This is a genomic window from Streptomyces sp. NPDC000878, from assembly GCF_053599695.1.
The window spans coordinates 1-57,229 of the sequence record NZ_JBSFMT010000039.1 but is presented as its reverse complement, the minus strand read 5'-3'; the positions used below and the strand labels follow the sequence as shown (position 1 = coordinate 57,229).

Here is a 57,229-nt window from a genome sequence, read left to right as displayed (position 1 = left end):
CTGGTCTTGAGATCCCATGTCGCCCCCTGTCACCGGAAGTAGTTGCGGCGGTTGGGGTCGGCCGCGTCGCTGGCGACGGATGAGTGGGTGGCGGTGCGGATGGCCTGGTCCTTGAGCTTGGCGACGGCGGCGAGGTACGGGGCGTCGGGACTGCCGGCCTCGACCGTGTAGTTGTTCTTGGTGAAGTAGTCGATGTAGGCCGGTACGTCGGTGTAGGCGACGCCTGCGACGAACCAGGGGGTGTCGGGTCCGCCGTCTGTCTGGAAGGGGCCGTCCGCGCTTCGGGCGAGGTTCGCTGAGGTGATCTTCATGCGGGCCGTCCGGGGCGCTGTGTGGACGGGCGGCGGTCAGGTCCTGGTGGTGTTCCGGTCTTGCGGTGCTGCTGCGAGATCGTGGCCTTCGCGGCTTTGACTCGTGCCTTGCCCTTCGCCATCGCGTGTCTCCTCGAATCGGTAGTGGTCGAGGTCGCGTTGGGTGGTTACCCAGGGCCGGCCGGCCCTGGAGGACTTGATGCGGCCGGAGCTGAGTAGTTCCGTGGCCCACCGTCTCGTGCATCCGAGTTGGTCGGCGACCTCGTGCGCTCCCAAGATCTCGGATTCGCCGACGGTGCTTCCTTCGGAGGAAGTAGGGGCTCCTGTGGCACCCGAGGCGGCGCGATGTAGGGCAATCAGTAGGGCGTGCATCTCGGGGGTGAGTGCGGCGCCGTGGTCGCGTTCCTCGGCTTTGCAGTGGCGCCACAGGATGCTGAAGAGGCGGGCTGCGGTGCGGGCGGGTACGCGTACGGAGCCGTCGGCGGCGAGCAGCTGCTCAGGCGCCGTCACGACCGCGCTCCGGGGCGATGCCGACACGGCGCAGGCTGGCGTCCAGGCGGCGCTGGTCGCGCGTCAGCCGTGCCTGCATGCGCGGTGACTGCTCCTCAGCCTTCAGTGCAGCCGCGGTGACCTCGTCCAGCGCGGCGGCGGCCTGGATGGCAAGAGTGCCGGCCACTTCCACGGTGTCGTCATCACGGCCAAGACGGGCCAGCTGCGCGCGGAGACGGACCTGCGCGGCATCGAGGAGCGCGCGGCCGGGATAGCCACGACGACGGGCCAGCGGGGCGGTGGGGAGGGGCTGGTCGGGCATACGGGGCTCCGGGGTACGAGGGGGTAGGAACGCGCCCGGGTATGTCCGCGCGTCGTCAAGGAACCAGGGGGGAACCGGTTCCGGTTCCTGAGCGGGACCGGTTCCCTGGGGTGGTTGTTCGGGGTTGGACTACTGGTCTGCGGGGGCGTCGTAGCTGGCTTCGGGTGCGGGCAGGAGGATGCGGTGGTGGTGCTCGGGGTCGGGGTAGGTGCTGAGGATGTGCACCCCGCCGTTCAGGTAGGCGGGAACGAGCGTGGTCGTGGCGACGTCGCCGTTGGTGCTGCTGATGACGACGGCCCATCCGACGACCGGGAAGCACGTGACGGCCCAGGGGTCGTCGAGGCCGAGGAGTTCGAGGGTGGTGCCGGGCTGAGCGGGTGTGAAGCTGACGATGCTGCCGGGGCTGAGGTTCATACGGGCTCCTACAAGGAGGGGGCTTGTTCGCCGTTTTCACGGGCCTCGTCGCGGGCCTTGGCGCGTTCCATGGCGCGCTCGAAGAGGCCTTCGCGGCCGGTTTGCTGGCGGGCAGCAGCGCGGGCGCGGGCGCGGTCGAAGACGGTGGTGCCGGTCGCTGGGTCGTAGCCCGGGCCAGTGCTTGCGGAAGGGGTTGCGCGGGCCGGGGGTGAGGCGTTCATGGCCTCGTTGACGAAGGTGGGGATGGCGCCGGGGGCGTAGCCCTTGACCATCCAGGCGGCGAGGCCGCGGCGGATGTCGTCGGCGTCGATGTTCTCGTCGAGGAGCGTTTTGATCTGCTTGGCGACTTGGCCGATGACGCGGGATGGCGGTCGCTTGGCGCAGCGCTCCAGCCACTCACCGACGATCGTCTGTGCAGTGACGGGCGCGTCGGCGTCGTCGACGATCTCTCCCTGGACGACCTCGTCTTGGTTCTCGGTTTCTGAGCGAGGGGTAGCCGTGGCTACCCCTTCATCTGCCGACAACACTTCAGGGGACTTCTGGGACTGGGAGGGACTCTTGGGGGGCTCTCCGCCCCTAGCCCTAGGGGCTGTGCGCCCCTTGCCTAGGGTCTCTCCGCCCTCAGGCTGGGGTTCCTCTGCCCCTAGCCCTAGGGTCTCTCCGCCCCTAGCCCCGTCCGGGATGATCAGGACGTAGCGGGTGCGGGCGTGCTCCGTGCGGGCCTTCACCTTGTCGGGACGGTGGCGCTCCAGCCACTCCCTCTCTTCGAGGACGTCGAGATGCGTCCGCACGGTCTTACGCCCCATCCCTGTTGCCGCTTCGAGCGTGCCCAAGGACGGCTGGAACCGGTCAGGGATGATCCCGGTGTTCATGTCCGCCCAGGTGGCGATCGTGAGCGCGAGGTGGCGCGAAGGCGGCGGCAGGTCGCTGCGCCGGATCGCGCGCTCGTACTCGAATCGGCCAGGCATCAGGCGCCCCTCGTTGGTGCGGGTACTCCGGAGGCCCCCAGCACGGGGCTGGGGGCTTCGGTGTCGTACTGGTCGGTCACGGGCGGGGCGCCCACTTTTCGCCGGTGATGGCGTCGCGGTGGGCGTAGAGGCTGACCGCGTTACGCAGCGCCTGCCAGTCGCCGTCGGGGTCGGTCGACACGGCGAAGACGGCGGCGATCGCGTCCAGGGCGACGCTGAAGGCTGCTTCCTGGGGGGTGTCGGCGCCCAGGGCCGTCCACTTGCTCACGGTGGCCGGCTGGTCGACGCGGTCGCTCACGGCGGCGGCCTGGACGGCGAACGGCAAGCGTCCGGTGGGCGCGGTAGCCGTCATACGGGGAAGAGTCGTACGCTGCATTTGAGAGCTCCTTCTGCGTCGGCCGGGTTGCCCCCCGGCCGTTCGCGTTTTCAGCTGGCTTGCTGGTGGGTGGTCTCGATCGACGGCGTCACGGTTGTCTCCGTGGCGCCGTTGTCGTTCCGGCGGGGGCGCGGCTGAGCCAGGCCGAGCAGGGCGACGATTCGCCGGCACTGCGCGTCTGTCAGCGGTCGGTCGCGGTAGACGTCGGCGAGGGTGCGCTGCGGGCGACTCACGTCAGCTCCTGCATGGTCCGGACAGCCTCGGCGTACTGGCCGAGTAGCGGGCCCCGGGGCGTCCGGCGTCCGGACTCCCACAGGGCAACCGCCTGTGCCGTGACGCCGACAGCGGAGGCGACCTGAGCCTGTGTCAGGCCCGCCGCTTCGCGGATTGCCTTCCGCACGGCAGGCGCCGGAAGCTCCGGGCGCACGTTTCGGAGGGAGCGGATTTTCTCCGCAACCGTTGAGGTCATGTCGGTAGCTTGCACGCCTGCCGACTTGCTTGTCAAGCATGTCTGCAAGCTGCGTTGTTGACTTGCTGTATGGGCATTGAGACCATCAGGGCGTGACGAATAGCGAGAAGCCCCCGCAGGGCAAGGTGGTGCAGCTCGGCACCGCGTATGACCCCACTCCACAGCTGGCCACGAAGGTGCAGCCCACCGGTGATCCGGACCTGTACCGCTTCACCTCTGAGCCGGTCAGCGGCGGCGAATGGTCGGCGCAGGGCACCGCTACCCGCTCCCCGAGCGGCCTCGTACTCAGCACTCTGGAGGTACGAGCGGGCTCGTCAGCGCTGAGCGGCGTCACCGGCAACATGCTGCGCAAGGTGCCGGTCGGCGTGATCCTCAACCACGTACGGGCCGATGTCGCGCTCCTCACACCAGTCGAGCCGCAAGCACCACAACCCGAGCGAGCACCGCGCAGGGGCGGCCGTGCAGCTCTTTCTGACGACCTGCTGCGGCAGGTAGCCGTGTCGTATCTGCGAGAGACCGCCCCAGACCGCCCCGCAGGAGCACTGCAACGCCTCGCCACCGAGTTCGAGCGTCCCAAGGGCACCATCCGGACGTGGCTCACCCGGGCCCGCGCAGACGGCTGGCTCGGCCCGAGCGTGAAAGGCCGCGCCGGCGCCGAACCGGGGCCGCGCCTCCAGGCCGAGAAGTAGAACGGCCCCTTCCTGAGTCGAGGAGGGGCCGCAGCGCGTCAGGCCTCGATCGGCACCAGGCGGCCAGGGTCGAACCGGTTACCCATACTTCGGTCGTGCGGCAACACGTCGTATCCCGGCACCAGGGCCAAGACGACTTCCCGCTTGTCGACCGGGGACAACTCCGCCCACCCTGCGGCAACATCATCGACGGCAAGCAGTCGACGCAGCACCATGGGCGCACGCGACGTGAGCAGCGCCCGTGACTCCTTGATCCGGGCCTCAATGATCCCCCGTCCCTCGCGGTACTCCAGAAACGTGATCTCCCGTCGGGCGAACATGCCAGCCATCAGCTTCAGCTGCTGCTCGTCCTCCGCCAGCTCTGCGCGGGCCTCGTCGGTCACCTCGGTGTCGGCGACCGTACGGAGCCGCTGCAACACCTGCGACTGACCAAGGAGTTCGAGGATCTGACGCTCCACCTCGTCCTCGGCGAACGCGGCCTTAACCGTGATCTTTCCGCAGCCGCCGTTCGGCGTCGCGCACCAGTAGCGCTTGCCGTTGATCCCAGACCAGCCGTGCAGCATCAGCCCGCACTTCGAGCAGCGCAGCACCCCGGTAAGCCACCGTTGCAGCGTGAGATCCACCGACCGGTGCCGGCCTACGAGTCGCGCCCGTACTTGCTCCCAGCGCTCTTCGGGCACGATCGGTTTCCATACGGCCTTGCCGACGATCTCCCGCTTGTACTCGCGCAGTCCGGCCACGGACGGCTTGGAGACGACCGAGCGGACGGAGCGGTCCGACCATGGGGCGCCGGTCACGGTGGGCACGCCCCTGCCCCGTAGGTCCGCGGCGATGGAGTTGAGCGACTCCCCCAGCTCGGGATCGATCCGCTCACGCTGCTCGTCCGTCCAGCCGTCCCAGTCTCCGAGGATCCGCGCGGCGATCTCGCGCAGGATCTTCGCCTCGTCCTCGATGGGCTCGTGGCCGGCCGCAGTGAAGCCGTAGCCGCGGTATCCACCGCCGGGCGGCTTGCCCTCGGCGGCCAACTCCTCGTGCTTGCGCGTGACTCGGCGGGCGGTGTCTCGGGAACTCTTGTTGGCCACGGCGCACATGATGCGGGCCACGGTGATATCGGCATCGTTGGCGAGCCGCAGGGAGCCAGTCACGGACTCCACGGGGATGCGGGGCCGGCAGGACTCCACCACATCGATCAGGTCTTCGAGGTCGCGCGGGTCGCGGGCGACGCGGTCCAGGTCGTCGGCGATCAGCCCGTCCCATTCTCCCGAAGCGAGCCCATCGAGAGCGGTACGGAAGCCGGGCCGAACCGTACGGAGCGCGGTCGAACCGTCGGGAAGCTTGATTCGGCGGCGCTTGAAGGCGGAGGTGTCGTCCTCGGGGATGACCTTGACGATCGTCCAGCCGAGCCGGGCCGCGAGGGCGCGGCCGTCCTCTTCCTGCCTGCCGATGCCCTTGGACAGTGCCTGTACGCGCTGCTTGGCGGCCTCGGCATCCTCGCCTTCGGCCTCTTCAACTGCCTTGCGGTAGCTGATGCGGAGCAGGAGCACGGCCCGTTGTGGAGTCATGTCCCATAGGTTACCTTCGACATGTAGGATCGCCGATGCCGTTCACCTCACGCAGTTCGTCCACGGACCGGTATCCGCCGTGCTGGGTGCGGTAGTCGATGATGTGCTGCGCCAGCACAGGGCCGACCCCCGGCAAGGTGTCGAGCTGGTCCACGGTCGCCGTGTTCAACGAAACAGGCGCCGCCGGTCCGGCCCCCGCCCCACCCACTGCCACCGCACCCGAGCCGACCGCACCACCCACGACCACCCCCGGTACGGGCACCGCTCCGCCGACCACCACCTGTTCGCCGTCCACAAGGAACCGCGCCCGGTTGAGCCCCTCGGTCTTCGTACCCGGACGCACCCCACCCGCGGCCCGCAAGGCATCGGCGACCCTGGACCCGGCCGGCAGCCGATGAACCCCCGGCTCGCGCACCTTGCCGCTGACGTCCACCACGATCTGGGCCCCGGCCACTCCACCCACGACACCCCGGGGAGAGGCCGCCGCATCCGCCCGCGCCGCCCCGAACGGAGCCGCCGCCCGAACCACCTCCGGCGCTCGAACGGGCTGGGTACGCCCCGTCCAGAAGTGCTGTCCGGCGAGCACCGCGGCGGCGACCAGCACGACCGTGAGCGCCACCACGCTCCGCCGCTCCAGACCGCACCGCGCCTGCAACCACACCGGCATCCGCTCCCGCACCGCAAGCCCGGCCCGCTCCTGCCAAGCCCCGGCATCACGACCACCCACGGCACCGCCGCCACCGACCTCGACACCGGCACCGGCACCGGCACCGCGGACACCGACATCACCGACCTCGGCACCGGCATCGGCACCGCCGACCTCGACACCGGCACGGCCACCGCCACCCGCACCCGCACCCGCACCCGCACCAACGTCAGCGCCGACACCACCACCCGAAGCGTCAGCCACACCAACGGCACCCCTACCGACGGCCACACCCGCGCCCGCACCGGAACCCCCACGCCCAGTCCCCGGCCCGACGAACAGCTCCCCTCCCCCACCGTCCACCTCCCCGGCATCCCGCCCGTCACCCGGCGGCCCGTTCCCCAACTCCCGTCGTTCCAAAGCCCGTTCGCCGAAGAGCACCTCCGCCCGTCGGCGGATCTCGTCGGCCGACGCCTGACGCTGTCGGGCCCGGCCACGAGGACGGCGATGGCCGTGCCGGACGCGGCCGTCGGACATCGGGCCGCGACCCGGGCCGCTGGTCGGAGTGGTCGCGTGTGAACGTGATCGAAGTGCCATGCGCCGAGGATGGAGCAACCCGCCCCACCCGCGATGATCTTGCCCAATTCCGGTGGATTACCGGCTGGTTGTGGATAACTCCGTCACCCACACGAGTGCCGCACCCAGGCCCGGAGCCGCCCGACCCCCAACTCACCGAAGCCCTACGGGACGGGATCCCTCACCGAGGAGAGACAACCGCCCCCAACAACCCGGGCCCCGTATGCGCCCCGATCACCGCCCCCACCTCGCTCACATGCAGCTCGACCAGCCCCGGCACCCGTACCCGCAACCGGTCCGCGAGGGCCGATGCCCGGTCGGGGGCGGCCAGATGGTGAACGGCGATGTCGACCTGCGCGTCGCCCGCCCGGTCGGCGACGATCTCCTCCAGCCGGGCGATGGCCTTGGAGGCAGTCCGCACCTTCTCCATCAGCTCGATGCGTCCGCCGTCCAGCTGCAGCAGCGGCTTCACCGCGAGGGCCGAGCCGAGGAGGGCCTGCGCGGCCCCTATCCGGCCGCCGCGGCGCAGATAGTCGAGGGTGTCGACGTAGAAGTACGCGGCCGTGCCCGCGGCCCGCTTCTCCGCGGCCGTGACGGCCTCGTCCACCGTGCCGCCCGCTTCCGCCGTCTCCGCCGCGGCCAGGGCGCAGAAGCCGAGGGCCATCGCGACCATGCCGGTGTCCACCACCCGCACGGGCACCGGCGCCTCACGGGCCGCCAGCACGGCGGCGTCGTACGTGCCCGAGAACTCGGCGGAGAGGTGCAGCGAGACGATGCCGGTGGCGCCGGACTCGGCGACCTTGCGGTAGGTCTCCGCGAAGAGCTGGGGGCTGGGGCGCGAGGTGGTGACGGACCGGCGCTTCTGGAGCGCCTGGGCCAGGGAACGGGCCGAGATCTCGGTGCCCTCTTCGAGGGCCCGGTCACCGATGACGACGGTCAGCGGCACCGCGATGATGCCGTGACGCTCCATCGTCCGCGGCGGCAGGTAGGCCGTTGAATCGGTGACGATCGCGACATGGCGGGACATGAGCTGGAGGTTACCTGCCGTAGCCCCTGGACGGCAGCCCGCCCCTTTCACCTGCGACGGGACCGGAGCCCGCCCGCCGGGTCAAGTCGTGCTCTCGGGACGGGGTTTCTTCTGCCAGGGGTAGACGGGCTGCTGGACCGGCGGGGTGATCGCGGGCCGGGTCTGCTCGGCGGCCCGGCGTGCGTCGGGGCTGTCCGGCCAGGTCTGCTGGGCCGCCGCACCGTCGGCTGCCGGGGCCTCGGGCCAGGGCGGCGGCGCGGGCGCAGGAGTCGCCGTAGGAGTCGGCGTGGGTTCCGTGGCCGTCGTCCAGTGCCGCAGGGCGCCCGCCTCGACGTCTATCTGTGTCCTCAGGGAGTCCAGGTCGTCGTTCGCGAACCGGGTCGCCCGGTCCCGGGCCGCCCAGCGCAGCGAGTCGGCGGCCTGCGTGATCTGGTCGGTGCGCTCGCGCAGGCCGGGCAGGCGCGCGGCGAGCGTCGTCCGGTCGGGCTCGGACTCCAGCCGCTTGAGGTCGGCGTCCAGCTCATGGCCGTGCGCGCTGAGCCGCTCGAAGAGGCCGAGAGACTCCTTGAGGGACTCGTCCTCGGCCACGCCCGCGTGCAGCGCGTCCTGCGTGGACCGCATCGACGTCCGCAGCTTGAGCCTGAGCTGGGCCAGCTCACCGGCCGGACCGAGCTGGGCGTAGGACTTGGCGCGCAGGGTGGTGTCCTCGACCGTGCGGCGGGCCTGCGTGATCGTCCGGTCCACGCCTCTCTTGGCCGCGCCGATCACCTTCACCGTGGCGTACACCCCCAGCACGACGAACAGCAGGAAGAGCAGGGCGACAACTGCGACAGCGGCTTCCACGACGCTCCTCCTCCTACAGGTCGCGGCCGTCCGAGCCGCTCTTCAAAGGTAAACGCAAAGGGCAGGCCCGGAGTTCCAAAAGAACCCCGAACCTGCCCGTAGGGGACTACCCGGAGCGGCCCGAAAGGCCACCCACGCCTGCCCCCGCGCCTACAGCAGCGCCTACGCCGTGACGATGTTGACCAGCTTCGGCGCCCGCACGATCACCTTGCGGATGCCCGCGCCGGCCAGCGCCTCCACGACCTTGTCGTCACCCAGCGCGGCCTTCTCCAGCTCGTCGTCGGAGATCGACGGCGAGACCTCCAGACGCGCCTTGACCTTGCCCTTGATCTGTACGACGCAGGTCACGCTCTCGTCCACGACGTACGCGGGGTCGGCGACCGGGAAGTCCTGGTGGACGACCGACTCGGTGTGCCCCAGCCTGCGCCACAGCTCCTCGGCGATGTGCGGGGCCAGCGGCGCGACCAGCAGCACCAGGGCCTCGGCGACCGGGCGCGCGACCGGACCGCCCGCCTTGGTCAGGTGGTTGTTCAGCTCGGTGACCTTGGCGATGGCGGTGTTGAACCGCAGTCCCTCCAGGTCCTGGCGGACGCCGTCGATCGCCTTGTGCAGGGCACGCAGTGCCACCTCGTCGGCCTCGGCGTCGACGACGGTGACCTCGCCGCTGTCCTCGTCGACGACGTTGCGCCACAGCCGCTGCAGCAGCCGGTACTGGCCCACCACCGCGCGCGTGTCCCACGGCCGCGACACGTCCAGGGGACCCATCGCCATCTCGTACAGGCGCAGCGTGTCCGCCCCGTACTCGGCGCAGATCTCGTCCGGAGTGACCGCGTTCTTCAGGGACTTGCCCATCTTGCCCAGCAGCCGGGAGACCTTCTCGCCCTGGTAGTAGTACGCGCCGTCGCGCTCCTCCACCTCGGCGGCCGGTACGGCGATGCCACGGCTGTCCCGGTACACGAAGGCCTGGATCATGCCCTGGTTGAACAGCTTGTGGAAGGGCTCGACCGAGGAGACGTGCCCCAGGTCGAACAGCACCTTGGACCAGAAGCGCGCGTACAGCAGGTGCAGCACGGCGTGCTCGGCGCCGCCGACGTACAGGTCGACACCGCCGTGCGGCTGACCCGCGCGCGGGCCCATCCAGTACTGCTCGATGGCCGGGTCGACCAGCTTCTCGCTGTTGTGCGGGTCCAGGTAGCGCAGTTCGTACCAGCAGGAACCGGCCCAGTTGGGCATGGTGTTGGTCTCGCGGCGGTACTTCCGCGGGCCCCGGCCGTCACCCAGGTCCAGGGTGACGTTGACCCAGTCCGCGTTGCGCGACAGCGGCGTCTCGGGCTCGGTGTTCGCGTCGTCCGGGTCGAAGGTCCGCGGCGAGTAGTCCTCGACCTCGGGCAGTTCCAGGGGCAGCATCGACTCGGGCAGCGAGTGGGCGACGCCGTCCTCGTCGTAGACGATGGGGAAGGGCTCGCCCCAGTAGCGCTGGCGGCTGAACAGCCAGTCGCGCAGCCGGAAGTTGACGGTGCCCCGGCCGATGCCCTTGCGCTCCAGCCACTCGGTGATGCGCGCCTTGGCGTCGGCGACGGACAGGCCGTCCAGCGAGATGTCACCATTGGCCGAGTTGATGATCTTCGCGTCGTACGCCCCGAAGGCGTTCTCCCACGTCGAGGTGTCGGTGCCACGCCCGTCGGTCGGCTCGACGATGCAGTGGACCGGCAGCTCGAAGGCGCGCGCGAACTCGAAGTCGCGCTGGTCGCCGCAGGGTACGGCCATGATCGCGCCGGTGCCGTAGCCCATCAGGACGTAGTCGGCGATGAAGACCGGGATCTGCTCGCCGTTGACCGGGTTGGTCGCGTACGCGCCGATGAAGACGCCGGTCTTGTCCTTCGCCTCGGCCTGCCGCTCGACGTCGGACTTCGAAGCTGCCTGCGCGCGGTAGGCGGCGACGGCCTCGGCGGGCGTGGCGTGACCGCCCGTCCAGACGTCGTGGGTGCCCTCGGGCCAGGCGGCCGGGGTGAACTTCTCGACCAGCGGGTGCTCGGGCGCCAGAACCATGTAGCCGGCGCCGAACAGGGTGTCGGGGCGGGTGGTGAAGACCGTGATGGCCTCGCCGTCCACGGGGAAGTCGACGTGGGCGCCCTCGGAGCGGCCGATCCAGTTGCGCTGCTGCAGCTTGATGGCCTCGGGCCAGTCCAGCGCGTCCAGGTCGTTCAGCAGCCGGTCGGCGTAGGCGGTGATGCGCATGTTCCACTGGCGCAGCTTGGCCTTGAACACGGGGAAGTTGCCGCGCTCGGACCGGCCGTCGGCGGTGACCTCCTCGTTCGCCAGTACGGTGCCCAGTCCCGGACACCAGTTGACGGGCGCCTCGGAGGCGTACGCCAGGCGGTACTCGCCCAGGATGTCGGCGCGCTCGGTGGCGGTCAGCTGGTTCCACGCGCGCGCGTGGTCACCCGGTACGGCGCGCTCGCCGGTCTCGAACTGGGCGACCAGGTCGGCGATCGGGCGGGCCTTGTCCGCCTCCTCGTCGTACCAGGAGTTGAAGATCTGCAGGAAGATCCACTGGGTCCACTTGTAGTAGTCCGGGTCGATGGTGGCGAACGACCGGCGCCTGTCGTGGCCCAGACCCAGCCTGCGCAGCTGGACCTTCATGTTCTCGATGTTGGCCTCGGTGGACACCCGCGGGTGCGTGCCGGTCTGCACGGCGTACTGCTCGGCGGGCAGGCCGAAGGCGTCGAAGCCCAGGGTGTGCAGGACGTTGTGGCCGGTCATGCGCTGGAAGCGGGCGAACACGTCGGTCGCGATGTAGCCCAGGGGATGGCCGACGTGCAGGCCCGCGCCCGAGGGGTACGGGAACATGTCCATGATGAACTTCTTGGGCTTGGCGGCCAGCTCGGGGTCGCCCGCCAGGTCGCCGCTCGGGTTGGGGGCGGCGTACGTGCCCTCGGCGTCCCAGAAGTCCTGCCAGCGTGCCTCGATGTCGGCCGCCATGGCGGCCGTGTAGCGGTGCGGCGCTGCCACCTCGGCGGGGGCAGCGGGGTTCGTCTCGCTCATGGTCCTCAAAGCTCCATCGATCGTCTCTGCCAGCGGCTTGGAAATGAAAAAACCCCTCGCACAGGAGGGGACGCCGCGCTGATGCCGGCCACGATTCGTCAGTGGTCGGGACTGATCAGCGCGGCTCGCTAAGCAGAAGGCGTACGGCACGCATGGCGTCAGGGTACCGCAGCCGTCGAGCGTGCCGCGACGGAGTTCCGGGGTCGCGTGGCACCGGGTGCCACACCCGGGGTGGCCCTCACAGGACCCCCACACATCTTCCTCATGCCCCGACGGGCACGTGAATCGCCACACAGCAAAACCTGAACCAGGTTCAATAATTACTTCGCGTAACAACCCCTATGGGGCATCACAACGGCCTCACAGCCCTTTGGTAACAGCGCAATAACTCAAACCTCGTACTCCTCGGTATGTCTCGACTTAGAGTTCGACGCGGGACCGCCTTCCCGAACCGCTCGGAGTTGCCCCCATGAACCCTCGTAGTAACAGTTCGCTTCCCAGGACGGGCCGTTCGGCCTATGGGATGGCGACGGCTGCCGTGCTGCTGCTCATACCCGTGATCGTGGTGGTCGGAGGTGACGAGGTTCAGGACTTCCTGAACTTCGGTGCCGGCGTGCTGTCACTGGTCGCCCTCACCTCCGCGGTGATCTGGGGCCTGGTCGCCACCGACCGGGTGTTCCTGAACACCCGTCAGCGGTTGATCGCGCAGGCCGTGCACCGGACGACCGCCGTTGCCTCGGTCGCCTTCCTGCTGCTGCACATCTCGGTCAAAGTGGCACTCGACCACGCCCCGCTGGTCGCCGCGCTGATCCCGTTCAGCCTCGGCGTCACCGGCACCGGGAGCCTCATCGGCTTCGGGTCCCTGGCCGGCCTGCTCATGATCTTCACGGCCGTCACCGGCGCGCTGCGCAGCCAGTTCGCCTCCCCGGCCCCGGTCGCGGCCCGCTGGCGCGCGATGCACATGCTGGCGTACCCGGCCTGGTGCTTCGCGCTGGTCCACGGCCTGTACGCGGGACGCGAGGCGAAGCCGATCTTCACGATCCTGTACGGCCTGTCCCTGCTCGCGGTCATGGGCGCCCTGGCCCTGCGCTCGGCACCCCGCCCGTTCAAGCGCAAGGTGGCCGCCCAGATCATGGCGATCCTGGGGTCCCAGGAGCGGCCGGGCCGCGAGGACCTGGACGCGAGCCGGGCCCGCCTCGGCGAGTCCGCTCTGCCGGGCTACGAGAACCAGGGCGGCGGCAGGCCCGCGCGCGGGGACTCGGGGGTGCCCCCGCAGCGCAACCCGTCCACCGGATCGACGCCGCTCTACGACGCTCCGGCCAGCCGCACCATGACACCCGAACCCGCGAACGACGGCTTCGCGGCGGCCTACCGCGCCGTGACGCCCCCGCGCGGGCAGGACGCGTACATGGACCAGACCGCCCGCATGGAGATGCCGGCGGACATGCAGGCCACCGAGGCGATCCCGCGCATGGACGGCAGCACGTCGGGCAGCTGGCCGATCCCGTCCCCGCCGCCCGTCGGCGAGGCCCCCGTGTCGGCGTACGACCCGATGAACGACACCGGATACAACATCCCGGCCTATGGCAATCCGGGCGCCGCCCCGTACGGCACGAGTGATGTGTACAACACCGGTGAGTCGAATGCCGCCTATGACACGTACAACGCGAATGACACGTACAACAGCGGTCCCGCCACTGATACAAACCCCGGTGCTTCCTACGACTTCGACGCACCGGGTTCGGGCGAACCTTGGAACGCGCCTTCCGGAGGCTTTAAGTGAACGAGGCTCTGCCCGACGTACCCGAAGTCCGTGTGGTCGGACTTCCCCAGCTCACGTCGGGTTTCGACCTTGTCGAGAGACTTGACCTGCCCATGCACCTCAAGGTGCATGGGCCACTCGAACCGATGGGCGGCGAGCAGCTCGCGCAGCTCGCCGAGCGCATCTCCCTGAAGGGCCGCGGCGGCGCGGGCTTCCCTTTTCACAAGAAGCTGCGGTCGGTCGCCGAGTCGGCGATCCGCCGCGGTGTGCGGCCGGTCGTCGTCGTCAACGCGAGTGAGGACGAGCCCGCCTGCCGCAAGGACACGGTGCTGGTCAACCGTGCCCCGCACCTGATCCTGGACGGCGCCCTGCTCTGTGCGGAGGCCATGGGCGCCCGCACCCTGGTCATCGGGGTGACACGTGAATCCACCCAGCGCTCCATGGAGGCGGCGCTCGCCGAGCGCGGCCTCAACAACGGCCGCCGATCCGCCCTCCGCGCGCGCGTGCAGCGCAATCCGATCCGCATGGTCACCGGCGCCGCCGCCTCACTGATCCGTTCCATCGACGGCGGCCCGGCGGTCCCGCCCGGCCGCAAGATCAGCGCCTCGCAGAGCGGCGTCGGCGGCGCACCCACCCTGCTGTCCAACGCCGAGACGTACGCCCAGCTCGCGATCGCCGCCCGCATCGGCGCCGAGCGCTACTGCAACACCGGCCTGTACGACGAGCCGGGCACCGTCATGCTCACGGTCTCCGGCGCGGTCGCCCGCCCCATGGTGATCGAGGTGCCGACGGGCGTACCGCTGCGGTACGTCCTCCAGCTCGCCGGCGCCCCGCCGGTCCCGCAGGGTGTGCTGACCGGCGGCTACCACGGCAAGTGGATCGACGCGGCGACGGTCAATGAGGCGATCGTCTCGCGCAACTCCCTGGACGCCGTGGGCGGTGCGCTCGGCGCCGGCGCGATCCTGCCGATCAGCCAGGACACCTGTCCGCTGGGCGAGTCGCTGCGCGTGGCCCAGTGGCTGGCCGAGGAGAGCGCCGGCCAGTGCGGCCCCTGCTACCTCGGTCTGCCCGCCGCGGCGCGCGGCATGGAGGACATCCTCAACGGCGGCGGCCCGGCCGCCCTGGAGGCCGTCAAGCAGGTCGCCAAGTCCGTGAAGCGGCGCGGTGCTTGCTCGCACCCGGACGGCTCGGCGATGTTCCTGGAATCGACCATCAAGGCGTTCACTGACGACCTCGCCGCCCACGTCCTCGGAAACGGCTGCGGAAGGCCCGTAGAAGGCGTTCTGCCGCTCTTCGAGGGCGGCCAGGGGCCCACGGGCATCACCGGCGGCCAGGCCGAGGAGGAGAACGGCCCCAGCCGTCAGAAGATCTTCGTCGACTGGACGCTGTGCCGGGGCCACGGTCTGTGCGCCGACATCCTCCCGGAGGTCTTCGAACTGGGCGCCGACGGCTTCCCCACCGTCGCGCAGGCGAAGGTGCCCCGGTACGCGGAGGCGAAGGCGCTGCGCGCGGTGCGCCGCTGCCCGGCGCTCGCGCTGCGCATCGAGGAGGACACCAGGGCCTCGGCCCCCGACCGCCTGCCGGTCCTGTCCCAGCGTGGCGGCCGGGGCCGCCGCGCCCTCGGCAGCGGTCGCTGAGACACGTAGCGCGTACGACGGCGGGCCACCCTTGGAACGGGTGGCCCGCCGTCGTACGTCCCCCGCGCGCACCATGCCTCGCACACGCCGAAGGCGGGCCATCCTGATCGGATGACCCGCCTTCAACTTCTGTGGAGCTAAGGAGAATTGAACTCCTGACCTCCTGCATGCCATGCAGGCGCTCTACCAACTGAGCTATAGCCCCTCGCACCGCTCCGCCGGGTCTCCCCGGCGGCGACGCCAACATTACCGGTCCCCCCGGTGCAGCACCAAATCGTTTCCGGGGTCAGGCCGTGACGAACGAGTAGAACCGCTTGAGGGTGCAGTGCTCCTCCAGGAGCCGACCGTAGATCGGCTCGCCCTCCAGCTCACGGTAGGTCTCGATCGGGTCGCCTTTTATGATCAGCGCCCGCGCGCATTCCTCGCACCAGTACTGGTAGTCGTGGTTCACCGGCTCCATGTCACGGACGATCGGCGTACCACTGCCGCACCAGTCGCATTTCCTCCTGTGTGCACCCATCGATCAGCTCCAGCTGTGGCCGCAGGCCGTGCACACGTAGGAAATCCCACCGTTGTCACCGAGCACCTGGGCGACGTGGCCGGAACCGCAGGAAGGGCAGCTGAGACGGGTTCTCCTGCCCCGTATGACTGCCGCTTCAGAGAGGTGACCGACCTCCCTGAGGATGCTCGCAGGCATCGCAACTCCCTCCCGTCGGGCCGCGCCCCCTTCCGGCCGTTTGATTCTGCCACGGCCGGACCAATACGGTCAGCGACGCCTTCGTACCAGTCCGGACACGGCACCCGCCGCAGCCGTCGCGGCCAGCACGAACGCGCACTTAAGAAGAGCCTCCGCAGAGGTATACGCCTCCGGGCCCCAAGTGACTCAAGCCGGGGCGAACGAAAAATCCCGCCCCCCGGGAGGGGGCGGGACCTTGATCAACCAGCCATCTACTGTGGAGCTAAGGAGAATTGAACTCCTGACCTCCTGCATGCCATGCAGGCGCTCTACCAACTGAGCTATAGCCCCGCTGCTCTTCCCGGCCTGGCGGGGCGAACAAGAAGAACTTTAGCCTGCGACCAGCCGGAAAGTGAAATCCGGGTCCGGCCCCCGACGGGGTGCGGGAAGGGCGCTCAGTCGTCGTCGCCGAGCACCGGCTCGGGCAGTGTGCCGGCGTTGTGCTCCAGCAGACGCCAGCCGCGGGCGCCCTCGCCGAGGACGGACCAGCAGCAGTTGGAGAGACCGCCGAGGCTCTCCCAATGGTGGGACTCCAGGCCGAGCAGGCGCCCAATGGTGGTCCGGATGGTGCCGCCGTGGCTGACCACCACAAGGGTGCCCTGCTCGGGCAGTTTCTCGGCGTGCCGCAGCACCACGGGGGCGGCGCGGTCGGCGACCTCGGTCTCCAGCTCACCGCCGCCACGGCGGATCGGCTCACCGCGCTTCCACGCGGCGTACTCGTCGCCGTGGCGGGAGATGATCTCGTCGTGCGTCAGGCCCTGCCAGACGCCCGCGTAGGTCTCGCGCAGGCCCTCGTCGTGCGTCACCGTGAGGCCGGTGAGTTCGGCGAGTTCGCCCGCGGTGTTCGCCGCGCGCCGGAGGTCCGAGGCGACGATCGCGTCGGGCTTCAGGGAGGCGAGCAGCCGGGCGGCGCGGCGGGCCTGGCCGATGCCGGTCTCGGTGAGCGGGACGTCCGTGGTGCCCTGGAAGCGCCGCTCCACGTTCCACGACGTCTGACCGTGGCGCCACAGGATGAGGCGGCGGCCAGGGCCGGGCTTGCGGCGGGTCCCGATGGGCGCGGGGGCGGTCACCGCAGCCCTCCGAAGTCGGCGGTGTCCTCCTCGGCCTGCAGCTTGGCGTGCTCGGCGGCCTTGCCCCGGGTGGCCTTCGCGTCGGCGGGCAGCTCCAGTTCGGGGCAGTCCTTCCAGAGGCGCTCCAGGGCGTAGAAGACGCGCTCCTCGCTGTGCTGGACGTGGACGACGATGTCGACGTAGTCCAGGAGCACCCAGCGGGCCTCGCGGTCGCCCTCGCGGCGGACCGGCTTGGTGCCGAGTTCCTTGCTGAGCCGCTCCTCGATCTCGTCGACGATCGACTTGACCTGACGGTCGTTGGGTGCGGAGGCCAGCAGGAAGGCGTCCGTGATCGACAGCACGTCGCTGACGTCGTAGGCGATGATGTCGTGCGCGAGCTTGTCGGCTGCCGCCTGCGCGGCGGCGGTGATGAGCTCGATGGAACGGTCAGTGGCGGTCACTACAAGGCTTTCGGTCGGCGGTCAGGGACCCGTACGGGTCCCCCAAGGGTCTCACGGACCGCCGACACCACCCCACGTCATTACCGGATCGCACCCCGGGCGCCCGCTCGGGGCCCGGGGTACGCGCTCCGCCGCCCCGTCACGTCGAGGGCTCGTAGTCCTGGCCGAGGATCACGGAGACGTCCGCGTTCGAGCCGACCGTGCCCTTCTTCACCGAGCTGGTGGGCAGACCCAGCGTCTTGGCGGCCTCGGTGGCGTTCTCCTTGTCGGCGGCGTCGGAGTAGAGGACCTGGGAGGTGGCGCGGGCGGTGTCGGCCGTACCGGCCTCCAGGAAGGTGAAGCCGCCGTTGAGGAGGACGACTCGGGCCTTCTCGGTGTCGTCCTTGTCGCCGGTGGCGTTCTGGACGGAGACGCGGACCGCGGCGTCCTTGTCGGGGCTCTTGGCGGTACCGCCGAGCACCGTTTTGACGACGGAGGCGCTGGCCTGGGCGCTCAGCGTGCCGTCGCCCTGGACGGGCAGCAGCGAGGTCTTGTAGTCGCCGCCCTTGGCGAGTTCGGCGAGCCGCGCGAGGAAGCTGCCGAGGTCCTTGTCGGTGAGCGAGGGGTCGAGGATCTGGGCCAGCGTCTGCACGGTGACGGTCGCGGCCTGGGCGTCGGAGGACAGCTTGCGCAGCACGCCCTGCATGACCTGCCCGAACCGCTCCAGCTGGGCGTCCTGGGCCTCGCCCGAGGCGAGGTAGGTGGCGTAGGCGACGGCCATCTTGCCGCTGAGGGTCTGGTCCTCGCCCTTCTTCACCAGGGGCGCCGTGCCCTTCTTCGTGGCGTCCGGGTCGGGCACGTTCGCGTTGGTGTCGATGTCGATGTTGCCGACCAGCTCGACGAGGTTCTGCAGGTAGGGGGTGTCGAGCCGCCAGGTGCCCTCGATGTCGGTGCCGAGGACGGTGTCGAGCGCGTCGCGGGTCCCGGAGGAGCCGTCGTCGTCGACGGACTTGGCGAGGGTGGTCGTGGAGCCGTCGTCGCCGGTCAGGGCGAGGGAGTTGGGCAGCAGGACGGTGGTGCCCTGCTTGGTGGTGGCGTTGTCGACGAGCAGCACCGTGGAGGTGCCGCCCTTCTTGGTGTTGTGCAGATGGACCACGACGACGTCCCGCTTCTGGGCCGCCGCGCTGGTCGCACCGCCGGCCTTCGTGTCCGAGGAGGAGGACGCGCCGGGCAGCTTCCCCGCGTACCAGAGGTAGCCGGCCCCGCCCACCGCCACCAGGGCGAGGACGACGACCAGGGCGATGGCACGGCCCCGCGCGCGGCGTTTGGCCTCCTCGCGGCGCTCGGTGCGGTTCTCGGTGAAGTTCAGCCAGTCGATGACGTCCTCGGAGTCACCGTCGGGCTGCTCGACGAAGGCGAACTGCTGGGTGCTGTAGTCGCGTTCGCCTGCGGGCTCCTGCGCCTTCGGAGCACCGCCCTCGGGGGGCGGCCCGCCCTGCTGCGGTACGAAGGCGGTCTGCTCGGCCTGCGCGGTGCGTGCCGTCGGGGCGGCGGGCGCCGTCTGCTCGGCGACCCGGGGCTGCTGCCCACTGCTCGCCGGCTGCCCGTAGGGGTCGTACCCGGTGGCCGGGTTGCCGGTGCCGTAGGGGTCGTACGAGGGGGCGGGCTGCTGCTGCCCGGTCGCGTACGGGTCGTAGCCGTACCCCTCGTACCCCTGGGCCGGAGGTGCCTGGGGGGCCTGCTGCCCGTAAGGGTCGTACGACTGCTGCCCTGGCTGTGACTGTTGCGGGTACCCCTGCTGCGGCACCGGCTGGTACACAGGCCGGCCGTAGTCGTCGTAGCCGACGATCTCGTACTGCTGCTCGCCGTCGTACCCCGAGTCGTATCGGTCGTTCACCGGTGCCCCTCTCGGCTCACTCGCCGCGGTACAGCTCGCGCTTGTCGATGTAGCGCACCACACCGTCCGGCACCAGATACCAGACCGGGTCGCCCTTGGCGACCCTCGCACGGCAGTCTGTGGACGAGATGGCCAGAGCGGGAACCTCGACCAGCGAGACACCGCCCTCCGGGAGCCCGGGGTCGGTCAGGGTGTGACCGGGCCGGGTGACCCCGATGAAGTGCGCGAGGGAGAACAGTTCCTCGGCATCGCGCCAGGTGAGGATCTGGCCGAGCGCGTCGGCGCCCGTGATGAAGAACAGGTCCGTGTCGGGATTGAGCGCGCGCAGGTCGCGCAGGGTGTCCGTGGTGTACGTCGGGCCACCGCGGTCGATGTCGATGCGGCTGACCGAGAACTGGGGGTTCTCGGCGGTCGCGATGACCGTCATCAGATAGCGGTCCTCGGCCGGCGACACACTGCGGTCGGTCTTCTGCCACGGCTGTCCGGTCGGTACGAACATCACCTCGTCGAGGTGGAACTGCGCGGCGACCTCGCTGGCCGCCACGAGGTGCCCGTGGTGGATCGGGTCGAATGTGCCGCCCATGACGCCGATGCGGCGCTTGCCCGGGTTCGACCGGCCGGTAGGCATGTCCTGCTCTCCCATGCCTGCAGACCCTACCGGCCCTGCCTGAGGGGACCGGACTCAGCGGTCACGGTTGAAACGGGTGGTGATCCACAGCAGGAGCATCAGGATGAAGAAGGCGCCGCCACCGGTGAGGTAGGGGCTGAGGCTCTCGTGGTTGCCGCCGTGCTCCTCGCCCTCGGCGGCAAGGGTGACCAACTGGGCTGCGGTGCTGTGGAGGCTCATCTTCGGCAGGACCTATCCGGTGTGGGCGGAATAAAGACGTCGGCTCATGGTAAGCGTGCCCGTGGACGGCGATCACGGCGACTCCGCCGACGAGTACGGGGAGGGGCCGCGGAAGAGCGGTCGCGGGGAACTTCCGGCCCGTCTCAGTCGTCCTTCTGCTTGTACCCCCGCAGCAGGAACCACGCGGTCAGGATGCAGCCGAAGAACATCACGATCAGCACGACCCGGAGCAGATCGCCGGATCCCTGTCTCTCGGCGGCTTTCGCGGCCTCGGTGATCCAGTCGGTTGCGGGGGTGTGGTCCATCGGATCCATCGGATCGCTCCTTACGGTGTGCTGCCCCGCCACGGTATCTCCGCCTAGGCTGGGCCCCGCTCCGGGGGGCGCATAAGGGCAATCAGACGCATGGGGGAACACATGTCCGACGACAGCCACGAGAGCAACGGGCACGGGCCGGAAGACGGGCCGGACGCCCACGAGAACGTGCCGAGCAGGCAGCGCACCCTCTTCCCGGGTATCTCCTCGCGGGCGTACGAGCACCCGGCCGACCGCTCCGCCCTGGTCGCCCTGCGCAAGCTCAGCGGGTTCGACACGGTCTTCAAGGCGCTCAGCGGGCTGCTCCCCGAGCGCAGTCTGCGGCTGCTGTTCCTGTCCGACTCCGTGCGGGTCTCGGACCAGCAGTTCGCCCACCTCAACGCCATGCTGCGGGACGCCTGCCAGATCCTGGACCTGGAGAAGGTCCCGCCGATGTACGTCAACCAGGACCCCCAGCCCAACGCGATGTGCATCGGCCTGGACGAGCCGATCATCGTCGTCACCACCGGCCTCGTCGAGCTGCTCGACGAGGAGGAGATGCGGGCCGTCGTCGGACACGAGGTCGGACACGCCCTCTCCGGCCACTCCGTCTACCGGACCATCCTTCTCTTCCTGACCAACCTGGCCCTCCGCGTCGCGTGGATCCCGCTCGGCAACATCGCGATCATGGCGATCGTCACCGCCCTGCGCGAGTGGTTCCGCAAGTCGGAGCTGTCCGCCGACCGCGCGGGACTGCTCGTCGGCCAGGACCTCAAGGCCTCGATGCGCGGCCTGATGAAGATCGCCGGCGGCAACCACCTGCACGAGATGAACGTGGACGCGTTCCTCGCCCAGGCCGAGGAGTACGAGGCGGGGGGCGACCTGCGCGACTCCGTACTGAAGATCCTGAACGTCCTGCCCCGCACCCACCCCTTCACCACCGTGCGCGCCGCCGAGCTGAAGAAGTGGGCCGAGTCCCGCGACTTCCAGCGGATCATGGACGGCCACTACCCGCGCCGCACCGAGGACAAGGACACCTCGGTCTCCGGTTCCTTCCGCGAGTCGGCGTCGAGCTACGCGACCAACGTCAAGAACTCCAAGGACCCCCTGATGAAGCTGGTCACGGACATCGCGGGCGGAGCGGGCGACCTGGGCGGCCGAGTCCGACGCGGCTTCGGCAACGCGCCGCGAGACACATCCCCGGACGCCTGATCCCACCCAGGGGCGCGGGGCTGTGTCGATTTGCGGCTCCGCCGCGTGGGCGCGACAAGCCCCCACCGGACCCGCACCCGCCAACGCACCCTCCCTCACACCTTCGGCTGCGCCCCCGCCGCCAACGACCCGCACAGCGCTGTCGTGCCACCCGTGGCAAACGGATCCGTACCGGCGGGGCCACCCGCCTTCGCGGTCTGGCCGGCCAGCAGCGGCCTCAGGTAACCGACGGAGTCCTCCGCACAGGACAGGGGGCCGGCCTGGACGTACGAGACGACCAGGCGGGCCTGGTGCATCCGCAGGTCGTCACGGTCGAAGCTGAAGTGCAGCTCGCGCCGGACGGTGAACAGGGACGCCTTCGCCTTGTCGTCGGCGCCCGTCGGCCGCAGCGCGTACACGAAGGTGTGGTCGGCGACGACCTCCAGGGTCGCCGAGTCGGCCTCGGTGGCCGTCAGGGTGCCCCGGACGCGGATCTTGTCGTCGGCGAGCCGGGCGCGGGAGGGGTCGAAGCGGACCAGCCATCCGGTGGGCGCGTGCCTGCCGTCGGCGGCCGGGTGGTCGAAGCTCTGGTCGAACTGGTCGAGCTGGTCGGGATCGAGCATCACCCGCACGGCACGGACCTCGCCGCCGGTGAGCACCTCCGGATAGAGCGCGGACTCGACTATGTAGTCCTTGGCGGTGGTCAGGGCGCTGACGACCTGGCTGTCCGAGAAGTGCGCGGTGCTCCGGGTGGCGGGGAGCGCGATGCCCTCGGCGCCTATCCCGAACTGGGCCGCCGGACTGTGCGCGAACAGTTGTTCGGGGTCGACCGCGCCGGGCACGGCACCCTGCGGCGCGAGCGGGATGACGGTCATCCGCAGCGGCTCGGGAGACAGCTCGGCGACCGGGCTCTGGTACGGGTTGCGTATGCCCATGTAGATGGCGGTGCCGAAGGCGACGGCGATCAGCACGACGAGGATCAGCGCCTGCCGGGACAGCCCCCGGTGCAGCGGCTGGCGACGGCGTACGGCGGGTGAGTGGTCGTCCAGGCGCTCCTGCGCGGAGAACTCCTGGAGCCGGGCAGCACGGACGAACGATTCGTCGAAGACGACGGATCGGTACTCGTCCTCGCCGCCACCAGGGGTGGCCTCGGGTGTCCCCTCAGGTGGGTCTCCTGGTCCGCCCATACTTTCAGAGTAGGTCGCGGGAAGCCCCGGTAAACGCCCTCCCGCACGACAAGTTCTGACAGGTTCTCACCAGGAAGAAACAGGGCGCGGACAGGTTTGGGTCAAGGAGTGCGCGGGATCGCCGAGACAGCCGGCTGGGAGTAGTCGGCGGAGGCCGAAGGAGTCGTTCCGCTTCCCTGCTCAAGGCCGGTGGAGGCGGGCGGCGGCACCTGATCCTGGCGACCGGACGACGCGCCCCGGTAGACCGCCGTGAAGGCCAGCGCGACCATGCCGACCCCCATCACGAGGGCGAGCATCCAGGCGACGGGACGGTGCCAGCGGGAGACCTGCTTGCCGTGCGTGCCCGGAGCGCCGTAGCGGCCCTCCAGGATCTCGGCGTCGTCCAGATCGTCGAGATCCGGATCGTGGCCGAAATAGGCGGGGTCGTCCGGGCCGAAGCCGTCCTCGTAGCGCTCGTCGTCGCCTCGTGGGCCTCTGGTGTGCGCCCGGCGGGCCTCGGCCTCGGAGGCCTCCGCTCTCGCCTGCGCGGCGGCCAGGAGGCGATCGACGGCGGTCGGCTCGTGCACCACGGCCGCCTGTACGAAGGCCTCGTCAAAGACCACGGAGGCGAACTCTTCGTCCGACACCCCGCGGTCGTGGTCGTCGTCGGGCTCCCAGCCGTCAGGGAAGAACGGCGTGCCCCCCACGTCCTCCGGCACGGATCCAGAGTAGACCGGGGGTGTCATTTTGGGCAGACGGTCGGGAAATTCAGCTACTGGATGAGACGCGTTTCATGCGCCGCCCGGCACGCGGAGCCGCGACCACCCAGGTCTGCCTCGGGGCGTGCACGCCGGTCACACCCGCCGACCTGCTTTTCTGCTGGGGGTCCGGGGGTCGCCCCCCGGGAAGATGCAGCATGCGCCGCCGACCGCCCCGGGGTACTGCGATCCGCCGGGGGCGCTGCGCCGGTCGTACGCCGGGCGCCCGGCGTACGACCCGTGATCATGCCCCTCAGCGGCGGATTCAGCGGCGGATATGCCCGTCGCCCGTGACGATGTACTTGGTGCTGGTCAGCTCCGGCAGGCCCATCGGGCCGCGCGCGTGCAGTTTCTGCGTCGAGATGCCGATCTCGGCGCCGAAGCCGAACTGGCCGCCGTCGGTGAACCGTGTGGAGGCGTTGACGGCGACCGTGGTCGAGTCGACGAGCTGGGTGAAGCGGCGGGCGGCCTGCTGCGAGGTCGTCACGATCGCCTCCGTGTGCCCGGAGGTCCACAGCCTGATGTGCTCGACGGCCTTGTCGAGGGAGTCGACCACGGCGGCGGCGATGTCGTAGGACAGGTACTCGGTGTCCCAGTCCTCCAGCGTGGCCTCGACGACGGTCGCCTTGGAGTCCTTCGCGTACGCCAGCACCCGCGGGTCGGCGTGCACGGTCACGCCGGCCTCGGCGAGGGCGTCCAGGGCGCGCGGCAGGAACTCGGGGGCGATGTCCTGGTGGACGAGGAGGGTCTCGGCGGAGTTGCAGACGCTGGGCCGCTGGGCCTTGGAGTTGATCAGGATGTCGACGGCCATGTCGAGGTCGGCCTGGGCGTCGACGTAGACGTGGCAGTTGCCGACGCCGGTCTCGATCACGGGGACCGTGGACTCGGTGACGACGGTCTGGATGAGGGAGGCGCCACCGCGCGGGATGAGGACGTCGACCAGGCCACGCGCGCGCATCAGCTCCCGTACGGACTCGCGGCCCTCGCCGGGCACGAGCTGGACGGCGTCGGCGGGCAGCCCGGCCCCGCCGACGGCGTCGCGCAGCACCCGTACGAGCGCGGTGTTCGACTCGTACGCCGAGGACGAACCGCGCAGCAGGACCGCGTTGCCGGACTTCAGGCAGAGGGCGGCGGCGTCGACCGTCACGTTCGGGCGGGCCTCGTAGATGATGCCGACGACGCCCAGGGGGACGCGGACCTGGCGCAGGTCGATGCCGTTGGGCAGGGTCGAGCCGCGGACGACCTCGCCGACCGGGTCGGGCAGCGCCACCACGTCCCGTACGTCGGAGGCGATCGCGCGCACCCGCTCCGGGGTGAGCGTCAGCCGGTCGATGACCGTCTCGCTGGTGCCGGCCTCGCGCGCGCGGGCGATGTCCTTGGCGTTGGCCTCGACGATTTCGCTCGTACGGACTTCCAGCGCGTCCGCGATGGCGAGCAGCGCGTCGTCCTTCTCGGCCCGCGGGAGGGGGGCGAGGTCGGCGGCGGCTGCCTTGGCGCGGTAGGCGGCCCGGGTGACCGGGGACATCGAGTCGTACGGCGAAAGCGTGGTCATGGGGGAAGCGTAGTGCGCCGGGCGGGACCGTCCACCGGCTATCCCAAACCCCGAGACAAGGCGCTCAGACCCCGCAAAAGGGGTGTCCCTGTAAAGGCCGGAAGGTCAGAAGGGGTGGACGCCCACGGGGGTCGCCGGCAGCGGGCCGTAGCCCTCGGCGATGCGGTGGTGGTAGGTCTCGCGGTCGATGACCTCCAGGCCGACGATCTCCCAGGGCGGCAGCTGCGCGGTCTGGCGGTGCTCGCCCCACAGCCGCAGGGCGACGGCCGCGGCGTCGTGCAGATCGCGGGCCTCCTCCCAGTAGCGGATCTCCGCGTGGTCGTTGGCGTAGCGGCTGGTCAGCAGAAAGGGGTGGTCGTGGGCGAGCTGTTCCAGGCCTCGCCTGACCTCCTTGAGCGGAGCCTCGGCGCCGGAGACGCTGAGCGTGACATGCCACAGCCGGGGCACGTCCTTCGGCTCCTCGTACGCCTCCTCGTAGCGGACGCCGGCCACGACACTGGTCAGGGCGCGCTCCTCGCCCACCTTGCGGGAGGCGGTTCCACCGCGGGACGCCGCCGCCCCAGGGCGCACTCGTCTCACGACGGCCTCCTTTACCCGATGGTCGTGCGGAATCTCCCTGAAACAGAGAGAAGCAGGTACGCACGCTTCATGGGGCGCTTTTGCGGAACGTCCACCTCACGGCGGGCGGATTTGCGGGGCGTTCCCCCTGTTTTCGGCCTTTGCGGGACGGGAGTAAAGAGAGGTTTTACGGAGTCCGGGGAATCCCGTTAAGGGGACCTACGGGTTCAGGACGACCAGGTCGTCCCGGTGGACGACCTCGCGCTCGTACGCGGGGCCCAGTTCGCGGGCCAGTTCGCGGGTCGAGCGGCCGATCAGCTGGGGGATCTCCTTGGCGTCGAAGTTGACGAGTCCGCGTGCGACCGCGTGGCCCGCGCTGTCGCGCAGTTCGACCGGGTCGCCCGCGACGAACTCTCCCTCGACGGCGGCGATACCGGCCGGCAGCAGCGACTTGCGGCCCTGGACGACCGCGCGCACGGCGCCGTCGTCGAGGGTGAGCGAGCCCTGTGGGGTGGAGGCGTGCTGGAGCCAGAGCAGGCGGTCGGCGGAGCGCCTGCCGGTGGGGTGGAAGTAGGTGCCGGTGTCCCGGCCCGCGAGGGCGTCGGCGGCGTGGATCGCGCTGGTGAGGACCACCGGGATACCGGCGGCGGCGGCGATCCGGGCGGCCTCGACCTTGGTGACCATGCCGCCGGTGCCGACACCGGCCTTGCCCGCGCTGCCGATGTCGACGTGGGCGAGGTCGGCCGGGCCGCGCACCTCGGCGATCCGGGACGTACCGGGCCTGCTGGGGTCGCCGTCGTACACGCCGTCGATGTCGGACAGCAGGACCAGGAGGTCGGCGCGTACGAGGTGGGCGACGAGGGCGGCGAGGCGGTCGTTGTCGCCGAAGCGGATCTCGTCCGTGGCGACGGTGTCGTTCTCGTTGACGACCGGGAGGGCGCCCATCGCGAGGAGCTTGTCGAGGGTCCGGGAGGCGTTGCGGTGGTGGGCGCGGCGGCTGGTGTCGTCGGAGGTGAGGAGCACCTGGCCGACGCGGATGCCGTGGCGGGCGCAGGAGGCGGTGTAGCGGGCGACGAGGAGGCCCTGGCCGACGCTGGCGGCGGCCTGCTGGCGGGCCAGGTCCTTGGGGCGGCGGCGCAGGCCGAGGGGGGCCAGGCCTGCGGCGATGGCGCCTGAGGAGACGAGAACGATCTCCTTCTCGCCGCCGCTGCGGCTCTTGGCGAGGACGTCGACGAGCGCGTCGACCCGGTCGGCGTCGAGGCCGCCGGCCGCCGTGGTCAGCGACGAGGAACCCACTTTGACGACAATCCTGTGGGCCTCTGCGACGGCCTGCCTTGCCCCTGCCACCTGCGTGCTGTCCCTTCGGGTCGGCCGGCCCGGACTGGCCGGCTGCGCTGAGCGGCAAACTTACGCGAAGGGGGCAGGCGGCTGCGCGGTGGTCCAGTACGCGGACGCGGGGATCTCGCCCGGGCCGCCCGGCCGGTTCAGTCGCGTCCGCGCTGTTTGGCCAGCCGGGCGGCCCAGCCCGCGATGACGGCGACGCCGGCGAACACCGCGCTCCACAACCAGCTCCTCGGCGGTTCGCTGTGCCGGTTCGCCAGCCACAGGAGCACGGTGCCGGCCGCCCAGGCACAGATCCACAGCAGGCCTTCGAACCACACGGGCAGTGCGTCGGACACCGGGGGCGCGGTACCTGCGGGCGGGAACCCTCCCGCCCGCAGGTACTCGGTCTGACGCCAGCGTTCGACCCGGAGGAGCAGCCACAGGAACACCCCGAAGCCCAGTCCCACCAGCACGGCCTGGAACATACGCTCCGTATCGCTGAAGCCGGACAGGGCCCAGGCGAACAGCAGCCCGTTGACGACACCGACGACGATCCCCGTGCCCACGGGATGCCGGGCCACGAAGACCTGCGCGCGGGGCGGCGGCACGGACCCGCCGAAGCGATGGTCGAGTTTCAGAAACGCCCGTTTCAGCGCGTCCACCGTCCGCCCTCTTCCCTGTCGATTGCCCGGCTGCCGCACATCCTGTACTACCCGCCGTTGGCGAGCCCCCAGAGTTCGTTGTTGCTCATACGGCGCATGCGCAGCGGAGCCGCGTACTTCTCCGCGCCGAAGGTCAACACCGTGAGGGCGGCAGCCGATCCGCCCGCCCACAGGTAGCCGTTGACCGTCTTGTCCTCCTCATCGGACAAGCCGTAACTGACGCCTCCGGAGATCGCCGAGCCTGCGATCAGGCACCCTGCGATAAGAAGCCCGCCGGAGAGGAAGGTGCACCCGATACCGAAGGCCACGCCGAGCACCGGACCGGCCAGATCCTTGGCCCCACCCCAGAACTTGTCCCAGCCGCTCTCCTCCTCCAGCTTGTCCTTGTAGGTCTTTTTCACCTCCTTCATGCAGTCCTTGCCGGAGGCCTTCCGGACGCCGAAGCAGCCGTAGAAGGAACCGGCGGCCTCCTGCAGTTCCTTCAGTTCCTTGTCGTTGCCCATGGCCTCGATCCAGGCTTGCGCCTCCCCCTTGACCATGAAGCGGCTGCCCTGGTAACCGAGGTCGTTCTTCAGCCAGTTGTAGACCTCCGGGCGCAGCTTGGTGCGCTCCACGGGGACTCCGGCGTTGATGGCGACGATCGAACCGTCACCGAACGCCGTGCCCGTCGTGTGGTCGGTCCTGCCGGTCTTCCGGTTGTAGCCGACCGAGTCCTGCGTCGCCTTGTCGCAGTTCTCCAGGGCGTACCGGCAGGAGTTCGGCCGGGAGCCGATCTCCAGGCCGCTCGGGTCGCTGAAGGCGATGGGGTTGTTGGCCGCGTAGCTGTAGGCGTTGGCCTCCTGCGGGGAGTACGGCTTGTTGATCTCGTCCGGGCTCAGGAAGCGGGCCAGACCCGGGTCGTACATGCGCGCACCCAGCATCGACAGCCCGGTGGAGTCGTCCTCGACCTGACCGACGTAGCCGCGGTCCACCGTGGTCGGCAGGTTGGCCGTGGTGCCCCGCTGCTTGCCGAACGGTGTGTAGCGGCGGCGGACCACGGTTCCGCCCACGGCCGCGACCATGAGCTGGGTGGAGGCCTGGCCGTCGCCGAGGAGCCAGGTCAGCTTTCCGTTGGTGGGGCTGTCGGCGGTGCTGTCGGCGGTGCGGACGGCGATGCTGGTGCCGTCGGCCGAGTAGTGGCGGCTGGCCTGGGCGGCGGTGCTGCCCGCCTTGTGGATCTCGTGCCCGTCGACGTAGAGCACCTTCTCCGTGGGCGCGTTGCGCAGCAGCACGTTGCCACCCGCGTCATAGACGTACGACGTGGTGTTGGCGCCGGTCTTCACCGAGGCGACGCGGTGCAGTGGCGACCAGGCGATCGTCGACGCGACTCCGCCGACCGTGCGGGACGTCATCTGGCCCGCGTTGTCGTAGCCGTAGCTGTCGCTGCTCGATCCGGTGACCACGCTGGTGACCGCGTGCGGGCGTGCGGTGTCCGCGGTGTATGTGGACTCGTCCGCGCTGTACCCGGGGTAGCGGTAGTCGCGGGTGGCCGCGGCCGTCGTCGACGAGGTCTTCTCCGTCAGCGACTGGAGGTTGCCCATCTTGTCGTAGGTGTACTGCTGTTGGTACGGGTCGGGCCCGGCGAAGTCCGAAGCCGGCGTCGTACCGCAGATGGTGGCCGCCTGGGTCCAGGCGCCGGTGAGTCTCCCGAGGTCGTCGTAGGTGTAGCACTGCTGCTGCCCGGCGACGTTCTCGCGCAGCGCGGTGATGTCACCGTTGTTGTTGCGGGTGTAGGTGTCGTCCTGGACCTTCGTCGACGTACCGCCCGTAAGGGTGCTGGTGATGACGTTCTTCAGCCAGCCCGTGCCGTTGGTGTCGTCGTAGGTGAGGGTGCGGGTCATGCTGGTGTCGGAGACGCCGAGGGAGTGGGAGAGAAGCCGTCCGTAGTCGTCGTAGCCGGCGCTGTTGAGGTAGGTGCCGAGACCGCTGGAGACCTTGGACAGGAGTCCCTGGCCCGAGTAGGTGTTGGTGACGGTCTCGGCGACCAGTCCGCCGATGGCCGGGTACTCGGTCGAGGTGATGTGGTCGGCCAGGTCGTAGCCGTACTTGAAGGTGTACGTGCCGTTCAGGCCCGCGCCGTCACCGGCGTTCGGGATGACGATGCTCTTCGCCGTTACCCTGCCCCGCGTGTCGTACCCACCGAGCTTGGTCGTGTACGCGTTGCCGGCGGCGTCGTACGAAGTGGCCGCCGTGACCTGGCCCTTGGCCCCGGTGACCGCGGTGCCGTTGTCGTTGTCGTACGCCGTCCTGGAGAGCACCGTGGTGCCCTGCGAGATGGTGGTCGGCCGCTGCAGGTTGTCGTAGGCGTAGGTCACGACAGTGTTGTTGGCGTCCTTGGTGGTGGCCACCAGTCCGTTGGCGTCGTAGGTGCTGGAGGAGGAACCGGAGTCGGAGTCCTCCACGGTCAGGCGGTCGCCCGCGAAGTTGTACGTGTAGTGGCTGGTGTTGCCTGCGGCGTCGTGGATGTACTTGAGGTATCCGCTGCGCGTGTATTCGTACGTCGTGGTGTTCGACTGCGCGCCCACGTGCTCGACGACCTTGGACGTCTGCCCGTAGACGTCGGTGTACCTGTCGACGGGCTGGCCGGTCGCCGGAGTGACCGTGACCAGGTCGGCTCCCCCGTAGCCCGTGACGACCTTGCCCGCCGCCTGCGGCGCGCCGTTGACCATGTACTGGCTCAGCGTGGTGCGGCCGGCCCAGTCCACCTGGAGGTCCGTGTAGGAAGGGATGGCGGTGTACGCCGGGTTGACGACCTTGGAGCCGGCGGCGGCGGAGTTGTAGAACAGCTGCGAGGTGCCCGCCACGTTCCCGGAGGAGTCGTAGCGCGTGACGCCGACCGTCATGCCGGTACCGGAGGGCGCCGGGACCTGGAGTTCCAGGGTCCGGCCCAGCCCGTCGGCCCAGCCGTACGAACTGGCGTACGTGGTACCGCTCTGCAGCACCTTGGTCGTGGCCCGGAGGGGCGCGCCCGTGGCCTGGTAGGGAACGGTGGCCGTCGCGCTCTGCATCGGCAGCAGATAGTCGAAGGTCATGGACGCCGTGCCGCCCGGATAGTTGGCGGACTCCGTCGGCTTGAACACCTTGGATGTCCGGCCCACCGCGTCGAAGGCGACCTGTGTGGTGTTGCCGTTGGCGTCGGTCGACTTCCAGACCTCGCCCCAGAAGCGGGAGAAGTACTCGGTGGAGGTCAGTGCGGTGCCCGGACCGGTTCCGTCCGGATCGGGTGAGGTGGTCACCACGCCGTTGACCGGCCAGGACGTGGCCGGGTCGTAGGCGACCGTGGTCGCGTTGGACTTCCCGTCGAGCGTCCTGGTCACCCGTCCGGCATCGTCGAAGGCCGCCCTCGTGACCCGGGCGTTCGCCGCGTCCGCGTCCGTGTACACGCGCACCTCGGTCGCGTTCCCGTCCACCAGCGCGGTGTTGTTGCCGTCCCACGTGGTCGCGCCGTCGTAGTAGGTGGCGGTACGCCGGTCCAGGTGGGCGTAGGGAGTCGTCCCGGCCTGGTCGGTGGCGACGGTCGTGCAGCCCACGTTGTAGTGCCGTTCGTCGTCCTGGTACACCATCCAACGGATGGTCCCGGTGTCGTCGTTCGGCATGTCCTCCGTGTTGTAGGCGCGGCCGTATTCCGTGCACTGGTTGTCGGAGATACCGCTTTCGCCCCAGTCGTCGACCCGCATCGGCAGCCCGAAGGTGGTGGAGGCGGCCTCGGTGTCGTCGAACTCCGTCTCGACGATGTGCTCACGCCAGGTCGTCAGATCGGTGTCGCTGGAGTCGTACACCTTGTCCAGCGTGCGCACCCTGTTCTCGCGGACGAAGCGGGCGTCGGGCAGGCCCGTGTACTGGGCGGTGTTGTGCGTCCAGTACGAGTGCCACACGCGCTTCTGCGATTCGCCTTCGCTGTCGCGCGCCGACGTCTGAAGGGTCCGGCCGGCCAGCCACATCGAGTCGGTGTACTCCGTGCCCTCGGAGTCCGTCACCTTGACGCTCCGCGTGGCACTCGCGTCCGTCTTCGAGGTGCGGTCGCCGTCCAGGCCCCGGTAGAACCAGTGGTACGTCGAGTGGAGGTTGGCGTTGGCTCCGGTGGTGACCAGCACCTTGCCGTAGCCGCGCCAGTCGGACCAGGTCTCGTCCTCGTCCTTGGCGAGGGGGCTGTTGGTGAACGCCCAGCCCGGGGCGCCGTCGTACTCGTACGTCGTCGTCATCGTCGGAGCGCCGTCGTCGTAGGTGCCCGGGTCGACCTGCACCTTGGTCACGACGAACTTCTTGAACCAGCCCGTACGCGCCTCGGTCTCACCCTCGGGCGTCCATTTCTGCCAGAAGCACTCGTAGTGGTTGTTCGCCTGCGAGGGCAGACTCGCGGCGTCGCACTGGCGGTCGATCGTGCCGCCGTCGTCCGTGGCGTGACCGTACGTCACGTCGATGGTCGAGCCCGTGTCGGTGACGACCTGGTCGACCTGGCGGAAGTTGAGGGCGCCGTCACCGACCAGGTTGTCCTGCCAGTGGCCGTCGAAGTTGATGGCGGGCAGGGTGATGTCGTCACCGGAGTAGCCGCGGCGCTGGATGTAGTCCAGCCAGAGCTGGCCGCCGATCTCGCCCTCCGGATTCACCATCGCGTACCGCATCTGGTACTGCATCACGTTGTCCCACTCGGCCGAGTCGTTGTCCCGGACCTGGGTCGTGATGTCCCAGAGCAGATCGCGCTGGAAGAACGTCGGGTAGTACGTCTTGCCCGCGCACGCGGAGTCGTCGGTGGAGCCGTCGCAGATCAGATCCGTCGGGACGTCCGGGTAGGACTCGGGCGAGGAGTCGATCGTGGGGCAACTCGCCGCCGTATTGTCCAGCGGGTTCGTCTCCACCAGGCGCTCCTTGCACCGGTTGAGGTGCTGGAGGACCACCCGGGCGGGCAGTTGGGCACCGGAGATCTGCGAGGACCAGCCGTACTCGATCCTCGTCAGATACGAACCGGCGTCGTACTTGCGGGCCTTGTCGGCGCCGGCGACCGAGCGGTAGTAGTTGGTCTCCTTGTCGTAGAAGTACGAGGTCTCCACCTCGTTCGGGTCCACGACACGGTCGAGGTTCCACTTCCAGGCCTGGTTGCAGTACGTGGGCTGTCCGCCGTCGTAGCAGGGCTCCCCGGCGTCGTCGCCGATCACGGGCACACTCAGCACCGAGTGCGTGGCGCTCGTGTTGCGCTCGGAGCGGCCCCAGCCGAAGTAGTAGCGGGTGCCGTCCTGCTTGGTGATGACCCAGAACTCGTCGGTGTTGTCAGGGTTGTTGGGGCTGCCCTTGAGATGCTGGATCTTCCAGCCCTTGTCGTCCTTCATGTGGAAGGAGCCGGTGCCCGTGTCGTCCTGGATCAGCTCGGAGCTCTCGCCGCCCAGGGTGATCTGGTAGACGGCGCCGTTGGGATCAGCGGTGGAGTTGGGCGAGTCCCAGCACAGGTCGCCCCACTGCTGGTTCTGGTCCGGGCCGTGGCCGTCCTCGATGCAGTTCTTGTACTTGCGCTCGATGTGGCCGACGTTGAGGTCCCAGCCCATGCCGACCCAGGAGGCCTGGTTGTTCGACGCGGACGTACGGCCGTCGATGGACTGGGAGTTGTAGCCCAGGGCCAGTTCCGGAGCGGTGCCGACGGGCGGCTTGGGCACGTCGATCGGCACGTTGTAGGTGAAGGCCCCGGAGCCGAGGGAGACGTTCCACTTGCCCGACTGATTGGTGGGGGTGGCCCGGTAGTCGCCCTGGTCCGAGGAGGAACCGGCGGCCAGCGCGTAGGTGACCGTCTCCGCGGCGGCCAACGTGCTCGTGGCGGCCGGCGTGGCCTCGACCGTTGCGGTCAGGGTCTGCTGCTCGGTGTCGTTCCGCGAGGCGACGAGCGTGCCCTGGCGGCAGGACGGTACGTCCGGGGTGGTGGCGGCACAGGCGGGCAGTCGTACGAGGTGCAGCCGGCCTGCGAAGTCACCCCCGTAGGCATGTGCGAAACCCGAGTAGTCGATGCCGACCTCGACCGGCCCCGCGGTCGCGGTGGCGTCGGCGCGACGGACGCGCAGACCGAGTCCGACACCGCCGAACTCCTGCACCGCCGCCCGGTCCAGCACCTCGACCGAGACCCGGTCAGGGCGGGCGGACCCGGCGCGGGAACGGTCCGTGCCCGTGCTCTTCGCGGCCCGCACGGTCACGGCGGCGGACCCTGCGCCCGTCGGCCCGGCGGCTCTGGGCTCGGAGTTTGCGGCCGGAACGACCACGGTGGTCCGGCCGGCCGTCGGCCAGACGACCTCTGGTGTCTTCGTCGTGTCCGTCTCGGACCGCTGCGGCACCGATGCGCCCAGCGATCCGGCGGGTACGTCAGGCCGCTTGCCTGACGGCAGCGCCGACGCCATCGGCGCGAAGGACACCACGGCCAGCAGCCCGGCCAACAGCGCCTTGACAACAACCAGGGACAGTCTTCGTCCACCCAGTTCCACAGCTCACCCCCGTGAGACAGGCACACATGTGCCAATGTCAGATCCATGGACAAGTCCATGAACGGCGCACCCTCTCAGATGCAAGGCGGAGCTTAACTACGGGTTAACGGAGTTCACTAGATCAACAAAAGGGACGTAAGGGAAAGCCAAAGGGTCATCGGAGGTCACCTGTCGGATTTTTCTGGTCACACGGCCGTTCCCTCTGGCAACATCCCCCCGTCAAGCGCCAGTTCGATCACCGACCGAACTGGCCGACGCTCTTGCCAGGGGGACCCATGCACTTCACCCGACACCCGTCAACCCGTAGATCCGATCGCCTCGCCGCGATCCTGGCCGCACTCTCGCTCGCGGCCGGTCTCCAACTCGGCCTGGCCGACGACGCGTCCGCCGCCGTCACCGCCGGCCCGGTCTTCAACAACCCGACCGGAACCGTCGCCGAACAGCAGGCCATCCGTACTCAACTCCTCGACTACATCGGCCAGTCGGAGTCGGGCTCGTCGATCAAGGCCTCCGTCTACCACTTCTGGGACGAGGGCCTCGCCCAGGCCCTCGCGGACGCCCGCGCCCGGGGCGTCGACGTGCAGGTGATGCTGGACGAGAGCGACGTCAGCGACAACGCCGACGACCCCTCGTACACCGTCCTGGCCACCGCCCTCGGCACCGACCTCACCCAGGACTCGTTCGTCGGCCTCTGCCCGGTGAACAAGTCGTGCCTGGGCCAGCCCGCCCAGGGCGCCTCCATCAACCACAACAAGTTCTGGCTGTTCTCGCAGCTCGACGGCGCGTACAACGTCGTCGTGCAGACCTCGGCGAACATGACGCCGTCCAGCCACAGCCGCTTCTGGAACGACGCGTACGTCCTGCCGAACAACACGGCCATCTACACCGCGTACAGCAACTACTTCACAAAGCTGGCCGGCAAGGACTGGGCGAACTGGCAGTACACCTCCACCACCAGCAGCCCGTACAAGGCGTACTTCTTCCCGCGCCCCGCCGACGACCCGTCACCGGGCGACACCGTCACCGGCGTTCTCGACAACGTCACCTGCACCTACACCGAGAGCGGCACGACGAAGCACACCAAGGTGCGGGTCGGCATGTTCAAGCTCACCCGGCTGGCCGTGGCCCAGAAGCTGGTCGCGCTGCAGAAGGCGGGCTGCGAGGTCGACATCGTCTACTCCCAGACGGACAGCGGCAGTTCGAGCGGCACCTGGGAGACCCTGCACGCGTCCGGCGGCCCGGCCCTGCGCTGCTACAACTGGGACGACGACGGCAACACGAACACCGCCTCACGCATCATCCACTCCAAGTACCTGCTGATCGAGGGCAAGTACGACGGCACGGCGAGCCAGAAGGTCCTGTGGACCGGCAGCCACAACTACTCAGGGCCGGCCCTCACCAAGAACGACGAGGCCCTGCTGAAGGTCGACAGCAACGCCGACCACGACGCCTACGTCACCGCCTTCGACGCGGCCAAGGCAGCGGCGGTCCCGGGCACGGCCGACAGCACGAACGCCTGCAAGGGCATCAGCGGCACCCCCGAGGACTGACCGGTCCCGTACGAAAGGGCCCGTCCCGAGGAGCGATCCTCAGGACGGGCCCCACCACTCCGGACGCTCAGGTCCGCGCGGTCGCCGCCTGCCGCTTCTGACCCGCGTTCCGGGTCTCGGCCTTCACGGCGAGGTCCGCCGTCGCGGTGTTGAACTGCTCGATGGACGGCGGCTCGTCGGGCCCGAGCAGATACCGCTTCAGCTCCGCGCGCTCACCGGCCAGCGGATCGGCCGCCGGATCGCGTACGGCGTCCAGCAACTGCCCCAGCTCCTCAGCGCTGTTGGTGAGGATCACGGCGGCGCGTACGGCGGTGTTCTGCCGCTTGAACTCCTCCGCGCCCAGCTCCGCCGAGTCCGTCACGGCGTACGGCTTGCCGCTCGCGATGAAGTCGGAGACCACGCTGGAGATGTCGGAGACCATCCCGTCGGACACGTTGAAGCAGTCGTACAACCGAGGCTCGGCGCCCGTGATGACCCGGTGCTCGCCGGCGCCGAACGAACGCCAGTACGCGTCGTTCCACTCGGTGCGCAGCTTCGCGGTCTCCTCGTGGCGCTCCAGGTCGACGACGCCGTCCCGCGTCGCCTCAGCCTCGTCGCCCTTCTCACCGCCGGGCCCGGCCAGTTCGGCGAGCCGCGCCTCGATACGCGCGAGGTCGGCCTTGGCCCCCGCCTGCTCGTCGCCGTCGCCCAGGAAGCGCGGGTCGGACGCCCGTTCGACCGCGGCGGCCTCGACCAGCGCGGTGATCCGCTCGTGGGCGGCCTTGGCCTCGTCGCTGCGGGTGCCGGTGAAGGGGTGCGGCTTGTACAGCACCCGGACGGGCGGCTCGGCCGACACCAGCGCGCGCACGATGTTCTCGCCGGCGAGCAGGAGGGAGGTGTTGCCGGGGTCGTCGTCCCAGCCCTCCCAGGTGGGGGCGTAGAGAATCGTGGGCACCCCTCCGGACGGACCCCGCACGCCGCTCTCGATGGGCGCCAGTTGGGGCCGCCCCACCTCGACGATGTCCTCGTCCCGCACACCCACGTCGGCGATGGCATAGCGGTCGCGCCCGGCCCGCCCCGCGACCCACACCTCGTCGTAGGCCTTGCTGAACGGGTTCACGCTGGCGATCTTGTCGCTGTCGCCGTGCCCGATGAAGACGTGCTTCATGGTCGGTACGCGCAGCAGGTGGATGTTCTTGCCGACGTTCGCCGCGTAGAGCGCGACCCGGACCGTGCGCAGGTCCAGGTTCATCAGATGGATGCCGCCGGGCACACAGATGACGGGGACGGTGGTGGGCGCGAGGCTGTGCAGGATGACGCGTTCCCGGAGGACGATCAGCGGCCGGGTCTCCAGCTGCTCCATCGTCTCCAGCCACATGTTGACCTGGTACGCCGAGTCCTTGGAGCCGGAGAAGTACAGCAGCGTCTGGGGCCGGTACTCGCGCAGCCACGCGTCCGTCGCGGCCAGCACGGTCTCCGCGTCCGGCGGGATCCGGCGGCCCCGGACGAAGGGCGCGAGGGCGACCACGTACAGGAACGCCAGTCCGAGGGTGATGCCGACGCCGGTCATGCCGTACACCGTCGAACCGGTCTCGACGGTGATCAGGATGCCGGTGATCGCGGCCAGGTCGAGGTGGAGCATCTTCTCGGTGGAGCGTTCCAGCAGGAAGCGCGGCGGGGCGTTCGGGATGGGGATGCGCGAGGCCAGATCGACGTTGCGGGTGGCGACCGGCATCCGGCGGCGGTTGCGGATCAGCGTGGTCAGGGCGCCGTGCGGGGCCTGGAAGCCGTAGAAGGCGATGAAGCAGGCGATCGCCGCGTAGAAGATCATGCTCCGGGAGAGGTCCGCGCGCGCCAGCAGCAACAGCACCAGCAGCTCCCGCACCAGGAACCGGATGGAGACACCCGCCCGCACCTTGCCGAGGCGGTTGATCAGATAGCTGCCCCGGTGGTGCAGATAGTGGTCCGCCAGGTAGGTCACTGCGGCGGCGACGGCGAAGGCGGGCACGCTCGGGACGAGCGCGGCCACCATGAGACAGGGGAAGCCCAGCATCATGAGGACCGCCGCGGCCAGCTCGGCCGGGCTGCCCACCCGGGCGACGCGAATAGCAGTGGAAATCAAGGAGAACCTGTATCTGAGGAAGTACCCGGAAATCGGTCTGGAAATTGTCGGGGAGCCTGTCCGACGGTTTTTGCGGATTCCGTGTGGACTTTATGTCGAAATTCACCGTCGGGCTTCATGCCGTGCGGCCACGCCATGGGCCGCACGCCATGGCTTCATGCTAGGTCGTCGTCCTGGCGGTCGAGGACGCTGGCGAGCGCCTGTTCGAAGCCGGAGGCCCGGCCGGCCGGGGCCGTCGGGTCCTGCTGGCGGACGTCGATGACATGCCCGGTCAGCTCGGACAGCAGCACGTCCAGTGACGTACGGGCCACCGCCTCGGAGGACAGCAGCGAACCCGCGGGCTCCTGGCCGAAGGCCTTCGTACGCATCGGGGTGGCCGTGCGCTCCGGGTTGATGCAGTTGACGCGGACGCCGTCACCGGCCCATTCGTCCGACAGGGCCTGGGTGAGGTTCACCATCGCGGCCTTGGTGGAGGAGTAGAGGCTGTACTCGGCCCGGCCGCGGGTGTAGCTGCTGGAGGTGTAGAGCAGCAACTGGCCCTTGGTCTCGGCGAGGTACTTGTAGGCCGACCGGGCGATCTGCACGGGCGCCAGGTAGTTGACCTTCAGCGCTTCCTCGATGGTCGCGTTGTCGGTCTCGGCGAGCTTGCCGATACGCAGGACGCCGGCCGTGTTGACGACGTGGTCGATGCGCCCGGTCTCGGAGTACGCCTTGGACAGCGCGTCGTCGACCTCCTCCGGGTTCTCGACATGCGTGCCGGTGGTCGAGCGCCCGAGCGCGTACACCTTGGCGCCGTACCCCTCGGCCAGCTCGGCGATGTCCTTGCCGATGCCGTACGACCCGCCGAAGACGACGAGCGTCTTGCCTGTGAGCAGTTCCCGATACGCCTCTTCACTCATCTGCTGGGGCGTGGCGGTGGAGGCGAGCTGGAAGAGCTTGTCGGCGATGAAGACGTCGACGGGCTGGGTGACCTTCATGTTGTACTCGTCGCCCGCGACGACATGGATCGGCACGTCCGGGAGGTATTTGAGTACGACCGAACAGTCGTCCGTGGCCTGGAAGTTGGGGTCGCCGGCCGCGACCTCGTAGGCCCGCCGGATGGTCGACAGCTTGAACGCCTGGGGCGTCTGGCCACGCCGCAGCCGCGAGCGGTCCGGGATCTCGGTGATGAACTCACCGTCTTCACCATGCGTACGGGTGACGATGATCGTGTCGGCGGAGGGAATGGCGACGTCGACGGCCTGGTAGCGCTCCAGGGCGACCACACAGTCGTCGATGACCCGCTGGGACAACAGGGGCCGTACGGCGTCGTGGAACAGGACGTTGCGGTCCTCGCCCTCCTCCAGCCCCTCCCCCAGGGCCTCGATGGCCCGTTCGGTGGTGTCGTTGCGGGTGGCGCCGCCCTCGATGATCCGGGTGACCTTCGTGAAACCGGCCTTGGCGACGATCTTCTCGATGTCCGCCACATAGCCGGGCGCCATCAGGACGATGACGTCGTCGATCGAATCCGCCTGCTCGAACGTGTTCAGGGTGTGCTCGATGACCGCCTTCCCGGCGATCTTCAGCAACTGCTTCGGAATCGACAGGCCCACCCGCTGACCGGTGCCGCCCGCGAGGACGACGGCGGTGGTGCGGGGCTTGGCATTGTGCTGGGACACGGGCGACCTACCTCGGGGCAACAGAGAACCCTGAAATCGTCCCACCTGCGGTAACCGCAGTGCAAGGTGAGCGCCTCCCGCCGCATATGCGCGCGCAACCTGTCATTCACCGGAAATTGTTTCAGTGATTCTGCTTACGGTCGGCCGTAAGCTCTTTAGCCGGTCAGACCTTGTCAGGCCTTGTCAGACCTTCCGCACTCCCGGTTTTCCGGACTCCACATGGAGCTTGGCCAGGGTCCGGGAGGCGGAAGTGGGCTTGGTCACGGTGTCCGCGATCCGGACCTGGGCGTCGATACCGGTCCGCCGGATGTCGAATAGGTGGTAGCCGCGATGGTTGTCGATGACCTTCCAGTGCGGATTGTCACTCTTACGCGCGTCCCACTCCTTGTGGAAGGCGACGGAGTCCTGGTCCCCACCGCTGGAGATGGACGTACCGACGAACTCGGCACCGACGACCGCCGAACCGGGGTCGGCGAAGTCCCGCTTGAGGTCGCTGATCATCGTGAGATGCCGGTCACCGGAGAGAACGACAGGATTACGGACACTCGCGAACTCGGCGAGCAGGGCGTTGCGTTCGACCTGGTAGCCGTCCCAGGCGTCGTAGTACCAGAGCTTGCCGTCACCGATCTTGAGGTCGGTCTCGGCCATCATGATCTGCGAGGCGATGAGATTCCACCGAGCCTGTGAGGTACGCAGCCCGCTCAGCAGCCACTGCTTCTGCGCGGCACCGAGCATGGTCATCGCCGGGTCGAGGGCACCGGCCTGACTGGTGGCCTGGTCGCTGCGGAACTGCCGGGTGTCGAGCACGTTGAGCCGCACGAGCCGCCCGAAGTCGAAGCGCCGGTGCATACGGATGTGCGGGCCGTTGGGCACGGAGGTGGCGCGGACGGGCATGTGCTCGTAGTAGGCCTGATAGGCGGCGGTGAGCCGCGCGGCGAACGCCTCGGGGGACTGCTTGTCGGGGTCCTGAGGAACATCCCCGGCGAAGTCGTTGTCGACCTCGTGGTCGTCGAAGGTGACGACGAAGGGCGCGGCGGCGTGCATCGCCTTGAGGTGCGGATCGCTGTGGTACTGGGCATACCGATTGCGGTATTGAACAAGACTGAACGGCTCGCCGGTGCCCTCGTGCTTGCGTACGCCGGTGATCGCGGACGTGGACTCGTAGATGTAGTCGCCGACGAAGACGACGAGGTCGGGGTCCTGGGCACGCATGTCCGCGTACGGGGTGAAGTAGCCGTGCTGCCAGTTCTGGCAGGAGGCGAGCGCGATACGCAGATGGCTGCCGGAGACGAGCGGCCGGGGAGCGGTACGGGTGCGCCCCACCGGTGAGAGCTGCCCGCTGGTCCGGAACCGGTACCAGTAGTGCCGGTCGGGACTCAGCCCGCGTACATCGGCGTGAACGCTGTGCCCGTACTCGGGCCGGGCCCAGGCGTACCCACGCTTGACCTTGCGCCGGAACCGCGAGTCCTCGGATATCTGCCACTCGACGACAACGGCCCGATCGGGCATCCCCCCGCCGTTGAGCGGATCGGGAGCGAGCCGGGTCCACAGCACGACACCGTCCGGCAACGGATCCCCGGAGGCGACCCCAAGACTGAACACCCCGCCGGGCAACGGGGTCTGCGCGGCCCGGGCGGTCCCCGCGAGCAGCAACTGCCCGGACGCGGCGGCCCCTACGGCAGCGGCCCCGGCAGTCAGAAACCGGCGTCTGCCGGGCGACACGACCCCACTCATCGTCGAACTCCCTTGCCTGGGCGGCTTCTCGGACCTACGGAAGCTCCCACGGCAGCCCGACCGACCCGCTGAACAACGGGATGCGAGTACATGACAAACGCAAGTACACGGACGAACAGGAGACCCCTGAGGAATGAATCAGGGGGAGATCATAGAAAACGGCGCGGCCGGTCCCGTAGGCGGGGGGGGCACCGGCCGGGGCTTGATCTTTCAGCCCCGGCCGGCACCCTCCAGCCCGCCCGGCGTTTGAGGACGAGCGCGTCCAGCGCGACCTGCCCACCCACCCGGTCCCCCACTCTCCCCAGCGCCGGCCCACACCCCCCAGCCCGTCCGGCGTTTGAGGACGAGGCCGTTCAGGCCGACAGCGGGGGTCTGAACGGCCTCGTCCTACGGCCTCGTCCTACGGCCTCGTCCTACGGCCTCGTCCTACGGCCTCGTCCTACGGCGCCGGACGGGCTAAGTGCGCGTGTGGCGCGCGTCACATTGCTGGACTAAGCCCAAAGTGAGATCACCTGACCCCTACGGGTCGGGGGAAGCATCGCCTCCTTATGTCATCCCGTAGCAGTACGCGGAGTTGAGACCAAGGTCTGACGATTCCTCTTCGTCGATTTGGTGAGATGGAAAGCACCACTCCTCACCGGTTCGGGTGAGAATGGCGGCTCAGGGTGGACAGGTGTGGGACCGACAGCCGCCGCCGACGACGGAGGTAAGGCACACATGGCACCGTACGAAGAGGCCAAGTCCGGCAACCGGATCGAGGCCGAGATCGAGACCGAGGCCGAGGACGTGCCGTCGCGACGCCGCAAGGCCGCACGGTATGCCGCCCCGGCCGTGGTGATCGGTCTGACGGTCGCGACGATCGGGCTGGTACCGGCGTTCGCCGGTTCCGGTGACCCCGATCTGCCGAAGATCAGCGCGCAGGAACTCATCGAGAAGATCGCCGCGTCGGACGTACAGCAGCTGTCCGGCACGGTGAAGATCAGTACGGATCTGGGGCTGCCCGACCTCGGCGGTCTGGAGAGCGGCCTGCTGTCCGGCGGCCTCGGCGGGGGTTCGAGCGATTCGGGGTCGGCCGCCGATCCGAGCGCCAAGCTCCTCGAACTGGCCTCCGGCACGCACACGGTCCGGGTCGCCGTCGACGGCCCCGACAAGCAGAAGGTGTCGCTGCTGGAGAAGGCCGCCGAGTACAGCGTCATCCACAACGGCGACGAGGTGTGGGCGTACGACAGTTCGTCGAACGAGGCGTACCACGCGACGGCCCCAGCGTCGGAGAGCGGCAAGGGCGACGGCAAGGACCAGGTCCTGCCCGGCGACGACGCGCCCACCACGCCCAAGGAGTTGGCCGAGGAGGCCCTGAAGGCGGTCGACGGCACGACCTCCGTGACCGTCGACGGCACCGCCCAGGTCGCCGGCCGGGACGCGTACAAGCTGGTCATCAAGCCGAAGGCGTCCGGGTCCACGGTCGGGGCGATCAGCATCGCGGTCGACTCGAAGACCGGTACGCCCCTGAAGTTCACGCTCACCCCGGCGAGTGGCGGCGCGGCCGTCGTGGACGCCGGCTTCGTCGACGTCGACTTCGCCAAGCCCGCCGCCTCGACCTTCGACTTCACCCCGCCCAAGGGCACGAAGGTCACCGAGGAGGGCTCGGGCAGTGCCGAGGAGGACTTCGGCAGCAACTCCGGCAGGAAGTTCGACGAGGACCTCAAGGGGCTTGAGGGCCACGAGGGGGCAGTGGACGGGCTCGAAGGCGATGGCGTCAAGGTCATCGGCGAGGGCTGGAACTCCATCGCCGCCTTCGACTCGGGGTCCGGTGCCGAGGGCGGGCTGCCGTCGGCCGGTGACTCGCCGGACGCCGGTGCCTTCGGCGGCTTCCTCGACTCCTTCGGTGACAAGGTCTCCGGCGACTTCGGCTCCGGCACGGTCTTCAAGACCCGCCTGATCAACGCCCTGATGACGGACGACGGCAAGCTCTACGTCGGCGCCGTCACGAAGGACGCGCTCGTGAAGGCGGCGAACGCGGCCCAGTAACTCCCGTGCACGACGTACACGAGGTACACGACGATTGAGGAGCCCATGGAGGAACCGTCCGCCGCGGAGCCGGAGCAGGAAGAGGTGAGCCGGGACGATGACGCGGTCATCGTCACCCGTGCCCTCACCAAGCGCTTCCGTGGCGGGCAGTTGGCCGTCGACGCTCTCGACCTCACCGTCCCGGCGGGCAGCGTCTTCGGTTTCCTCGGGCCGAACGGCTCCGGCAAGACGACCACCATCCGCATGCTGATGGGCCTGATCGAGCCGACGTCGGGGACGGCGCGGGTGCTGGGGCGGCCGATGCCCCGCGCCACCCGCGCCGTGCTGCCGCACGTCGGCGCGCTCATCGAGGGGCCCGCGCTGTACGGCTTCCTCTCGGGCCGCGACAACCTCGTACGCTACGACGCCGCCGACCCGACCGCCGATCCGCGCACCCGGCGTACGCGCGTCGCGCACGCGCTGGACCGGGTGGGCCTCACGGCCGCCGCCGGCAAGAAGGCGAAGGCGTACTCGCTGGGCATGAAGCAGCGGCTCGGGCTCGCGGCGGCGCTGCTCCAGCCACGCTGGCTGCTCGTCCTCGACGAGCCGACCAACGGGCTCGACCCGCAGGGCATGCGCGAAATCCGTTCCCTGGTACGGGAGTTGGCCTCCGAGGGCACCACCGTCTTCCTCTCCTCCCACCTCCTCGACGAGATCGAGCAGGTCTGTACGCACGCGGCGGTGATGGCACAAGGGCGGCTCATCACCCAGGGCTCGGTGACGGAGCTGGCCGCCGGGACCCGCAGACGCCTCGTCGTGACGACACCGGATACGGCGGACGCGGCGCGAGTGCTGAAGGAGCAGGGGGTCGGCGACGTGGTCGTGACCGATGACCGGGTGACCTGCGAGGTGCCGGACGGAGACCGCGAACTGGCCGATCTGAACGCCGCGTTGGTCGGAGCGGGCGTCCGCGTCCGGGGATTCGGTATTGAACGGGCGTCGCTGGAAGACGCGTTCGTGGCGCTGACGGGGGAGGGCTTCGATGTCGCAGGTTGAGACGAGCGCCCCCAAGGGGCGCGGGGAACTGCGCGACAAGCCACAACTAACCGTCAGCCGCCGAACGACCTTCCTCGGCACCCTCTTCCGCAACGAACTACTCACCACCTTCCGCCGCTGGCGCACCCTCGCGCTGCTCGGTGTACTGGCGGCGGTACCGATCCTCGTCGGCATAGCGGTCAAGATCGAGACAGGTGACGGTTCCTCGGCTGGCCCCGCCGGAGGCGGCCCCGCCTTCATCTCGCAGATCACCAACAACGGCCTCTTCCTGGTGTTCACGGCCCTGGCCGCAACCCTCCCCTTCTTCCTCCCGATGGCCATCGGCGTCATCGCGGGCGACGCGATAGCCGGCGAGGCGAGCGCGGGCACCCTCCGCTATCTGCTGGTCGCCCCGGCCGGCCGCACCCGCCTGCTCCTCACCAAGTACGCGACCACACTGACGTTCTGCCTGGTCGCGACGCTGGTGGTGGCGATATCGGCGCTCACAGTGGGCGCACTCCTCTTCCCGCTCGGCGATCTGACGACGATTTCCGGTACGAGCATCAGCTTCACGGAGGGATTGGGGCGGGCGCTGCTGATCGCGCTGGTCGTCGCCGCGTCACTGATCGGGGTGGCGGCGCTCGGTCTGTTCATCTCGACCCTGACGAGCAGCGGCATCGCGGCGATGGCGACGACCGTCGGACTGCTCATCACCGTCCAGATCCTCGACCAGATACCCCAACTGCACGCGCTCCAGCCGTACTTCTTCTCCCACTACTGGCTGTCCTTCGCCGACCTCATGCGCGAACCGGTCTACTGGGACGACCTGGTGAAGAACCTCGGCATCCAGGCCGTGTACGCGGCGGTGTTCGGCGCGGCGGCCTGGGCGCGGTTCACGACGAGGGACATCACTGCCTGAACTTCCCTTCCCCTTCCCCTTCCTCGAACTATTTGAAGAACGTCTTCGCGCGGGTGAGCGCGTCGGTGTCGTTCAGTACGTCACCGGGCTTGCTCCCGTTGCCGAGCAGCACCCCGCCGAACCGCATCCCCATGTACGCGGCCGTGTTGTGGAGCGTGCCGACCAGCGGGTCGGCGAGCTTCGGGTCCGGGTCCGCGAGGACGGTGACGCCCCACAGGGTGCGTCCGGCGAGGGTGGCCTTGAAGTCCAGGCCGGGGGTGCGCAGCCAGCCCGACCAGTAATCGAGGTAGCGCTTGACGGGGGCGGACACCGAGTACCAGTACAGCGGCGAGACGATCACGATGTCCGAGGCCGCGAGCGTGGCGTCGAGCAGGAGGCCGGCGTTGTTTCCGGTCGGCCGGACGTGGTCCGCGTCATGGCGCAGATCCTCGAAGTCGGGCAGCGGATGCTCGGCGAGGCTCAGCCAGCGCTGCTCGACATCGGCGGGCAGTTGTTCGGCGGCCCGGCGGGCGAGCGCCTCGGTGTTGCCGTCGGTACGGCTGCTGCCGAGGAGGAAGAGGAAGCTGCGGTTCATGTCGGCCCCCGATGCGGTTGGCGTACGGCGGGTGTGGCGCGTACGGCGATTACATGCGTACGAAGTATATGCGCACGCATTAACATCTGCCCAGCCCAGCCCAGCCCAGCCCAGCCCAGCCCAGCCCAGCCCAGCCGCTACCGCACCTCGGGTGCCCGCAGCCCCGCCCGTTCCTCCGCCTCCGCCATGACCCGCAGCAGCACCTGCTCCTCGCCGTGCCGGGCCACCACCTGGAGTCCGACCGGGCAGCCGTCCGGGCCGAAGCCCGCCGGGATGCTCGCCGCCGGATGCCCGCTGAGGTTGAACGCCCAGGTGAGCGCGGTCGAGTACCGGTCGCCCGGGCCCTCGTGGCCATGAGGCGGATTCGGGGTCGTGGGGGTCAGGAGCAGGTCGGCCCGGGTGAACAGCTCCGCAAGCCGCCGGTCGTTGAGCGCACGCAGGCGGTACGCCGCCGCGGTACCGCCACCCGCACTCGCGCCCCCACCCGTACCCCCAATCCCACCCGCGTCTCCACCCCCACCCGCACCCGCATCCGCCCCCGGCGTCCGCAACGCCAGCCAGGCCGGCCCCGGATCGTCGAGGTGTACGAAGGCATCGTCCGTCGGCAGCAGCCGTACGACCCCGGCACCGTCGAGCCGCAGCGCGGCCCCGTGCGCGACGCGGGCCTGCCCGGGATCGGCGCGGGCGAAGCCGAGGGAGTCGGACCAGAGGGCGGTGAGCGGACGCCGTACGCACTCCTGGTCATCCCCCTCCTCCGTCACGCACCGCCAGTACGTCCCCAGGTCAACCGCCCGCCGAGCCACCGCCCCCACTGCGCTCAGCCCCGTCCGGTCGGGATGCGGCAGGCGGCCGTTCGTCGACTTGAGGCCGAACACTCCGCACCAGGCGGCCGGGATGCGTACGGACCCGGCGCCGTCCGCGCCGGTCGCGAGAGGGACCAGGCCCGCCGCCACCGCCGCCGCGGCCCCCGCCGACGAACCGCCCGGAACCCGGTCCGCCCGCCATGGGTTGACCGTCCGGCCACCGGCCCCGAGTCCCCATGTCTGCCAAGGAGTTCCGGGCCCGGGCGCGGGTACGGACGTGGCGCCCACCGGCACACACCCGGCGGCGATCAGCCGTACCGCGTCCGCCGCCCGCTCCCCGTACCGCCCCTTCACCGCGAGCGGAACGCCCGCGAGCGGCAGCCGCTCACCCGCGGCGACCCGCCTGTCGACCTCGCGCGCCCGCCGTACCGCCGCCTCGCCCCACACCTCCCGGAACGCGCACAACTCCGGTTCCACGGCGGCGATCCGCGCGAGCGCGACGGTGACGACCTCGACGGCGGTCACGTCCCGCGCCCGTACGGCGGCGGCGATCTCCGCAACCGGGAGGTTCACCTCTCCATGCGCCCCGAGACCCGAATCCCGCCGCCCTCGATCCAGGTGAGGAAGACGCCGGCGCCGACGGGCGTGTACGCGGGTGTCTCCGTGCCGGTCGGCAGGGCCTTCGGGGTGCCCGTCGAGGCCGGGATCTCGACGGCGACGCGCGGGTCCGAGCCCGCGACGGTGCCGTACGCCGTGCCGTCGTCGCGCACGGAGTCGATCAGCATGTCCTTGCGGCCCTCGTTCCCGCCCGCGCCCTTGGCGAGACAGGCCACGGAGCCCTTCTGGAGGTCGAAGAGCATCCAACCGTACGAGAGATAGCGGCCGTTGGGGGAGACGGAGGTCAGGACGCTGTCGCCGAGGACGGTGTCGTCCGTGTCGAATATCTGCGTGAGCGCGCGGTCGCGGCACTCGGCGCGCAGCAGCACCTTGCCGGTCGCGACGTCGTGCACGGTCCGTACAGTCTCCTCGCTGCCGTCCGCGTTGCCGCCCCCGGAGGGCGTCCAGGAGGCGAGGATCTTGCCGTCGGCGACCGTCTGGGCGGTGCCGTTGAGCAGGGCGGCGCCGAAGCCGGCGGACGGTTCGGCGGCCGTGCCCTCGGGGGTCACATCCGTGCTGAACCAGCCGTTGAACACGCCGAATCCGCCGTTGTAGGAGTTCGCGACGGGCCCCCGTGTGCTCATCCCGACGACAGTGCCCGCGGCGTCGTACGTCGTGACCCTGCCGCTCGTGACGTCGATCGCCACGGCGTGGCCGACATGGCCGTCCGCCCAGCCGACGAGGGCCCGGCCCGCGCCGCCGTCACGGACCACGGCCTCGCCCTGGACGGTGCCGTCGTCGGCCTCGACCGGGACGTCGATGCTGCGCAGCGGCGCGACCGCGTTCCCGGAGGCGTCGGCCGCGTACACCTCGGCCTGGACGATCTCCTTGCCGTCGTGCAGTTCGTCCCGGCCGGCCAGCCCGTGCGCCCACGCGACGAAGTACTCGCGCCCGCCCGCGCTCACGGCGATCACCGAAGCGGGTGCGGTGAGGGCGGGGTCGTAGCCCGCGGAGTCGTCGAGGGACCCCGGCGGGGTCCAGGCGGCGCTGGTCCACAGCACCTTGCCCGTCGTGGCCCTGCGTACCTGGACGTACATCTCGGCCTGGTCGGCGACCACGTACGCGACGGTGCCGGAGCCGGGTGCGACGGGCGCGGTCTCGGTGCCCTCCTCGACCCAGCCCAGTTCCTGGTCCCAGCCGCGACCGGCGTCGTAGCCGGCGGGGACGGTCAACCCGGCGAGCGAGCCGCCCGATCGACCGCCACCCGCGGGTTCACTCGCACCGGCTGCCTTCTCGGGCCGCGCCGATCCACCGCACCCGGCGCACCCGGCGAGGACCAGCCCCGCCACCACGGCCGCCAGCACTCTCGTACGCGCACTGCGCATGAATGTTCCTCCCCCGTACCGAACTACCGATCTTGGCATCCGTACGATGCCATCGCCGGTCCGGTACGGGGGAGTTGGACCACGGACTGCGCGCTACTCCGACAACTCCCACACCGCGTAGGCGGCGGCGTCACTGTTGCGGTCCAGGGCGGTGTCGTTGATGTTGGCCGTCGTGTCGCAGGACGAGTGGTAGCAGCGGTCGAACGCCTGGCCCGACGTACCGCCCCACTTGGCCGCCTGCGCCGCCGACTTGGTGTTGCTGGCGCCGGTGAACAGACCGCCGACGGGGACGCCCACGTTCTTGAAGGGCGCGTGGTCGGAACGGCCGTCGCCCTCGGTCTCGATCTCGGTCGGGACGCCGAGGGTGGCGTAGTAGTCCTTGAAGGTCTGTTCGATGGTCGGGTCGTCGTCGTAGACGAAGTAGCCGGGGTTCGGCGAGCCGATCATGTCGAAGTTCAGATAGCCGTCGATGCGCGCGCGGTTCGCGGCGGAGAGGTTGGTGACGTAGTACCGGGACCCGACCAGGCCCAGCTCCTCCGCTCCCCACCAGGCGAATCTCAGATGCTTGGTGGGCTGGTACTGGGCGCGGGAGACGGCGAGCGCGATCTCCAGGACGGCGGCCGAGCCACTGCCGTTGTCGTTGATGCCGGCGCCGGAGGTGACACTGTCGAGGTGTGAGCCCGCCATGATCACCTGCTCGGGGTCGCCGCCGGGCCAGTCGGCGATCAGGTTGTAACCGGTACGGCTGGACGCGGTGAACTGCTGGATGGTCGTGGTGAACCCGGCCGCGTCCAGCTTGGCCTTCACGTAGTCGAGCGAGGCACGGTAACCGGTCCTGCCGTGCGCCCGGTTGCCGCCGTTGGCGGTGGCTATGGACTGCAACTGGGTCAGATGCGCCTTGACGTTGGCCAGGGGCAGGTCGGGCGCGGCGGCGAGTCTGACGGCCGGCGCGGAGTCGGGGGCGGGGGCCGCGCCTGCGACCGTACTCGTGGTGAGGAGCGCGGTGGTGGCGAGCACGGTGACGGCCACAGCGGTGGCTGTGGCGCGTCCGGGAACCGAGAGCTTCATGTGGGGGGCTCCGAATTCCTTGGGAATCACAGGGATTCCACAGCGGATAGGTGCCTGGATGGTGAAGCTCTGGCCAACTGTTCGTCAAGAGCGCTATCTGGACAGGGAGTTCGCATATCGGATGAACATGGACATGACCAATGCATGATCGCGGGCATGTTCATGCGCACGCAACGCCCGGGCGACTGCTGGGCCTCAGTGCACGCAGAACTCGTTGCCCTCCGGGTCCGTCATCACCACCCACGTACCGCCCATCTCCCGCACCTCCCGCAGCACGCTCGCGCCCAGCCCCGTCAGCCGCTCGACCTCGGCCGCGCGCCGGTCCGGGCCCGGGTGCAGATCGAGGTGGAGCCGGTTCTTGCCCGTCTTCGGCTCCGGCACACGCTGGAACAGCAGCCGCCGCCCGAGCCCGGTCCCGCTCTCCTCCTCGTACGGATCACCGGGATGCCGTACGGCGGCCAGGTCCCGCCAGCCACGCCGGCCACCCACCTCGACGGTCAGCTCGGCCGGCACGGCACCGATGCCCAGCAGCCGCTCGACCAGCGCACTGTGGTCCTCGACGGCGTACGCGAGCGCGGCACCCCAGAAACCGGCCTGCGCGTGCGGGTCCGTGCAGTCGACGACCAGTTTCCAGTGGACCGGGGTGGGATCGGGGACGGGGGCGGAGCCGGGCTGTGCGGGCGTCTGCGTCATGGAATCCACTTATAACGTGCCGCACTGACAACGCCCCGCTTCAGCGGCGTACGCCCTGCGTGTTCAGCGGCGTACGTCCTGCGTGACGTCCCGTGCGGCGTCCCGTGCGGCGTCCTGAGCAGCTTCCTGCGTGGCTTCCTGCGTGGCTTCCGTCGTCCGGGGAGAGGGGATCGCCTCGGCCCCCGCCCTGAGCGCACGCGCACCCCGCCGAGCGGCCCGCAGCGCGTCCCACGTCAGCAGCGCGAGCGCCAGCCACACCAGTGCGAAGCCGGCCCAGCGTTCCGGGGGCATGGCCTCGTGGAAGTAGAAGATGCCGAGGAGGAACTGGAAGACGGGGGCCAGGTACTGGAGGAGGCCCAGGGTCGACAGGGGCACCCGGATCGCCGCCGCGCCGAAGCAGACCAGCGGGAGGGCGGTCACGATGCCGGTCGCCGCGAGGAGGGCCGCGTGTCCGGCGCCCTCCGTGCCGAAGACCGCCTCGCCCCGGCTGCCCAGCCACAGCAGATAGGCCAGCGCGGGCAGGAACTGGACCGCGGTCTCGGCGGCCAGGGATTCGACCCCGCCCAGGTTGACCTTCTTCTTCACCAGGCCGTACGTGGCGAAGGAGAAGGCCAGGCAGAGGGAGATCCAGGGCGGCCGGCCGTATCCGATCGTCAGGACGAGTACGGCGGCGAGGCACACGCCGACCGCCGTCCACTGCACCGGCCGCAGCCGTTCCTTCAGCAGGATCACGCCCATGGCGATGGTGACGAGCGGGTTGATGAAGTAGCCGAGCGAGGCCTCGACCACGTGCCCGGTGTTCACGGCCCAGATGTAGACGCCCCAGTTGACCGTGATGAGCGCCGCGGCGACCGTGATCAGTGCCAGCCGGCGCGGTTGCCGCAGCAGTTCGCCCGCCCAGGCCCAGCGGCGCAGCGCCAGCAGTGCGAGGCCGACGACGGCGAGGGACCACACCATCCGGTGGGCCAGGATCTCGACCGCCCCGGCCGGCTTCAGCAGCGGCCAGAAGAGCGGGACGAGGCCCCACATCCCGTATGCCGCGAAGCCGTTCAGCAGGCCTTTGCGCTGCTCGCTCGTGGGCTTCCCGGCCACCGGTGCCTCCCCCTCGTATCAGCACATCAGCATATGGATGCGCGTCCCTGACGGTAACGCCGAGCACCCCCGGCTGTCATGCTCGTATCGCGATACGGTCATGACAGCCGGGGGTGGCATCCTCAGGGGCGCTACGGGGGAGTGCGCGCCCCTGAGGGCTCTGGGGCCGGCCCCTAGGTGTTCCAGGGGTCAGCCTTGCTTTGTTGTGCGGGTCAGCCCTTGAGCGCGGCGGCGATCGACTCGGCGATCGGCGTGGTCGGGCGGCCGGTCAGGCGGGACAGGTCGCCCGGGGTGCCGGCCAGCTGGCCCTGCTCGATGGCCGCGTCCACGCCCGCGAGGATCGCGGCGAAGCCCTCGGGCAGACCGGCGCCGGTCAGGATGCCGATGAAGACCTCGACGGGGACCGCGTTGTAGGGGACGTCCTTGCCGGACTGCTTGGACACCTCGGCGGCGTACTCGGCGAAGGTCCACGCCGTGTCGCCGCTCAGCTCGTACGTCGAGTTCTCGTGGCCCTCGCCGGTCAGCACCGCGACAGCGGCGGCGGCGTAGTCGGCGCGCGCGGCCGAGGCGACCTTGCCCTCGCCGGCGGCCTGGGTGACGCCGTGCTCGAGGGCGACGGCGAGCTGCTCGGTGTAGTTCTCGTTGTACCAGCCGTTGCGCAGCAGCGAGTAGGGGACGCCGGACTCGAGGATCGCGGCCTCGGTGCCCTTGTGGTCGTCGGCGAGCGTGGCGGTCAGGGTGCCCGGGGCGCTGGTGTACGCGAGCAGCGCGGCGCCCGCGGCCTTGGCGGCGTCGAGGACGACCTTGTGCTGGCCGACGCGGCCCTTGTCGAACTCGTTGCCGGAGATGAGCAGCACCTTGTCACCGGCGGCTATGACACCGTCGAAGGTCTCGGGCTCGTTGTAGTTCGCGACGGCGATCTTCACGCCGCGGGCCGCGAAGCCGGACGCCTTCTCCGCGTCGCGCACGACCGCGGTGATCTGGTCGGCCGGAACCTTCTCCAGCAGCTGCTCGACGACGTGACGACCGAGGTGGCCGGTGGCTCCGGTGACGACGATGCTCATGATGCGTATCTCCTTGTGCGATGCGGGCTGGCACTAACCCTAGGAGAAGCGCTAACTCTTGGAAAGTACCCACTTTCAAGTAAGGTACTTACATGACAGTAAGTGCGGCAGTCGGTACGACAGTAAGTACGGCGGTGAGCGAGGGGCGCGGGACGGTGGCCGACGCCGAGGGCAGGTGTCCGTACCGCCTGGTCCTGGAGCACGTCACCAGCCGCTGGGGTGTGCTCGTCCTCATGGAGCTGCTGGAGCGCCCGTACCGCTTCAGCGAGCTGCGCCGGGCCATCGGCGGGGTCAGCGAGAAGATGCTGACGCAGACCCTCCAGACGCTGGAGCGCGACGGCATGGTCCACCGGGACGCGAAGCCGGTCATCCCGCCCCGCGTCGACTACTCGCTCACCGACCTCGGCCGCGAGGCCGCCGCCCAGGTCCGTGCCCTGGCCGTCTGGACGAAGGACCGTATGCCGGACGTGGCCCGCGCCCGCGAGGCGTACGACGAGGCCCGGGCCGAAAAGGCCCGGGCCTCGTAGTCGCTCGCCAAGAGGTCAGCCGACGACGGTCCAGGTGTCCCCGCCCGCGAGCAGCGCGCCGAGGTCGCCCTTGCCGTTCTGGACGATCGCGGTGTCGAGCTGCTCGGCCATCTGTGTGTCGTACACGGGCCGGTCGACCGAGCGGAAGACGCCGATGGGCGTGTGGTGCAGGGTGTCCGGGTCGGCGAGCCGGGAGAGCGCGAAGGCCGTGGTCGGCGACGCGGAGTGCGCGTCGTGCACGAGCACGTCGCCCTCGTTGTCGGCGGTGACGGCGACCACCTTCAGATCGCCGGTCGCCCGGTCCCGTACGACACCCTTGGCGCCGTCGGCGCCGAACCGGATCGGCTGCCCGTGCTCCAGCCGGATCACCGCCTCCTCGGCCTGCTGCTTGTCCTTCAGCACCTCGAAGGCGCCGTCGTTGAAGATGTTGCAGTTCTGGTAGATCTCGACGAGCGCGGTACCGGGGTGGGCGGCGGCCTCGCGCAGCACGCTCGTGAGGTGTTTGCGGTCGGAGTCGACGGTCCGGGCGACGAAGGACGCCTCGGCGCCGATCGCCAGCGACACCGGGTTGAAGGGCGCGTCCAGCGAACCCATCGGCGTCGACTTGGTGATCTTGCCGACCTCGCTCGTCGGCGAGTACTGACCCTTGGTCAGCCCGTAGATCCGGTTGTTGAAGAGCAGGATCTTGAGGTTGACGTTGCGCCGCAGGGCGTGGATCAGATGGTTGCCGCCGATGGAGAGCGCGTCGCCGTCACCGGTGACCACCCAGACGGACAGGTCCCGCCGGCTGGAGGCGAGCCCGCTGGCGATGGCGGGGGCGCGACCGTGGATGGAGTGCATCCCGTACGTGTTCATGTAGTACGGGAACCGGGAGGAGCACCCGATCCCGGAGACGAAGACGATGTTCTCCTTCGCCAGCCCGAGTTCGGGCATGAAGCCCTGTACGGCGGCGAGGACCGCGTAGTCCCCGCAGCCGGGGCACCAGCGCACTTCCTGGTCGGACTTGAAGTCCTTCATGGACTGCCTGGCCTCGGCCTTGGGCACCAGAGTGAGTGCCTCGATCGTGCCGGTACCGGAGCCTTCCGTGGACGTCTCAGCCATCGATGGCCTCCTTGAGAGCCGTGGCGAGCTGTTCGGCCTTGAACGGCATACCGTTGACCTGGTTGTACGAGTGGGCGTCCACCAGGTACTTCGCCCGGATCAGCGTGGCGAGCTGGCCGAGGTTCATCTCGGGGATCACGACCCGGTCGTAACGCCTCAGCACCTCACCGAGATTGCGCGGGAAGGGGTTGAGGTGGCGCAGATGGGCCTGCGCGATCGGCTGCCCGGCCGCCCGCAGCCGCCGTACGGCCGCGGTGATCGGCCCGTAGGTGGAACCCCAGCCCAGCACAAGGGTGTTGGCGGCGCCCGACGGTTCGTCGACTTCGAGATCCGGTACGTCGATGCCGTCGATCTTGGCCTGACGGGTACGGACCATCAGGTCGTGGTTGGCGGGGTCGTAGGAGATGTTGCCCGTGCCGTCCTGCTTCTCGATGCCACCGATGCGGTGTTCGAGGCCGGGGGTGCCGGGAATGGCCCAGGGGCGGGCGAGCGTCTGCGGGTCCCGCTTGTACGGCCAGAAGACCTCGGTGCCGTCGTCGAGGGTGTGGTTGGGACCCTGGGCGAACCGCACGCGCAGATCGGGCAGTTCGTCGACCTCGGGGATGCGCCAGGGCTCGGAGCCGTTGGCGAGATACCCGTCGGAGAGCAGGAAGACGGGGGTGCGGTAGGCGAGGGCGATACGGGCGGCCTCGATGGCGGCGTCGAAGCAGTCGGCGGGTGTGCACGGGGCCACGATCGGCACCGGGGCCTCGCCGTTGCGCCCGAACATGGCCTGGAGGAGATCGGCCTGCTCGGTCTTGGTCGGCAGCCCGGTGGAGGGCCCGCCGCGCTGGATGTCGATGACCAGCAACGGCAGTTCCATCGAAACGGCCAGCCCGATGGTCTCGGACTTCAGCGCCACACCGGGTCCGGAGGTGGTGGTGACGGCCAGCGACCCGCCGAACGCGGCGCCCAACGCGGCCCCGATACCGGCGATTTCGTCTTCGGCCTGGAAGGTCCGGACCCCGAAGTTCTTGTGCCTGCTCAGCTCGTGCAGGATGTCCGAGGCCGGCGTGATCGGGTACGACCCCAAGTACAGTGGCAGATCGGCCTGTTGACCGGCGGCGATGAGCCCGTACGACAGAGCCAGGTTCCCGGAGATGTTGCGATAGGTCCCGGTGGGGAACGCGGCGGACGCGGGCGCGACCTCGTACGAGACGGCGAAGTCCTCCGTCGTCTCCCCGAAGTTCCAACCGGCCCTGAACGCGGCGAGGTTGGCGGCGGCGATCTCGGGCTTCTTGGCGAACTTGGTGGCCAGGAACTTCTCGGTGCCCTCGGTCGGCCGGTGGTACATCCAGCTCAACAGTCCCAGCGCGAACATGTTCTTGCTGCGCTCGGCCTCCTTGCGGGAGAGGGCGAAGTCCTTGAGCGCCTCGACGGTGAGGGTGGTCAGCGGCACCGGATGCATGCTGTACCCGTCGAGCGAGCCGTCCTCCAGTGGATTGGCCGCGTACCCGACCTTCTGCATGGCCCGCTTGGTGAACTCGTCAGTGTTGACGATGATCTCGGCGCCGCGCGGCACATCGGCGATGTTCGCCTTCAGCGCGGCCGGATTCATCGCGACGAGCACATTGGGCGCGTCCCCGGGCGTGAGGATGTCGTGGTCGGCGAAATGCAGCTGGAACGAAGAAACGCCCGGCAGGGTTCCTGCGGGCGCTCGGATCTCGGCGGGGAAGTTCGGCAGAGTGGACAGATCGTTCCCGAAGGACGCGGTCTCGGAGGTGAAGCGGTCCCCCGTGAGCTGCATGCCGTCCCCGGAGTCCCCCGCGAACCGAATAATCACCCGATCGAGGCGGCGTACGTCCTTTACGGCGGCCGGGTTGCGCTGTTCTCCCACGACGGATCCGACGGCTCCGACGTCTGAGCCGGCCTTCTCCGTCGAACCGTTAGCCGAACTTTCCGCTGAACTGTCCGCTGGACTGCTGACCTGGCTGGTCACTGAACTGGACCTCCTTCGAGGCGGCGGCCTGGGGCGGTCCTCCCGCGGACCTTCCCAGGATCAACAGTACGTCGGTAAGGGTCGCCTTCCCTGGACCGATCGCATGATGGACGCCATTTTGAGACGGTTCGACGCCCTGACTTGTCATGATTTCCTGCCCCGCGGCGCTGACTCGGTAGACGCTCCCGGCCGGGTCTGTGGTTCTGCCGCCGACCGAGTGCCTGTTGCGGGATGCTGACGGTCTGTCAGATGGTCAGGAATTGAGGTAGGTCAGAACGGCCAGAACACGCCGATGGTCACCATCGCTCGGAGAGAGCCCCAGCTTCAGGAAAATATTGCTGACGTGCTTCTCGACGGCACCGTCACTCACAACGAGCTGCCGCGCGATGGCCGAATTGGTCCTGCCCTCCGCCATGAGCCCCAGCACCTCGCGCTCCCGGGGCGTGAGCCCCGCGAGCACGTGCTGCTTACGGCTGCGGCCCAGCAACTGGGCCACCACCTCGGGATCGAGCGCAGTACCCCCCTGGGCCACCCGCACCACCGCGTCCACGAACTCCCGCACCTCGGCGACCCGGTCCTTCAGCAGATACCCGACGCCGCGACTGGACCCGGCGAGCAGCTCGGTCGCGTACCGCTCCTCGACGTACTGCGACAGCACGAGCACACCGAGTTCCGGATGCGATTTCCGCAGCTGTACGGCGGCCCGGACCCCTTCGTCGGTATGCGTGGGCGGCATCCGCACATCCGCGACGACGACGTCCGGCAGCTCGTCCTGCGCGGCCAGCTCGGTAATGGTCTTGATCAGCGCGACCCCGTCACCCACACCGGCGACGACGTCATGCCCACGGTCGGTCAACAACCGGGTCAGGCCCTCCCGAAGCAGCACTGAATCCTCGGCGATGACCACCCGCACCCTGTCCTTCACGATTTCCCCGGCCCCCATACCCCGTACCCCGTCCGAACACCAGGCTCCAGCATCCCAGTATTCGGACGAGGAGGGGGCCGTTGTCGAGGGGTTTCCTACGGCCCGGACGGTGTTATCGCCCCCGCCGCCCCCGAACCCCCGCTACGGCCCTGAACGGGTCTTGTCCTCAAACGCCGGACGGGCTGGAGATGCCCGAGGCCGGCGTTCGAGGACAAGGCCCGTTCAGCCCACCCTTTTTGGCCCCCCCCCCCCCCCCCCCCCCCCAAAAACCCCCCCCCCCCCAAAAACCCCCCCAGCCGGTGTGGGCCGCGGC

The 57,229-nt window shown here is 69.5% G+C and carries 49 protein-coding genes and 2 tRNA genes (1 of these 51 cut by a window edge); 9 read left to right on the top strand and 42 right to left on the bottom strand.

Annotation, left to right across the window (positions count from 1 at the left end):
- The 8 genes from ACWDR4_RS29585 to ACWDR4_RS29550 form a co-directional block, all read right to left on the bottom strand.
- A protein-coding gene (locus tag ACWDR4_RS29585; protein ID WP_450413153.1) for a hypothetical protein crosses the window boundary here: on the bottom strand, window positions 1-18 show its beginning. The gene continues 225 nt to the left of window position 1, outside the view; the window shows 18 of its 243 coding nt (coding positions 1-18); the start codon lies at window positions 16-18; its stop codon lies beyond the left edge, outside the window.
- A gap of 11 nt (window positions 19-29) precedes the next feature.
- On the bottom strand, window positions 30-311 hold the full coding sequence (locus ACWDR4_RS29580; protein WP_450413152.1) for a hypothetical protein: 282 nt from the start codon (window positions 309-311) through the stop codon (window positions 30-32).
- Window positions 312-807: 496 nt separating this feature from the next.
- Complete coding sequence (locus ACWDR4_RS29575) at window positions 808-1,122, bottom strand: hypothetical protein (RefSeq protein WP_450413151.1); 315 nt, start codon at window positions 1,120-1,122, stop codon at window positions 808-810.
- 129 nt (window positions 1,123-1,251) lie between these two features.
- Window positions 1,252-1,536 carry a hypothetical protein gene (locus tag ACWDR4_RS29570; protein ID WP_450413150.1) on the bottom strand — a complete coding sequence of 95 codons (285 nt, stop codon included), beginning with the start codon at window positions 1,534-1,536 and terminating at the stop codon, window positions 1,252-1,254.
- 8 nt (window positions 1,537-1,544) lie between these two features.
- On the bottom strand, window positions 1,545-2,504 hold the full coding sequence (locus ACWDR4_RS29565) for a hypothetical protein (RefSeq protein WP_450413149.1): 960 nt from the start codon (window positions 2,502-2,504) through the stop codon (window positions 1,545-1,547).
- 76 nt (window positions 2,505-2,580) lie between these two features.
- On the bottom strand, window positions 2,581-2,880 hold the full coding sequence (locus tag ACWDR4_RS29560; RefSeq protein ID WP_450413148.1) for a hypothetical protein: 300 nt from the start codon (window positions 2,878-2,880) through the stop codon (window positions 2,581-2,583).
- 50 nt (window positions 2,881-2,930) lie between these two features.
- Window positions 2,931-3,113 carry a hypothetical protein gene (locus ACWDR4_RS29555; protein WP_450413147.1) on the bottom strand — a complete coding sequence of 61 codons (183 nt, stop codon included), beginning with the start codon at window positions 3,111-3,113 and terminating at the stop codon, window positions 2,931-2,933.
- A complete protein-coding gene (locus ACWDR4_RS29550; RefSeq protein ID WP_450413146.1) occupies window positions 3,110-3,349 on the bottom strand; it encodes a helix-turn-helix transcriptional regulator in 240 nt (79 codons plus the stop codon). Before ACWDR4_RS29550 ends, ACWDR4_RS29555 begins: the two co-directional genes overlap by 4 nt.
- Before the next feature lie 92 nt (window positions 3,350-3,441).
- Here ACWDR4_RS29550 and ACWDR4_RS29545 point away from each other — a divergent pair, with 92 nt between their 5' ends.
- Window positions 3,442-4,038 (top strand): hypothetical protein, encoded by a 597-nt coding sequence (locus tag ACWDR4_RS29545; RefSeq protein WP_450413145.1) that lies wholly within the window; start codon window positions 3,442-3,444, stop codon window positions 4,036-4,038.
- A 38-nt stretch (window positions 4,039-4,076) separates the two neighbouring features.
- Here ACWDR4_RS29545 and ACWDR4_RS29540 read toward each other — a convergent pair whose 3' ends face one another.
- The 5 genes from ACWDR4_RS29540 to leuS form a co-directional block, all read right to left on the bottom strand.
- Window positions 4,077-5,600, bottom strand: coding sequence for a recombinase family protein (locus tag ACWDR4_RS29540; protein WP_450413144.1), 1,524 nt, complete (start codon window positions 5,598-5,600; stop codon window positions 4,077-4,079).
- A 10-nt stretch (window positions 5,601-5,610) separates the two neighbouring features.
- The gene (locus tag ACWDR4_RS29535) at window positions 5,611-6,843 is read right to left on the bottom strand and encodes a helix-hairpin-helix domain-containing protein (RefSeq protein WP_450413143.1); all 1,233 of its coding nucleotides are present in this window, start codon (window positions 6,841-6,843) and stop codon (window positions 5,611-5,613) included.
- A 160-nt stretch (window positions 6,844-7,003) separates the two neighbouring features.
- On the bottom strand, window positions 7,004-7,849 hold the full coding sequence (locus ACWDR4_RS29530; RefSeq protein ID WP_450413142.1) for a DegV family protein: 846 nt from the start codon (window positions 7,847-7,849) through the stop codon (window positions 7,004-7,006).
- Window positions 7,850-7,930: 81 nt separating this feature from the next.
- Window positions 7,931-8,692 carry a hypothetical protein gene (locus ACWDR4_RS29525; protein ID WP_450413141.1) on the bottom strand — a complete coding sequence of 254 codons (762 nt, stop codon included), beginning with the start codon at window positions 8,690-8,692 and terminating at the stop codon, window positions 7,931-7,933.
- 162 nt (window positions 8,693-8,854) lie between these two features.
- The gene (gene leuS / locus ACWDR4_RS29520) at window positions 8,855-11,737 is read right to left on the bottom strand and encodes a leucine--tRNA ligase (RefSeq protein ID WP_450413140.1); all 2,883 of its coding nucleotides are present in this window, start codon (window positions 11,735-11,737) and stop codon (window positions 8,855-8,857) included.
- A 469-nt stretch (window positions 11,738-12,206) separates the two neighbouring features.
- Here leuS and ACWDR4_RS29515 point away from each other — a divergent pair, with 469 nt between their 5' ends.
- Window positions 12,207-13,520 carry a cytochrome b/b6 domain-containing protein gene (locus ACWDR4_RS29515; protein ID WP_450413139.1) on the top strand — a complete coding sequence of 438 codons (1,314 nt, stop codon included), beginning with the start codon at window positions 12,207-12,209 and terminating at the stop codon, window positions 13,518-13,520.
- A complete protein-coding gene (locus tag ACWDR4_RS29510; RefSeq protein WP_450413138.1) occupies window positions 13,517-15,136 on the top strand; it encodes an NADH-ubiquinone oxidoreductase-F iron-sulfur binding region domain-containing protein in 1,620 nt (539 codons plus the stop codon). The genes ACWDR4_RS29515 and ACWDR4_RS29510 overlap by 4 nt, the downstream gene beginning before the upstream one ends.
- Before the next feature lie 132 nt (window positions 15,137-15,268).
- On the opposite strand, the gene ACWDR4_RS29505 is transcribed toward ACWDR4_RS29510, so the two are convergent.
- From ACWDR4_RS29505 to ACWDR4_RS29465, 9 genes are all read right to left on the bottom strand, one after another.
- Window positions 15,269-15,341 (bottom strand) — tRNA-Ala (locus ACWDR4_RS29505).
- Between the two features lie 81 nt (window positions 15,342-15,422).
- A complete protein-coding gene (locus tag ACWDR4_RS29500) occupies window positions 15,423-15,656 on the bottom strand; it encodes a hypothetical protein (RefSeq protein ID WP_044472114.1) in 234 nt (77 codons plus the stop codon).
- A gap of 434 nt (window positions 15,657-16,090) precedes the next feature.
- Window positions 16,091-16,163 (bottom strand) — tRNA-Ala (locus tag ACWDR4_RS29495).
- A gap of 104 nt (window positions 16,164-16,267) precedes the next feature.
- Window positions 16,268-16,942, bottom strand: a complete 675-nt coding sequence (locus ACWDR4_RS29490) for a histidine phosphatase family protein (RefSeq protein ID WP_450413137.1) — start codon at window positions 16,940-16,942, stop codon at window positions 16,268-16,270.
- Window positions 16,939-17,382 carry a ribosome silencing factor gene (rsfS, locus tag ACWDR4_RS29485; protein ID WP_369035937.1) on the bottom strand — a complete coding sequence of 148 codons (444 nt, stop codon included), beginning with the start codon at window positions 17,380-17,382 and terminating at the stop codon, window positions 16,939-16,941. Before rsfS ends, ACWDR4_RS29490 begins: the two co-directional genes overlap by 4 nt.
- A gap of 139 nt (window positions 17,383-17,521) precedes the next feature.
- Window positions 17,522-19,258, bottom strand: coding sequence for an LCP family protein (locus ACWDR4_RS29480; RefSeq protein ID WP_450413136.1), 1,737 nt, complete (start codon window positions 19,256-19,258; stop codon window positions 17,522-17,524).
- A 16-nt stretch (window positions 19,259-19,274) separates the two neighbouring features.
- Window positions 19,275-19,901 (bottom strand): nicotinate-nucleotide adenylyltransferase, encoded by a 627-nt coding sequence (nadD, locus tag ACWDR4_RS29475; protein WP_235479158.1) that lies wholly within the window; start codon window positions 19,899-19,901, stop codon window positions 19,275-19,277.
- Between the two features lie 39 nt (window positions 19,902-19,940).
- A complete protein-coding gene (locus ACWDR4_RS29470) occupies window positions 19,941-20,105 on the bottom strand; it encodes a hypothetical protein (protein WP_389353372.1) in 165 nt (54 codons plus the stop codon).
- Window positions 20,106-20,248: 143 nt separating this feature from the next.
- The gene (locus tag ACWDR4_RS29465) at window positions 20,249-20,419 is read right to left on the bottom strand and encodes a hypothetical protein (RefSeq protein ID WP_389353943.1); all 171 of its coding nucleotides are present in this window, start codon (window positions 20,417-20,419) and stop codon (window positions 20,249-20,251) included.
- Between the two features lie 102 nt (window positions 20,420-20,521).
- On the opposite strand from ACWDR4_RS29465, the gene ACWDR4_RS29460 reads away from it, so the two are divergent.
- On the top strand, window positions 20,522-21,610 hold the full coding sequence (locus ACWDR4_RS29460; protein ID WP_450413135.1) for a M48 family metallopeptidase: 1,089 nt from the start codon (window positions 20,522-20,524) through the stop codon (window positions 21,608-21,610).
- A 95-nt stretch (window positions 21,611-21,705) separates the two neighbouring features.
- Here the strand turns inward: ACWDR4_RS29460 and ACWDR4_RS29455 are convergent, their stop codons facing one another.
- The 7 genes from ACWDR4_RS29455 to ACWDR4_RS29425 all read right to left on the bottom strand — a co-directional run bounded on the left by ACWDR4_RS29455 (window position 21,706) and on the right by ACWDR4_RS29425 (window position 34,105).
- Complete coding sequence (locus ACWDR4_RS29455) at window positions 21,706-22,776, bottom strand: SCO2583 family membrane protein (protein WP_450413134.1); 1,071 nt, start codon at window positions 22,774-22,776, stop codon at window positions 21,706-21,708.
- Between the two features lie 101 nt (window positions 22,777-22,877).
- Window positions 22,878-23,474, bottom strand: a complete 597-nt coding sequence (locus ACWDR4_RS29450) for an SCO2584 family spore wall biosynthesis protein (RefSeq protein WP_450413133.1) — start codon at window positions 23,472-23,474, stop codon at window positions 22,878-22,880.
- A 304-nt stretch (window positions 23,475-23,778) separates the two neighbouring features.
- Entirely contained in the window at window positions 23,779-25,065 is a 1,287-nt protein-coding gene (locus ACWDR4_RS29445; RefSeq protein ID WP_450413132.1) for a glutamate-5-semialdehyde dehydrogenase, read from the bottom strand.
- 105 nt (window positions 25,066-25,170) lie between these two features.
- Window positions 25,171-25,635: a hypothetical protein gene (locus tag ACWDR4_RS29440; RefSeq protein WP_450413181.1), complete on the bottom strand. Its 465-nt coding sequence runs from the start codon at window positions 25,633-25,635 to the stop codon at window positions 25,171-25,173.
- Between the two features lie 207 nt (window positions 25,636-25,842).
- Window positions 25,843-26,970: a glutamate 5-kinase gene (gene proB / locus ACWDR4_RS29435; RefSeq protein WP_450413131.1), complete on the bottom strand. Its 1,128-nt coding sequence runs from the start codon at window positions 26,968-26,970 to the stop codon at window positions 25,843-25,845.
- A 137-nt stretch (window positions 26,971-27,107) separates the two neighbouring features.
- Window positions 27,108-27,608, bottom strand: coding sequence for a hypothetical protein (locus ACWDR4_RS29430; protein WP_450413130.1), 501 nt, complete (start codon window positions 27,606-27,608; stop codon window positions 27,108-27,110).
- Window positions 27,609-27,655: 47 nt separating this feature from the next.
- A complete protein-coding gene (locus ACWDR4_RS29425; protein ID WP_450413129.1) occupies window positions 27,656-34,105 on the bottom strand; it encodes an RHS repeat-associated core domain-containing protein in 6,450 nt (2,149 codons plus the stop codon).
- 275 nt (window positions 34,106-34,380) lie between these two features.
- On the opposite strand from ACWDR4_RS29425, the gene ACWDR4_RS29420 reads away from it, so the two are divergent.
- Complete coding sequence (locus tag ACWDR4_RS29420; protein WP_450413128.1) at window positions 34,381-35,655, top strand: phospholipase D-like domain-containing protein; 1,275 nt, start codon at window positions 34,381-34,383, stop codon at window positions 35,653-35,655.
- Between the two features lie 67 nt (window positions 35,656-35,722).
- Here ACWDR4_RS29420 and ACWDR4_RS29415 read toward each other — a convergent pair whose 3' ends face one another.
- The 3 genes from ACWDR4_RS29415 to ACWDR4_RS29405 form a co-directional block, all read right to left on the bottom strand.
- A complete protein-coding gene (locus tag ACWDR4_RS29415; protein ID WP_450413127.1) occupies window positions 35,723-37,756 on the bottom strand; it encodes a hypothetical protein in 2,034 nt (677 codons plus the stop codon).
- A gap of 155 nt (window positions 37,757-37,911) precedes the next feature.
- On the bottom strand, window positions 37,912-39,414 hold the full coding sequence (locus ACWDR4_RS29410) for a D-ribitol-5-phosphate cytidylyltransferase (protein WP_450413126.1): 1,503 nt from the start codon (window positions 39,412-39,414) through the stop codon (window positions 37,912-37,914).
- A 183-nt stretch (window positions 39,415-39,597) separates the two neighbouring features.
- Complete coding sequence (locus ACWDR4_RS29405) at window positions 39,598-41,148, bottom strand: alkaline phosphatase D family protein (RefSeq protein ID WP_450413125.1); 1,551 nt, start codon at window positions 41,146-41,148, stop codon at window positions 39,598-39,600.
- Between the two features lie 717 nt (window positions 41,149-41,865).
- On the opposite strand from ACWDR4_RS29405, the gene ACWDR4_RS29400 reads away from it, so the two are divergent.
- The 3 genes from ACWDR4_RS29400 to ACWDR4_RS29390 are packed head-to-tail and all read left to right on the top strand — an operon-like array spanning window position 41,866 to window position 45,109.
- Complete coding sequence (locus ACWDR4_RS29400) at window positions 41,866-43,176, top strand: LolA family protein (protein ID WP_450413124.1); 1,311 nt, start codon at window positions 41,866-41,868, stop codon at window positions 43,174-43,176.
- Between the two features lie 45 nt (window positions 43,177-43,221).
- Window positions 43,222-44,211, top strand: coding sequence for an ABC transporter ATP-binding protein (locus ACWDR4_RS29395; protein ID WP_450413123.1), 990 nt, complete (start codon window positions 43,222-43,224; stop codon window positions 44,209-44,211).
- Window positions 44,198-45,109 carry an ABC transporter permease gene (locus tag ACWDR4_RS29390; RefSeq protein WP_450413122.1) on the top strand — a complete coding sequence of 304 codons (912 nt, stop codon included), beginning with the start codon at window positions 44,198-44,200 and terminating at the stop codon, window positions 45,107-45,109. The genes ACWDR4_RS29395 and ACWDR4_RS29390 overlap by 14 nt, the downstream gene beginning before the upstream one ends.
- A 28-nt stretch (window positions 45,110-45,137) precedes the next feature.
- Here ACWDR4_RS29390 and ACWDR4_RS29385 read toward each other — a convergent pair whose 3' ends face one another.
- The 7 genes from ACWDR4_RS29385 to ACWDR4_RS29355 form a co-directional block, all read right to left on the bottom strand.
- Window positions 45,138-45,683, bottom strand: coding sequence for a flavodoxin family protein (locus ACWDR4_RS29385; protein ID WP_450413121.1), 546 nt, complete (start codon window positions 45,681-45,683; stop codon window positions 45,138-45,140).
- Window positions 45,684-45,820: 137 nt separating this feature from the next.
- Window positions 45,821-47,059 (bottom strand): amidase family protein, encoded by a 1,239-nt coding sequence (locus ACWDR4_RS29380; protein WP_450413120.1) that lies wholly within the window; start codon window positions 47,057-47,059, stop codon window positions 45,821-45,823.
- Window positions 47,056-48,468, bottom strand: coding sequence for a hypothetical protein (locus tag ACWDR4_RS29375; RefSeq protein WP_450413119.1), 1,413 nt, complete (start codon window positions 48,466-48,468; stop codon window positions 47,056-47,058). The genes ACWDR4_RS29380 and ACWDR4_RS29375 overlap by 4 nt, the downstream gene beginning before the upstream one ends.
- A gap of 93 nt (window positions 48,469-48,561) precedes the next feature.
- A complete protein-coding gene (locus tag ACWDR4_RS29370) occupies window positions 48,562-49,536 on the bottom strand; it encodes a M28 family metallopeptidase (RefSeq protein ID WP_450413118.1) in 975 nt (324 codons plus the stop codon).
- Between the two features lie 195 nt (window positions 49,537-49,731).
- Window positions 49,732-50,229, bottom strand: coding sequence for a VOC family protein (locus tag ACWDR4_RS29365; RefSeq protein WP_450413117.1), 498 nt, complete (start codon window positions 50,227-50,229; stop codon window positions 49,732-49,734).
- Between the two features lie 63 nt (window positions 50,230-50,292).
- Window positions 50,293-51,321, bottom strand: coding sequence for an EamA family transporter RarD (rarD, locus tag ACWDR4_RS29360; RefSeq protein ID WP_450413116.1), 1,029 nt, complete (start codon window positions 51,319-51,321; stop codon window positions 50,293-50,295).
- Window positions 51,322-51,533: 212 nt separating this feature from the next.
- Window positions 51,534-52,385, bottom strand: a complete 852-nt coding sequence (locus tag ACWDR4_RS29355) for an NAD(P)H-binding protein (protein WP_450413115.1) — start codon at window positions 52,383-52,385, stop codon at window positions 51,534-51,536.
- Between the two features lie 134 nt (window positions 52,386-52,519).
- Between ACWDR4_RS29355 and ACWDR4_RS29350 the strand changes: the two genes are divergently transcribed.
- The gene (locus ACWDR4_RS29350) at window positions 52,520-52,912 is read left to right on the top strand and encodes a winged helix-turn-helix transcriptional regulator (protein WP_450413114.1); all 393 of its coding nucleotides are present in this window, start codon (window positions 52,520-52,522) and stop codon (window positions 52,910-52,912) included.
- 15 nt (window positions 52,913-52,927) lie between these two features.
- Here the strand turns inward: ACWDR4_RS29350 and ACWDR4_RS29345 are convergent, their stop codons facing one another.
- From ACWDR4_RS29345 to ACWDR4_RS29335, 3 genes are all read right to left on the bottom strand, one after another.
- Window positions 52,928-54,013, bottom strand: a complete 1,086-nt coding sequence (locus tag ACWDR4_RS29345) for a 2-oxoacid:ferredoxin oxidoreductase subunit beta (protein WP_450413113.1) — start codon at window positions 54,011-54,013, stop codon at window positions 52,928-52,930.
- The gene (locus ACWDR4_RS29340) at window positions 54,006-55,991 is read right to left on the bottom strand and encodes a 2-oxoacid:acceptor oxidoreductase subunit alpha (RefSeq protein WP_450413112.1); all 1,986 of its coding nucleotides are present in this window, start codon (window positions 55,989-55,991) and stop codon (window positions 54,006-54,008) included. The genes ACWDR4_RS29345 and ACWDR4_RS29340 overlap by 8 nt, the downstream gene beginning before the upstream one ends.
- 253 nt (window positions 55,992-56,244) lie before the next feature.
- Window positions 56,245-56,934 (bottom strand): LuxR C-terminal-related transcriptional regulator, encoded by a 690-nt coding sequence (locus ACWDR4_RS29335; RefSeq protein WP_450413111.1) that lies wholly within the window; start codon window positions 56,932-56,934, stop codon window positions 56,245-56,247.
- Window positions 56,935-57,229 lie beyond the last annotated feature (295 nt).

Excerpts from the sequence above, each read along its gene's own strand:
- ACWDR4_RS29515 (WP_450413139.1), top strand. The coding sequence starts at position 12,207 with ATGAACCCTCGTAGTAACAGTTCGCTTCCCAGGACGGGCCGTTCGGCC.
- ACWDR4_RS29345 (WP_450413113.1), bottom strand. The coding sequence starts at position 54,013 with ATGGCTGAGACGTCCACGGAAGGCTCCGGTACCGGCACGATCGAGGCA.
- ACWDR4_RS29540 (WP_450413144.1), bottom strand. The coding sequence starts at position 5,600 with ATGACTCCACAACGGGCCGTGCTCCTGCTCCGCATCAGCTACCGCAAG.
- ACWDR4_RS29465 (WP_389353943.1), bottom strand. The coding sequence starts at position 20,419 with ATGGATCCGATGGACCACACCCCCGCAACCGACTGGATCACCGAGGCC.
- ACWDR4_RS29500 (WP_044472114.1), bottom strand. The coding sequence starts at position 15,656 with ATGGGTGCACACAGGAGGAAATGCGACTGGTGCGGCAGTGGTACGCCG.
- ACWDR4_RS29565 (WP_450413149.1), bottom strand. The coding sequence starts at position 2,504 with ATGCCTGGCCGATTCGAGTACGAGCGCGCGATCCGGCGCAGCGACCTG.
- ACWDR4_RS29535 (WP_450413143.1), bottom strand. The coding sequence starts at position 6,843 with ATGGCACTTCGATCACGTTCACACGCGACCACTCCGACCAGCGGCCCG.
- nadD (WP_235479158.1), bottom strand. The coding sequence starts at position 19,901 with ATGGGAGAGCAGGACATGCCTACCGGCCGGTCGAACCCGGGCAAGCGC.
- ACWDR4_RS29580 (WP_450413152.1), bottom strand. The coding sequence starts at position 311 with ATGAAGATCACCTCAGCGAACCTCGCCCGAAGCGCGGACGGCCCCTTC.
- ACWDR4_RS29375 (WP_450413119.1), bottom strand. The coding sequence starts at position 48,468 with ATGCGCAGTGCGCGTACGAGAGTGCTGGCGGCCGTGGTGGCGGGGCTG.
- ACWDR4_RS29530 (WP_450413142.1), bottom strand. The coding sequence starts at position 7,849 with ATGTCCCGCCATGTCGCGATCGTCACCGATTCAACGGCCTACCTGCCG.
- ACWDR4_RS29385 (WP_450413121.1), bottom strand. The coding sequence starts at position 45,683 with ATGAACCGCAGCTTCCTCTTCCTCCTCGGCAGCAGCCGTACCGACGGC.
- ACWDR4_RS29470 (WP_389353372.1), bottom strand. The coding sequence starts at position 20,105 with ATGAGCCTCCACAGCACCGCAGCCCAGTTGGTCACCCTTGCCGCCGAG.
- ACWDR4_RS29370 (WP_450413118.1), bottom strand. The coding sequence starts at position 49,536 with ATGAAGCTCTCGGTTCCCGGACGCGCCACAGCCACCGCTGTGGCCGTC.
- ACWDR4_RS29560 (WP_450413148.1), bottom strand. The coding sequence starts at position 2,880 with ATGCAGCGTACGACTCTTCCCCGTATGACGGCTACCGCGCCCACCGGA.
- ACWDR4_RS29405 (WP_450413125.1), bottom strand. The coding sequence starts at position 41,148 with ATGAGTGGGGTCGTGTCGCCCGGCAGACGCCGGTTTCTGACTGCCGGG.
- ACWDR4_RS29455 (WP_450413134.1), bottom strand. The coding sequence starts at position 22,776 with ATGGGCGGACCAGGAGACCCACCTGAGGGGACACCCGAGGCCACCCCT.
- ACWDR4_RS29575 (WP_450413151.1), bottom strand. The coding sequence starts at position 1,122 with ATGCCCGACCAGCCCCTCCCCACCGCCCCGCTGGCCCGTCGTCGTGGC.
- ACWDR4_RS29420 (WP_450413128.1), top strand. The coding sequence starts at position 34,381 with ATGCACTTCACCCGACACCCGTCAACCCGTAGATCCGATCGCCTCGCC.
- ACWDR4_RS29395 (WP_450413123.1), top strand. The coding sequence starts at position 43,222 with ATGGAGGAACCGTCCGCCGCGGAGCCGGAGCAGGAAGAGGTGAGCCGG.
- ACWDR4_RS29365 (WP_450413117.1), bottom strand. The coding sequence starts at position 50,229 with ATGACGCAGACGCCCGCACAGCCCGGCTCCGCCCCCGTCCCCGATCCC.
- ACWDR4_RS29390 (WP_450413122.1), top strand. The coding sequence starts at position 44,198 with ATGTCGCAGGTTGAGACGAGCGCCCCCAAGGGGCGCGGGGAACTGCGC.
- ACWDR4_RS29355 (WP_450413115.1), bottom strand. The coding sequence starts at position 52,385 with ATGAGCATCGTCGTCACCGGAGCCACCGGCCACCTCGGTCGTCACGTC.
- ACWDR4_RS29445 (WP_450413132.1), bottom strand. The coding sequence starts at position 25,065 with ATGACCACGCTTTCGCCGTACGACTCGATGTCCCCGGTCACCCGGGCC.
- leuS (WP_450413140.1), bottom strand. The coding sequence starts at position 11,737 with ATGAGCGAGACGAACCCCGCTGCCCCCGCCGAGGTGGCAGCGCCGCAC.
- ACWDR4_RS29460 (WP_450413135.1), top strand. The coding sequence starts at position 20,522 with ATGTCCGACGACAGCCACGAGAGCAACGGGCACGGGCCGGAAGACGGG.
- ACWDR4_RS29570 (WP_450413150.1), bottom strand. The coding sequence starts at position 1,536 with ATGAACCTCAGCCCCGGCAGCATCGTCAGCTTCACACCCGCTCAGCCC.
- ACWDR4_RS29400 (WP_450413124.1), top strand. The coding sequence starts at position 41,866 with ATGGCACCGTACGAAGAGGCCAAGTCCGGCAACCGGATCGAGGCCGAG.
- ACWDR4_RS29335 (WP_450413111.1), bottom strand. The coding sequence starts at position 56,934 with ATGGGGGCCGGGGAAATCGTGAAGGACAGGGTGCGGGTGGTCATCGCC.
- ACWDR4_RS29550 (WP_450413146.1), bottom strand. The coding sequence starts at position 3,349 with ATGACCTCAACGGTTGCGGAGAAAATCCGCTCCCTCCGAAACGTGCGC.